Raw genomic sequence first — 57,115 nt, 5'->3', positions numbered from 1 at the left:
CGCGCGATCTCATCACGGGTGCCTTCGCCTTTGTCATAGGCACTGACAATCCGTTCACGTAAATCCAGAGAGAGTGTTGCCATGCCGTTTGATAGCATGCCTTGATCCCCATGGCTATATAATTATTTAAATTGCTCTAGGCCCTTCGGAATGCTTGGCAGCTTTTTTTGAGGAACTGCTCGTCGAGCCAGTCGGCGTTGACGATGCTGAAGGCCAGCTGGCGAATGTTGTCGACGATTTCTTCCCTCTCCTCGTTTGAGAGTCCTGGCTCTTCGAGTAGCCTCTTAAGCTGCTCGATTGTATCTTCTCGCTTTTCCATATGTCTCCGAAGAAAACCCTAGCGTGAATGGGGTAGGAAAGCCAGAAATCATGCGCTCGTAGTGCTTTCCGTCCGCGAAAAAACCACGACGTTGAGTGCCTGGCCCCTTTGCTCTAATAGCATCTGCGACTGGTCACCGTGCGCTAAATGCATGGCATCTTTTTTGGGGAGGCCGAACTCACCAGAGACTGGCGCTGATGCAAGCGTACTGCCTGAATTTAGTTGTTCTGCGACTATTATGAGGTCACCACCTCTTCGGCGAATATCTCCATCATCTCCTTTAGCGCGGCCTCCGTTTCCTTCCGCAACGAATCGATCTCGGATGGGGTCAAGCAAGGCGAAAAAGGTGATGTAGCGCCCTTGGCTGTCCGTGAGGGTTTCGATGGATTCTGCAACGCCATAATCACGATGAATCGCCTCAAGCCGTGGTTTGTCAAACTGCGCCGGAAGCAGGCTTCCCACGGCACACCCCCAGCCAGACAACTTTACATTACATTGATTGTTGGTAGTTAATAAACGCGCCTCTGGGAGGCCGAGACAGGAGGTCTAAGGCCAGCCACCAGCCCGATTTGCAGCTCCACTCCCAGCCGCCTACCCTACCAACTCCAGCGTGCGCTTCTCCTGGGCACTCCGGAACGCGGTGTCCACGATCTGCTGGCCGATGCGGCTGATGTCGAGGCGGAGCGGGCCGATCAGGGGTGCGCCGGTTTCCAGGTGGTGGATAACGTGTTCGACGGGATTGCGGTTGGGGGCTGCGACGGGATCGACCGGGACTTCGTAGCCTTCCGGGCGGGCGCGGGTTTGGACGCGGACGGCGGTGGCGTAGTCGTAGCAAGAGATGGTGCCGTCGGTGCCTTTGAGGACGAAGCCGCATTTGGGCTGGGGCTGGTGGGTCCAGGGATCGGTAAAGGTGCCCCAGCGGGTTTCGGATTTGCTCAGGCCTTGGGTGTAGCGGATCACGGCCACGGCGTGCTCGTCCACCTCCAGGCCCACGGGCTGGTTCCAGGTACAGGTGACTTCCAGCGGCGATTTGCCGCCGAGGTGCCAGGTGCCGAGGGTGGTGCCGTAGCCCATGTAGTCGAGCAGAGATCCCCCGCCCTGGGCCTTGCTGTAAAACCAGCTCGCGGCTTTTTCAGCGGCGCTGGGTTCTTTTTCGATCTTGTCGGCGCCGTGGTACAGCGGGCCGCGATTGCCGCCGTGGTGGTGGAACTCCAGCACCTCGCCGATGAGGCCTTCCTGGATAAGGCGGTGCGCGGTCTGCTGGCCGGCATCCCAGACGAGCGGCCAGTTGACGGTGAGCAGCTTGCCGTGCGGCTGCATGGCAGCGATCATGCCGTCCGCCTCCGCCAGCGATCCGGCGAAGGGTTTCTCCATGATGATGTGCGTGCCGTACGGGGCGATCTTGGCCACCCACTCGCCGTGATTGGAGGCGGCGGGACAGAGGATGACGAGATCGGGCTTGGTCTGCTCCATGCAGGCGCGGTAGTCGGTGAAAACCTGGGCGGGCGTGAGGCTGAAATTCCGCGCCGCATCCACCAGGCGCTCCGGCTTCTCATCGCAGATGCCGACGATCTCCGCGTTCGGATGCTCGAAGGTCTGGCGCAGCAGGTCGCCCATGTGGAAGTGATCGAAATTGATGCCAGCGATGCGCCATTTTTTGCTCATAGGGCCTGCATCGAAGCCGAAGCGGGCGGCGCTGACAACTGCTCATTTAGGGGCGGAGGGAACGCTTTAACGGTAAAATAATGGAAGGTAAAATGATTCCAATCCTTTGATTTTGAATCATTTTACCCTCTATGATTTTACAATAATCCGGGACCCTCGCCATCCTCCTGACGCCCCGCACTTTTTCATTGGCCGTCGGGCCTTCCCGGCTTTGATGTCCCTTGCCCATGGCTGCCAATCAAATCCGCGACACCCCCGGCCGGCTGCTGCTGGGCTGGGCGCTGCTGCTCAGCTGCCTGGTCATTCTCTCCTGGCGCATCCATCTTCGTTCCGAAGACTACGAATGGACCGAGTACCCCACCGCGCTGGGAGACACCCGGTACTACACCACCTTGGGCAAGGACGACCGCTACGAGCCAAACTTGCGCTACCCCGGCCAGGAACAGGGCCTCTTCCGCCGTGCCGAGGACGCCGTGGCCTTTGATGACGCCACGATGCTGAAACGCGCCCTTGACCTCACCGGCCGCCATTTCATCTATCAGCCGGAGGTCGCCCGCGGCAAGGGTCCCCTGCCCGTCTATTTAAAGACCGCCGAAAACCGCTACATCGAGTTCGGAGCGCGGAAGTTCTACCCGCCCTTCGTGCCCAAGACGGGGCCGTGAGGCTGTACTGGCGCCCTTCCCACACAGGGTTTACGATCAAGGATCTCGCGGATGGCCTTGAATGTACGCCGCGGTGATCGTGGCAATGCCCACCAGGATGAGTCCCCCGCCGATGGCGGCGAGTGCGATCGTGGGGATGATGGCGATGCCCGCAACGATGAGGGCAACTCCCGTTCCATACCACGCGGTGCGCTTTTTGACGACGGTGGCCGAAGGAGGATGAGGTTCTGAAGAAAGTGTTTTCATGAGAATGAGGATTCGCTGTTTTTCCCTCCTGTTCGGAAAACGCGGCCGTTTTGTCCTCCCGCAAAATCCTCCCTGATCTCCTGATCAGCCATTCACTGAGCCTCGGTATGGAGTTGAAGATGGAGCCGTGACACCTCTGAAAAGCTTGCGCCGCTGGCGGAGTTCCGGCAGCCTTGGATACTGCCATGTCACTCCTGGGCATCCTGATCTTTATTCGCGTGCATGGCGTCGCCATGGGCCTGACTGGCATCGTCCTGGGCTGGCTCTTCCGCCGTACCGGAAACCCTGCGCTGGCCCTGCTGGCAGCCACTGTTTTCACCGTCAGCTCACTTCTGCTGCCCACCGCCGTCGTCTTAAACCTCGTCACCTTTGCCACCCCTCCGAAAAAGACGCCGCCCGCTGAGGTGCGGCGGGCGCAATGAGCGCCTTGAGCGCGCATGGGAGAGAGCAGCTTCTTTAATGCGAAGCGTGTACCCGGCAACTCGAAAATACAGGAACTGCCTAGACAATATTGGCCTGTGAAATGCGCTTGGCACCCCCGCAAATCTCCCTTTACTCCCCGGCCCGAACTTTCCCACACTCACATGCCCATCGCCCGCGCTCTGCTCTCTGTTTCCGACAAATCCGGCCTCCTCGACTTCGCCAAAGGACTGGCGGCGCTGGGAGTGGAGCTGCTTTCCACGGGCGGCACCTCCAAGCACCTCAAGGACGGCGGCCTCGCTGTGACCGACGTCTCCGACCACACCGGCTTTCCCGAGATGTTCGACGGCCGCGTGAAAACCCTGCACCCGAAAGTCCACGGCGGCCTCCTGCAACGCCGCGACAACGATGAGGACAAGCGCAACGCCCAGAAGCACGATATTCCCTGCATTGACCTCGTGGTGGTGAATCTCTACCCCTTTGAGCAGACCATCGCCAAGAAGGACGTCACGCTGGAAGAAGCCATCGAAAACATCGACATCGGCGGCCCCTCCATGCTGCGCAGCGCTGCCAAAAACCACCGCTGGGTCACGGTCATCACCGATCCCGCCGACTACGCCGTGGTGCTGGCTGAAATGAAGGAGCACTCCGGAGACACCACCCTGGCCACCCGCGAACGCCTGGCCTGCAAGGTCTTCCAGCGCACCGGCGCCTACGACTCCGCCATCGCCGCCTACCTGAACAAGGAGCAGACCACGCAGAAGACTTTCAACCTGAGCCTGCCGCTCTACTCGGAACTGCGCTACGGCGACAATCCGCACCAGAAGACCTCCCTCTACGGCAACTTCGGTGACTACTTCGTGAAGCTGCACGGCAAGGACCTCAGCTACACCAACGTCCTCGACATCCACGCCGCTGCCGAGATCGCCCTCGAGTTCCGCCGCCCCACCGTGGCCATTCTGAAGCACACCAACCCCTGCGGCGTCGGCTGCGCGGACGAGGACCTGCGCGAGGCCTGGCAGAAGGCCTTTGAAACCGACAAGCAGGCCCCCTTTGGCGGCGTCATCGTGGTGAACCGCAGCATGACCATCGGCCTGGCCCGCATCATTTCTGAGATCTTCACGGACGTCATCATCGCCCCGGACTTCGATGCCGATGCCCGCGCGCTGCTGCAGAAGAAAAAGAATCTCCGCCTCATCCAGATGCTCCCCGGCGTGGCCGAGGCGCTCACCGAGCCGATCATCCGCTCCGCTCCCGGCGGCGTCATGGTCATGGACAGCGACTCCCGCGCCCTGGGCCTCGATGACCTCGAGTCCAAGGTGAAGACCATCCGCCCCCCGACCCGCGACGAACTCGAAGCCATGCGCTTCGGCTGGCGCGTGGTGAAACACGTCAAATCCAACGCCATCGTTTTTGCCACCGGCGACCGCACCCTCGCCATCGGTGCCGGCCAGATGAGCCGTGTGGACTCCTGCCGCATCGCGGTGTGGAAAGCCAAGGAAGCTGGCCTCAGCCTCAAAGGCAGCGTGGTCGCCTCAGACGCCATGTTCCCCTTCCCGGACGGCCTCATCGCCGCCGCCGAAGCCGGAGCCACCGCCGCCATCCAGCCCGGCGGTTCCGTGAAGGACGAAGACGTCATCAAGGCCGCCAACGAGCACAAAATGGCCATGTGCTTCACCGGCGTGCGCCACTTCCTCCACTAAGAGCCAAAACGTGAAATAACCGTTCAAGGGTTTGATGTTGAGGTGCTTAATTTAAATTGATAATTAAGCACTCTTAACTTTTCCGGCTTTGTAGGCAACCAAACAAGCATGCGCCAGACGCGTTTGTCGGGCGCTCCCCTTGACGCGCCCTCGATTCGCAGCCTTTCGTAAAATCTTTGGTGAGTCTAGGGGCATGCAAAACCAGGTTTTTTCCGCTGAAACGACGGCACCCGAGAACCCGTCACGCTGACAGCTGGAAAAGGGAAAAATCCAGACCCCATAATCGATCGGTTTGGGTGATCTCCGCACCCCTGCGAATAACTTAATATCAGTTAATTATCAGGTTTTTCCACATAATTATTTTCGGTGCCGAGAGCCTCGTTCGCTCAATGATTTTCGAAGGAGCAAAACGCAGTCCTCCCTCTCCCAGCCCACCCGATCCCGCCACCGCACATAGTCCTCGTCGGAGAGAGGCCCGGGGTGAGGGGTCGACAAGCCACCGGTCGCCGTTTCTCCGCCTACATCGCCCCCTTTCGAAAAAGCGATCTTCGCAACTTGGACCCTCATCTGAAGCACCTCGCCCGTCCTGTGTCAGGTCTCTCCGCCCTGCCGCGAGGCACTGGGAACGTCCACCCTACCCCAAAAGCACTGCCCTGTTCAAACTAATTAAGATACGTTAAATAATATCAAACATCCCTCAAAATGAGCGCCTTATCCTGCACCAACACCCCCCCCCCATGAACCCATGGCCCCTCCATCGTGTCACCTCACGGCGCGTCTTATTATCCAAGGATCCTGCCTTCGTCTTACGATCGCCTAAGTCGCACCCCTTTCCTTGACCCCGTCGCTTGCCTCGCCATGACTTGCCGCGTGTCTGACGGCCCCCCATTGATCGACCGAGTCCGCTTGCGTTCCAACCAGTGGCGCAAATTGCGCTCCATTGTGCTCAATCTCGCCACCACGGACAGCTTCTATGGCAAGAAGATCCGCGAGTGGGAGCTGAAGGTCAGCCGCTTGAACCGGGTGGACGATTTCATCGCGCAGGTCCCCTTCACCACCAAGGCGGACATCCAGGCAGACCGCGCCGCCCATCCGCCATTCGGCACCAATCTCACGCGGGCCATCCAGCAGTACACCCGTTTCTGCCAGACCAGCGGCACCAGCACCGGCTTCCCCATGGCCTGGATCGACACTCCGGAAAGCTGGGACGCCATGCTCAAATGCTGGCAGCGCGTGTTCGATGCCGCCGGCCTGGTCAAAGGCAGGGACCGCATCTTTTTCGCCTTCTCCTTCGGCCCCTTTCTCGGTTTCTGGACTGCCTACGAAGCGGCGGCCAAGGACTACCTCATCATCCCCACCGGCGGCATGTCCAGCCAGGCGCGCCTGGAGGCCATGGCCCGTTACGGCGCCACCGTGCTCTGCTGCACGCCCACCTATGCCCTGCGTCTCGGCGAATTGATCGGCGAGTCCTCGGGTGTGGAGCGCTCGGACTTGCGCATCAATAAAATCATCGTCGCAGGCGAAACGGGCGGCAGCGTGCCAGAAGTACGCCAGCGTCTCGAGTCTCTCTGGGGGGCTCGCATCTTCGACCACCACGGCATGACCGAGGTGGGACCCGTCAGCTACGAAAGTGAGGACCTGCCCCGCCAGCTCGTCGTCATGGAGGAGGCCTACCTCGCCGAGATTGTCGATCCCAAGACGGGCGTGGAAGTGGCCGATGGCGAATGCGGCGAACTGATCCTTTCCACCCTGGACCGCACCGCCTGCCCCCTGCTCCGCTACCGCACCGGCGACTGGGTAAAGAAGCGAATCCACCGCGGCAGGCTGGTTCTTGACGGCGGCATTCTCAGCCGCGTGGACGACATGGTCGTCGTCCGCGGCGTGAACATCTACCCCAGCGCCGTCGAGGCCGTTGTACGCCAGTTCCCCGAAGTGGCGGAATACATGGTCGAGCAGCGCAAAGTGGACGCGATGGACGAGATCGAGCTGGTGGTGGAACTCGAGGGCAATGTGTCCAAGCAGCTGATCAAGCGCATCGAGGCCCGGCTCAAGGACACCTTTTCCCTCCGCATTTCCGTCCGGCAGGCCGAGTCCAACACCCTCCCCCGTCATGAGTTCAAAGCCAGGCGCTGGCGCATGGTGGAGGCGGCCTGACCGGCCTTCGGCTCCGTATATCCACAGGCAAACCTTTCCTGCGCTGATGAAAAGCCATGCCTCTCTGTTACGTCATCTTGCCTCTGTTCATCCTTTCCGGCCTGCCTACGCTCTGATCCCATGCCACTCATTCAACTGACCAACATTTCCAAATCCTACACTGATCCTGGCAGCGGAGCGAGCGTGCCCGTGCTGCGTGGGGTGGACCTCAGCATCGAGGCCGGAGAAGCCGTGGCCATCGTGGGGCCTTCCGGCTGTGGCAAGAGCACCCTGCTCAACATCCTCGGCACCCTTGACCTTCCAGATGAGGGTGAACTCACCCTCGATGGCGAGGCTCTGTCCCGGGCCTCGGCCAAACAGCTGGCCGCCGTGCGCAGTCAGAAGATTGGCTTCATCTTTCAGCTGCACCACCTCATGCCGCAGTGCTCCGTGCTGGAAAACGTGCTGCTGCCCACGCTGGCCCTGAAATCCCCGCCTGCGGATGCCCTGCAACGCGCTGAATCCCTGCTCGAAGAGGTGGGCCTCAAGGACCGAATGAGCTGGAAGCCCGCCCAGCTCTCCGGCGGCGAGCGCCAGCGCGTGGCGTTCGTGCGCGCATTGATCAATCAGCCCCGCCTCATCCTGGCCGATGAACCCACCGGCGCTCTCGATGAAACCAACGCCGCCGGCTTGACCGACCTGCTGCTCAAGCTGCAAAAGAGCAGCGGGGTCACCCTGATCATGGTCACGCATCATCGTGCCCAGGCAGAGCGCATGGGCCGTGTGCTGACGATTCACGAGGGTGTGCTGAAATGAAACTCCTGGATTACGTCATCCAATCCGCCCGCCATTACTGGCGCGGGCACCTGGGGCTGTTGTTCGGCACCTTTCTTGCCGCCACCATCCTCACGGGCTCCATGCTGGTGGGAGATTCAGTGCGCGCCAGCCTGCAGCGTGTGGCGGCGCTGCGCCTCGGCAAGGTGGAGGGCGGCGTGCTCGGCGGTGATCACTGGTTCACGGAGAACCTCGCGCGCAAGACGAAGTCCGTCCCCCTCATCATGGCCACCGGCGCCGCTACGGCCGTGAACGGCCAGGTACGCGTCAATGGCGCCCAGGTGCTGGGTGTGGACGAGAGCTTCTGGAAGCTCAGCACCAGCGGCAAAAGCGTGACCTTCGACAAGTCCGAGGTCGCCATCAATGAACCACTCGCTCACAAGCTTGGCGTTAAGGCAGGAGACACCATTCTCGTGCGGCTCGAACGCCCCAGTGCGATCTCACGAGACGCCCCGCTCTCCGGCAGCACCAATCAGGACATCTCTCTGCGCCGCACCGTATCCGCCGTGATACGCGCGGAGGACTTCGGCGCCTTCCAGCTTGTCGCCTCCCAGGTGCCGCCAGACTCTGTGTTTATCAATCTCGCCGACCTGCAGAACCAGCTTGAGATGGACGGCCGTGTGAACGCCCTTCTCCATCCGAATTTCAATTCCCTGCGCTCGCATTTGGAAGAGCAGCGCACGCTGGAGGATTTTTCCCTCCGACTGAAACGCATCGAAGGTGAAAAAAAGGAATGGGAGATCAGCACCAGCCGCGTGTTTCTGGACCAGTCCCTCACGCCGAAGCTCATGGACTTCAAAGGAGCGCACGGCGTGCTCACCTACCTCGTCAATGGCATCACGTCCAAGCAGGGCGGCACCCCGTACTCCATGGTCACCGCCACTGGCAGCGGCAAGGATGATGAAATCACCATCACGCAGTGGCTCGCTGATGATCAGAAGCTCGCCGTGGGCGACGAACTGGAGCTCAAATATTTCGTGGTAGGCCTCGGCCGTGAGCTTCAGCAGCAGTCCGCCAAGTTCAAGGTCGCCGCCATTTTGCCGATGGATCATCCCCGAGTCAGCAAGGCTTGGACACCCGACTTCCCTGGCGTCTCGGATGTGGACAACTGCCGCGACTGGGAGCCTGGCATTCCCATGGACATGAAGGCCATTCGCGACAAGGACGAGTCCTACTGGGACGACTACAAAGGCACGCCCAAAGCTTTCATTTCGCTGGCTGCGGGCCAGAAGCTCTGGACCAATCGCTTCGGCAGCCTCACGTCCATCCGTCTGCCCAATGAAGGCCAGACCCTGGAGGCCAAATCCAACGCCCTCGCCCTGCGCGTGCAACTGGCGGACATCGGCCTGGTCCCGCGTGATTTCAAACACGACGCCGGCGCAGCCGCTCAGGGCAGCGTGGACTTCGGCGGTCTGTTCATCGGGCTCAGCATGTTCTTGATCGCGGCGGCGCTCGTCTTTGCGGCCCTGCTCTTCCTTTTCACGCTGGAGCGTCGCGCCTCCCAGATCGGCCTGCTGCTGGCCATGGGGTGGACGCGCGGCATGGTCCGCCGTGCCTGGCTTCTGGAGGCGGGTGTCATCGCTGTTGCGGGCGTGGTTCTGGGCGTGTTCGGCGGCATGTTCTACACGGAGACCGCACTGCATGGACTCTCCGCCGTCTGGACCGGCGCCACCCAGGGTCTGCCGCTCATCTTCAGCGCCAGCTTTGGGACCATCTTTAATGCCGCGCTGGCGACCATGGTCGTAGTGCTGCTAACGCTCGCGTGGGCCAGCCGCAAGCTCTTCAAGGTGCCTGCCCGTGATCTGCTCGCAGGCTCCTGGAGCGGGAGCTTCTCGCCTGCTAAAAAGAAAACCGGCTCCAAGGTGATGCTCGGCCTCGCAGGCACTGCGCTCGTGCTCCTCGCTCTCGGCTTTGTCGTGAAAAATCCCGAAGCCGTGGCCGGCATGTTCTTTGGCTCCGGCATGCTCATGATGATCGCCGGCCTGCTCTCCCTGCGGAACTGGATGCGGCGCGACAGCGGTACGCTCGCACGCAGCCTCTGGCAGATCGGTTCCCGTAATATCTCCCGCCGTCCCTCTCGTAGCCTTGCCGTCATCGGCATGATGGCCGGCGGCATCTTCCTCGTCGTCGCGGTGAATGCGTTCCGCATGAGCGCGGGCGATCCCACTGCACGCGACTCTGGGACGGGAGGCTTTGCTCTCGTTGGGGAATCCTCCCTGCCCGTCTATGAAGACCTCAATGGCAAAGCCGGATGGGACGCTTTTGGCCTCGATGAAAAGCTCATGCCGCAGGCCCGCGTGGTGCCCTTCCGTGTCCGCGAAGGCGATGACGCCAGCTGCCTGAACCTCAACCGCGCGCAGAAGCCCGTCCTCGTCGCCGCAGATCCCGCCAAACTCACCGGCACCTTCGCCTTTGCCTCCGGCTCTTGGGACAAACTCACCGACACCAGCTGCGTACCCGCCATCGCCGACCAGGCCACCGCCATGTGGGGCCTCGGCAAAGGCGTGGGAGACACGCTGGACTATCAGGACAGCTCCGGCAAAACCTTCCAGGTGAAACTCGTCGGACTTCTGGCGGGTTCTGTCCTGCAGGGCAAGATGATCATCAGCGAAAAGGATTTCCTCTCCAAGTATCCCGATGCCGCAGGCTACCGCTTCTTCCTCGTCGATGCCAAGCCGGAGCAGTCCGCGGAGGTTTCCTCTCATCTCACACGGCAGCTCGAGCAGCGTGGCCTCGCTTTGGAACCAACCAAGCAGCGCCTCGAACTCTTCCTCAGCGTGCAGAACACCTACATCGGCATCTTCACCGTGCTCGGCGGATTGGGAGTGCTGCTCGGCACCGCAGGCATCGGCGTCCTCATCGCCCGCCATGTCCTGGAGCGCCGCGGCGAACTCGGCCTCATGCAGGCCCTCGGTTTCCAGGCCGGCTCCTTGCGCGGCATGATTCTTGGAGAGCACAGCATTCTGCTCCTCATCGGAGTGCTGCTGGGCGTCGTCACTGCAGCGCTTGCCGTCATTCCTCAGTTGATCGAGCGCGGCAGCAGCCTCCCCCTGCCCTTCCTGCTTCAATTGATCGCCGCCGTCCTCGGTTTTGGCCTCCTCACCTGCACCATCGCCGTTGCCACCGCCGTGAAAGGCAGCCTTACGGACTCGATTCGCCGCGAGTAGTGTCCCCGAGGAGCGGCAGTTGCCAAGTGCCTCGGGTTCCAGTGGCTTGGCATTCGCCCCCACTTGGACATTGCCAATCACCAGCACTCAGCATACACATTGGCAGCCCCATTCTGGCTCGCCATGCTGTTCTGGACACACATCTTCGACCTCCTGGCCAAACTCACTTTCATGGCGCTCACGGTGGCGATGTTTCTGTTCAGTGTGCCAGATCCGCCGGCCAAAGGGCATCCGTTTCTCTTTGTGCTCAGCTTCATCGCCGGGATCGTCATCTGGTGGCTGTGTCTGCGACCGTTGTCCTCATGGCTGCATGCGCGTCTGCGGCTGGGCGCACGACTTTCATGGGGGCAGGCACGGCGCGCATCAATGCTGTTTTCTCCAGTGCGGGACTTGCTGCGGTGGCATCCATTATGGGAGGTGCGGCATCTGCCTGAGACTGAGCGCGTCGCCGCCATCGAAGAAGCCATGGTGCAGTTGCAGGCAGAGCAGCGGGCGAAGGCTGCACAACTACGTGCAGCTCCTGTTTTGAGTCATGCCATCCGCTGGTTGAACGTCGTCGTCATCATCGCCGCGATTGTGCTCACGGCTAACCATCTGCCACCCGCATCCTGGGTGTCCGAATTTCAAGTCCGCGTGTTTAATGGCGGATACTACCCCATCTTGACCGGCATCATTTTGGCTGCCCCGGTCATCACCCTGTTGAAAGCACTGGAACTGGCCACGGCCCCCCGCAGGATCACCATCGTCGAGAACCCACCCGGCTTGGAGGATATGGCCGCAGTTACAGCTCACCCGCAGCAGCAGCCGGAGAAGGCCCCTGATTCCAACGATCACTCCCGTTTTGCACCTCCGGGAGGATAGGTCAAAAACTCCTTCCCTGCCTTCCGTCACTCGCCACATCTGGCCTCATCACTCACGGATACAAGATTTTGAGTCTAGTGCGCCGCCCACCTTGCACTCCTCTCTGCGCACGCTCCTATACCGGCAGTGAATCCCGCGCTCAACGAACCCGACTCTCCCTTCGATCTCGCCCTGCGACCGGCGGATTTCTCTGAGTTTCACGGCCAGACCAAAGTCAAAGAACAGCTCCTCGTCATGGTTGAGGCGGCCAAGATGCGCGGAGAATCGCTCGATCACGTCCTGCTCTGTGGACCTCCAGGTCTTGGCAAAACCACCCTGGCCAATCTCATTGCCAACGCCATCGGCACCAAACTCCACACCACCAGCGGCCCGCAGATTGACCGCGCGGGAGATCTCGCCGGCATCCTCACCAATCTCCAGGAGCGCGACGTCCTCTTCATCGACGAAATCCACCGCCTCCATCCCAGCATCGAGGAGTATCTCTATCCTGCCATCGAGGACTACCGCCTCGACATCATCATCGATCAAGGCCCCAAGGCGCGCACCATCCGCATCGATCTCCCGCCCTTCACCCTCGTCGGTGCCACTACACGGGCCGGCATGCTCACCTCGCCGATGCGTTCACGCTTCGGCATCCCCAACCGACTCGACTACTACACGGCGGAAGAGATTCAGCACATCATCATCCGCTCCGCCCGGCTCATGAACGTGGCCATCGATGCCGCCGGTGCTCTCGAGATCGCCCGCCGCTCCCGCGGCACACCGCGCATCGCCAATCACCTCCTCCGCTGGGTGCGCGACTACGCCCAGGTCAAAGCGCAGAACGTCATCACCGAAGACGTCGCCCGCCTGGCCCTCACCATGCGCGACATTGACGAATCTGGCCTCGATGAAATGGACACCCGCATCCTCGAAGCCATCATCGGCAAGTTCGACGGCGGCCCCGTTGGCATGGGCAGCGTCGCCGTCGCCGTGGGAGAAGACACCAGCACCCTCGAAGACGTGCACGAGCCCTACCTCGTCATGCAAGGCTACCTCAAACGCACCCCCCGCGGCCGCGTCGCCATGCCCGCCGCCTACCGCAAGCTCGGCCTCATTCCCCCCAACACCGGCCAGTCGGAGCTGTTTTAAAGTCCTTGTGAGCTTCAGCTCACTCTGGAAAACACCCCGCAGCTCACAGCATTGGCCAAATCTCCGCAGCGCCCTGCCCCCTCGCTGCTCCGTCACTACGCAGGATTCGCCTGAAACGACTTAGCTGAAGGTCTCGACTCCCCTTCCATGTTCAAACTCAGTGTCAGCGAGACGGTCGTGGTCGTTTTCAAATCAACCACGGCGTCAGCAAAGTTTTGAAATTCATCAGACGAAAAATGACGCATCGGGACGAATCAGGAGCAAGGACGATGTGATACAACGTTTCTTCTCCCCCATGCCGCTGCTTCGTCAACCACCTGCTCTTCTCCGCATGTCCGGCCTGCTGCTGGCCCTGGTCATGCTGACCGCCACCTCCGGCCTTCGAGCCAAAGAATACGTCCCTGAAGATGCGCGTGAGAAGGACCTGCTTGAGTTCATCACGTTTGAATTGGAAATCCCGGGCGGCACCTGGAAAGACAGCAGCCGTTTTCCTCAGCTGGTGTGGCAGTCACCAGACCGCGTGCTTTCCATCATTGGACAATGCCCGCTGGTCATCCGCTGGTTTGACAAAGACCTCAATGAGGTCACCAAGCCCAATGGCAAGCCACCTTACGTGGCCTACCTCGATGGCAGGAGTGAGCACAGGCAGCGCATCCGCCGCATGGTCACCGTCAGCCCCGGCGGCAAGGCGCTCACCGCCTTTCCTCATCCATCCCATGCCGACGCCTACGATGAGGCCCAGTGGCTGCAGGACGAGCAGCAGATCGCCCTCAAACGCAAGCTGCTCGGAGTGGAGCACCGCTTTCCGAAGTTCAATGCCCCGCGAAAATCAGAACCCAGCGCCCCGGTATTGCGCGACGGCACTCCTGCGGAGGCAGGCTTCAAGCCGCAATCCATCACCGCCATCCGCGCCGCCTGCCGCGAGTGGTATGACAGCTCCAAAGAGCCTTTCGTCGCCCTAGTTGCCTCCCATGGCATCATCGTCTTCCACGAGGCTTTTGACGATCCCGCCACGGGCACCACCACCATCGACACACCCAAGCACATGGCCTCTATCACCAAGACCATGAGCGCCGCCCTCTTTGCTGAATTCATGGACCAAGGTCTGGTGAATCTCGACGATCCCGTCGGCAAACTCCTGCCCGACTTCCCGGTCGAGGGTCCCAAAGCCTTCACTTGGCGCGCCACCTTCATGCACACCGCCGGACTGCACATGAAGGCGGGTTCGGGCCGTGAGGTGCACAACGCCTGGAGCGACAACTGGGCCGCCAACCTCCTGCCCTGCGTCGTCGTCGGCAGGGAGCACAAGTACAACAACATGGACACCGAACTCACGGGCAAAGCCATGGAACTGATCACCGGGCAGAGCGTCCTGCGTCTGCTCAAAGAGAATCTTTTCATCCCCATGGGCATGACCCGCTCCCGTGCCTCCGATGTGTGCCACGGCGGCGAATGCACGGCCCTCGATGTGGCTAAGTTTGGGCAGATGCTGCTCAATCAAGGAGCCTATGGGGACACCCGGTTCTTTTCCGAGGAAACGTTTCAAAAGATGCTGCCGGTTCATCTCAAGAGCCGTTGGCCTGATGCAAAGTTCGACATCCCTTGGGGCATGGGGCTCACCTATTTTAATGAACGGGACCCCCGCGCAGGAACGGAAGGCATTCCCGCCGGCAAAACCCTTCTCAGCCGTAAGACCTTCTGCCACGGGGCTGCGTCTGGCGCCGTACTCCGGGTTGATCCAGAGAATGAAGTTGTCGTGACGCTCGTGCGCGAGAAAAACCAGGAAGGTGATGCCTACAAAGCCCGCCTGGCCAAGTTTCTTCTGGCCGTGGATGAAGGCCTCGTAGACCGCAAGCCTTGATCAAATCTGGGTGCCGCGCCACAGCTCTGTGGCGGATGGAAGGGCAATATTTGCCTCAAAAAGAGCCATCCGTGCACGTTTTTTCTCAATTTACGTTTTGCCAAGGCAAGATTTGAGGCGAATAGAAATTTCTTAGCCGTTTCCCCAAAAATCCTCGAAATCCCGCATGCGATTGTCTGACAATCCCGCACCACCCGCACTGAGTTTTGTCTTTCCATGCTTGAACGAGGAGCAGACCCTCGGCACCTGCATTCAGCAAGTTAAGGACTCTCTGGAACCCACCGGCATTGATTATGAGATCATCATTGCGGACAATGGCAGCACAGACCGCTCACGTGAAATCGCCCTGAGCATGGGCTGCCGTGTGGTGCCTGTACCAATCCGTGGGTACGGCGCTGCCCTGCGCGGAGGCATTGAGGCCAGCCAGGCAGAGTACGTCATGTTTGCCGACTCGGACAGCACCTATCTCTATGCAGACGCCGCGCCGCTCTACCAGGCGGCCAAAAAAGACAATGCCGACATGGCGATCGCCTCCCGCATGATTGGTCGCATCGAGCCCGGGGCCATGCCTCCCCTCCACCGCTGGTTGGGAACCCCGGTTCTCACCACACTCATCAACCTGCTTTTCCACGGCAAGCTTTCCGACTGCAACTCCGGCTTCCGCTGCATCCGCAAGACAGCCTTCGCCACTTGGGAGATTCGCTCCAATGGCATGGAGTTCGCTTCCGAACTGCTCATCAAAGCGCTCAAGGCAGGTGCACGCTCGGTGGAAATTCCCTCCGGCCTCCGCAAAGGCCCCGAAGGACGCGTCGCCCACCTGCGCACCTGGCGCGATGGCATGCGCCATCTGCTTTTTATCTTTTCCGAGAAGCCCAAGCTTTTTGAAATGATCGGGTTCCTAACGGTGCTCATCACCACCCTGCTGCAGGTCACAGCTTTCTGCACGGGTCCCATCAGCCTGGGAGGCTTCCACATTTTCGATCTGCACAGCAAGGCTTTGCTCCTGCTCGCGGGAATCTTCGGCGCGCAGTTTTACCTGTTCAGCTGCATGCTGTTTTTACAAAGCAAGGACCGCTCCCTCGGCATTACCCGGAAGTTGATCAATCTGGATGAGGGAGTTCTCTTTTTCCTGCTGATCGCCACTCTCGGGTCTTGCGCCTTGCTGGCTGGCTACATTACCGTCAGGTGGTCCCTTTCTGGATTTGAGAACCTGAACTTGGCCCGCGATCTGCTGTTTTGGTCTCACCCTCTGGCCATTTCCATCTCGTTTTGCGTAGGGCTGCTGGGGCTGCATGTACTAAAAAAGGCTCAAAAGTAATTTTTTCGCAGACCTGACAATCACCTACAAGTCTTCCCATTTAAAGGCAGAAAAAGCATTGCAATTGCTCAACTCCTCGGTCCAGTAAATCTTTGTTCAACTTAAACTCCGTTGTTCGTTCGTTTAGCACCACATGCATAGCTCAAGCAGAGGCCACTGGACAAAGATCGGCATTCGCACCTTGCGCGATGTCGTCGTTTTCATTGGTGCCTACCTTCTCGCCAACTACGTGCGCTTTACTGAGCTGTGGCGCATTGAAGATTACGTCCCCCCGATCCTGGCCGGTGCAGTGGCTCTCAGTTCATCGGTGTACGTTCTGGGGCTTTACTCGGTCGAATCACAGAGAAGGTCCAGCTTTCTCATTCACGGCATCCTGCTGACTTTTGCATTCGTCATCGCCTTCGTGAGCATCACCCTGGTGGGCTACATGAGTTTTGACCTGCGCATCGGCCGCGGCTTCATGGCCCTGGGCTGCCTGTTCTCGTACCCTTTGCTGCTCACCACCCACTGGTTGATGTATCACAAGCATCGGCTCGCTCCCGAGCGTGTGGCGATGGTGGCCGAAACTCCTGAGGAATTGAAGGAGTACCAGCTCATGCGGTCAATGACACCTCCTGGTGTGCAATTGGTCGGACGCATCGGTATTGATGATGACGCGGAAAATGAAGAGGGATTTCTCGGCCGTCTGCGCAATGCGCGCAAGCTGATCCGAACCCACAAGCTCGACCGGATCGTCTTCATGGAGCAGCGGGTACTGGACGAGAAGGCACGGCATGAGCTGCGCCGCCTGCGCTACCTCGGTTTTTCGTGCAGCAGCCTGATCTCAGTTTGTGAACGTCATCTCAACTACGTCCCGCTGCATCTCGTGTCGATGAACTGGCTGATTCAGTCGGAATCCGTCTCCCGCAGCTTTTATTTCAGCAAGCTCAAGCGCTTCTTTGACATCACCACGTCCCTGATCCTGCTGGTGGTGCTGGCCCCTTTCTTCCTGCTTGGCATGGCCATCGTCCGGATTTTTTCACCCGAAGGATCGGTGTTCTACCGTCAGGAACGCGTCGGCCGGTTTGGCAAGCGGTTCCAGATCATCAAACTTCGCAGCATGCGCACGGACGCCGAAAAATCCGGTCCGGTCTGGTCTTCCGTGTCGGCAGACTCCCGTGTCTTCCCAGGCGGGGCGTTCCTGCGCCGTTACCGAATCGACGAAATCCCCCAGCTTCTCAATGTGCTCCGCGGGGAGATGTCGTTCGTGGGCCCCAGGCCGGAACGTCCTGAATTTGTGGCCAGGCTGACCCGCATGCTGCCTCACTACCAGGAGCGCCACATGCTGCAGCCTGGGCTTACCGGCTGGGCGCAGGTCTGCTATCCCTACGGATCCTCGATCAATGATTCCAAGTGCAAACTGGAGTACGACCTTTACTACCTGAAGCACGCCGGTGTGTTGTTCGACAGCCTCATCCTGCTGGACACCGTGCGCGTGGTGCTTGGTGGCGGTTTGAAGTCCCCCACGCAGCAGCGTTACACCACTGGAGTCGACCTTGACGGTCTGGAAAGTGAGACAGTTCTGGTCCCGGAAACTCTTGAGCAAAGCTCCGCCAAAAGTTCGTCCATCCAGGGCCTGGCCCAGGCCTGATCAGGCCTCTCCCCGCAGCAGCGAGAGATACTGCTGTGCACACTTCTCCCAGGCGAAGCTCTTCACCGCCGCCTGATGCAGCGCCTCTTCATCTGGCGGATTGGCCAGGGCATCCAGCAGCGCTGAGGCGTAAGCGCCAGCATCACGCTGCGGCACGAGGAATCGTTTTCCCAGCACCGGCTCAACCACCTCGGCAATGCCACCCACATCCATGCAGACGGGAGCTCGTCCGCTGGACAAAGCCTCAAGCACCACATTGGGCACCCCTTCATTGTGGCTGGTCAGGCAGACGGCATCTGCTGCCTGCATCCAGCGTGCCACCCGTGAGGCACCATGGCGGCCGAGGAATTGGACTTTATCGGTGATGTTGAGTTCGCCGGCCTGGGCACGGAGCGCTTCTTCCAGCGGGCCGCCACCGATCAAGGCCAGCCGCACCGGCTGAGGCGAAGAGGACACCACCCGAGCGAAGGCGGCGAGCAGCAGATCAAGACCTTTGACGGGCAGAAAATTTCCCACAAAGAGCAGCAGCTTGCCCTCCTGCGGAACTTTAAGTTCGTCCCGAGCGACAGCGCGGGAGGCAGGCTTGAAGGTGTGGATGTCCACTCCATTGTAAACCGTGTGCACTTTGCGCTCATCCGCGCCATTCCTTGCCAGCCGCTTCTCCAAATCGTTGCTGCGCGTCACGATGGCGCTGATGCCGCGTGTCATCGCCAGGATCGCACGACGTCGCATGGGCATGTTCAGGTAACTGTGCACGTCCGACCCCTGTGCTACTGCGACGATCGGGACGCGCCATTCGGAAGCCTTCAAAACGACTCCACAAGCATCCGGAAACAGCCAGGGCACCAGGACCGCATCTGGCGTGAAATCACGCGGCAATGCCTTGAGCGCCCGCGCAAAGGCAAAAGAAAACAAACGATGGTTCATGCCTCCCAGACGAGGAACATAAGGCGCCCAAAAGTACTGCGGATGCAGTCCGGCGTCCTCGGGACGTGAATACAGCGCGGCCGCTCCCCAATGCTTGACGGAGGGGCGAAAGGCCAGCACCCGGACATTGAGCCCAGGATCCTGCTGCCGCATGGCATGCACAAGTGTGACGTTGTCCAGTCCACGCCATGGCTCCTTGGTATCGGGGAACAGATTGGTGGCTACGAGGAGGTTCATGGGGCCGATTTTTTCAGACATGGCGGCGGATTCAGGAGGTAGTCCCGCCAAGGTCCAGCATCGCCTCCTCCATGACCGTCCTCGGCAGCATGAAGGATGTTCACCAGTTCGCGTGAGCTCACGTAGTGCAGGCGAAAGCCCTCCTTTGCCGCCAGTTGCAGGAGATCATCATGGAAACGACGGCGTGCATCGCCGAGCACGGAGGCGTGGTTTTTCTCCGGTGCGCCATGGGTATGCAGCTTGATAAAGCACCAACTTTCCGCGCCTTTCACTGAGATGCGCGCTTTTCGCCACTGCTCAAAACGGCGCAGGTTGGGTGCATTGGCAGGACCGATATCTGAGTTTTCAACCCGCGGCAGCACACCCCATTTCCGCCGTGTGAAGTCCAGCATGAGCGGCCCCTGCACCAGCAGGAGATGATCCGGCTCGTCCCGCAAGGAATGACCGGCGACCACAGGAGTGCCGCGATGGTGGGAGCAGCCATGGAGCGTGCTTTTGGAATAGTAGAGACTGTTAACGATCGGAGCCTGGGTCCGGTGCGGAGCAGAAGGCATCGTGAGATCGGCGTAGCAGCCGGCATTTTTAAGCATGGCCAGCTCTCCACGGACGCCGCAGCCGGTGCCGGTGGGATCGGAGTCGTCGAGCGCCCAGTTGCCATGGATGAAACCAAAAGTCACTTCTCCGGCCGCATTGCTACCTAACAGCCCGTGACTGCGCAGATCTGCCTTTCCTTGCTCAATGGAGGCGCAGAAGTTCTCTGCGGTGTCCTTGTGATGGTGGAGGTGGATCTCCACTTCATTGCGACTGCTGACGCACAACTCCGTGAGCGACTGAATGATGTCCCGGTCATACTGCTCGACGGGGTAGAAGAAGGTATGCCGGGGGCGCTGACCGTCATGATCGACGCCACTTGCCAGAATGTGCGGCAGTTTGTCATGCCATACCTCCATGCGCTTCATCGCGCCCCGCTTGTCGGTGTGGTGGAAAGGTTCGAAATGATCGCAGACTGCCAGCATCACATCCGTAATGGGGACTTTGGGCTTTCGGAAGGAAGCCTTAAGCCAGGGCAGAAGCCAGCGGTCCATTGCTTTGATCATGAATCAATTAGGTTCTACGTGTTCGCGCCCAGGTGGTCTTCTGCTGGCCGCGGAGCCAGCGGAAGAAACCCAGGAAGAGGGCGGCATTCATGGTGGCAAAGTAGGCGCTTACGGAGGCAAGACGTCCGAGCGGACCGGGCAGTTTGAGCGAGGTGAAACCCGTGGCAGTGAGTGCAACGACGGCGAGACTGGCTGCACCGAGCAGCAAGGAACCGGGAGCTCGCATGAGAACGAGAGCAAGCACTGCCAGCAGCCCGGTGACCATGAAAAAGGGAGCAATCCAGCGCAAAGCCTTGTGTGAAAAGAACACCCAGGCTGCCAACTTGTGTGTCGGATTCAGCAATGGCAGGCAGCTGGCGAGGATTTGATAGTCCCCTGCCCCGATGCGAATTCTCCGACCGAATTCGTCTGACAATGCCGGCGGCAGGTCCTCATAGGCCAAGGCGCTGGATTCAAAAACGACGGCCCAGCCATCCATGAGCATGCGGAGTGGAACGTAAAGATCCTCCACGACGATCTCGGGCGGGCAGCCGGTCCAGAGCTCACGGCGCAGAGCGTAGTTGGCGCCATTGGCACCGAGCAGAACGCCCCGTCCGCCCTCCTGCTGCTTGAGCCAGGTTTCAAGCTTCCAGTAAACGCCCTCGGACTGGGTGTGGGCTTCACCTGCGCGGGTTCGGAAACAGAGCTTGCCGCAAACGCAGGCCACCTTGGGATCTTGAAAACGGGTCACAAGCCGGCGCAGGGTGTCAGGCGCGAAGTCCACATTGGCATCGCTCAGCACGAGGATGCTGCCCCTGGCCTGAGGGCAGACGTCATTGAGGACGCGGACCTTGCCACGACGCTCCTTAAAGTGGCGGACTTGAATCCGGTCATTGATCGCAGCCAGGCGCTCGGTGCCGTCGTCAGAGCCATCGGAGGCGATGATGATCTCCAATTTTTCGGCAGGATAATCACACTGCAGGAGGTTCTCAACGCGGCGGCCAATGCAGGCGGCTTCGTTGTAGCCGACGACGATGACGGATACCACAGGCAAGGTCTGCTCGTCCTCCTCGGGAGGCACTGGCAGCAGCGGTCTGCGGGCACCGATGAAACGCCACCAGAGGGGGTAAAAAACGTAGCAGTGCAGAACTGCGGCCACGCTGAGGAGGAAAATGATCCACGCGGTGGCGATCATGACTGGCTGCGTTTTTGAATGAGACCGGCACAGAACTCCTCAAAGATTTGGGCAGATGCCGCCCAGGAGCAGGGACGGGCCACTTCCTCCAAGGCGTGGGTGGCAAGCTCTGTGCCCAGGGCCGGATTGCGAAGAACTTGAAGGACTTTCGCCGCAGTGTCCTCTGCGGTGTCAGCAAGCAGGACGTGGCGGCCATCTTTAACGTCCAGCCCTTCGGCACCAACACTTGTGGAAACCACGGGCACCTCGGCAGCCATGGCTTCATAGATCTTCAAACGGGTGCCGCCACCGATACGCAGAGGCACCACGATGACGTCTGCGCCGCGCAGGTAAGGCCGCACATCCGGCACGGTGCCCGTGACCTCAATGTTTTTGCCAGTGCCGGCGAGCGCCTGAATTTCCGCAGGAGGCTTCCGCCCCACGATGACAAACCGGGCCTGGGGCATCTCGCGCTGGATGAGGGGCCAGACGGCTTCAACAAACCAGTTCACGCCATCCACATTCGCATACCAGTCCATGGAGCCCATGAACATGACCGTAGAAACAGAAGAGGTGGTCCGAGGAAGCGCCTGAAAGTATTCCAGGTCCACGCCCGTGGGCGCAGTGCCAAGCACATTGGACAAATCGAGGTCTTCGCGAAACACAGAAGAGTCCTTGTCCGAAACAGTGATGATGCCGTCAAACTTGGAGCACATCTCGACTTCGTGCTTCTTCATGCGCCTCCACTGGCTGCGCCAGTAAAAGGAAACCAAACCACGTTTGTTTTCGGCACGCCTGAGCCAGATCATCGACTCGACATTGTGCTGGAAAATAACCCATGGGATCGAAGACCGGGCCTTTTCATCCCAAGGAAGACTCACCGCCGGGAACAGGAAATCGCAGACGACGAGATCAAACTTTTGCTCTCTCAGCAACCGGCGGATGTTTTCACGCCAGTCCGAGGATTCAAAGCGAGACGCCGCATAGGGCAGCGAGGAAAACAAGTTAAACCCGGCGCCCATCAAGAAACGATGCGCAGGCATCTGGAGCGATGCCTGAGGCACGTGGGTCCAAGAGGCATTTTGGGAATACTCTCCAGCCTTCTCAGCCGCAGTCACCTGCCCGTTGTCCGCCACCATTCCGGCAAAAGTCACCTCGTGACTGCGATTTAAAAACCGGAGCAGATGAAACGTCCGCAAGTCTCCGCCCCGGGTCAGCGGGTGCAGGGGGCTTGTTTTGATCCAGAGAATTCTCATTCGAGAGCGCAGCGTAATCGGGCTTTTACGGCTTTGTACCCGGCCATTCGAACTCGGCAAACACAGGCCGGTGCTGGGACTGGGTTTGAAGGGTCTTACACTCCCAAAGTTTCCAATCTTGCGGAGCGAAAATCATGTCCAGTCTCAGCCAGGGCCGAAAGAGCCCCAGGGGGTTGTGGGTGTTGCCGGGAAAACTGAATCCAGTTCCATCTCCCGCATTCAAATGGGCGTCCTGAAACTGACTGGCAAACTCTCGATAGATGGGCCCAAATGCCGGGGTGTTGAAATCTCCCATCACAATCACAGGGTCTTTTTCTGCTGCGATGCTGGCAGCGATATTTCGAGCGATGTTCAGCTGATCGTCCCAGAAAGCTTGGTAATGCAATTTTTTGGACTCCCATGGCGATCCTGGAAAGCCCAGAATTCCCCACAAAAAGGCACCGCGCTTGTAGGATTCCAGCACAGATCGAGGACTCGGAAGGTGCACATTGTAAATCACAAAACGACTGCCTCCGAACAGTACCTGATACCGAACCGCTGAAACGACGCTGGATCCGGGCATCCGAACAGGAGTGGACTCAAGAATGGGCCAGCGGCTCAGCAACACGAACTCCCCAACATCACTGACCTGAGTAAACTCTGCGTATTCGGTACTGCTGGCGTAGTGGCGGCCTCTGGTTTCCTGCAGTGCGATGAAATCGGGTTGAAGCGAATCTTTGATGGGTCTGAGAGACACGCCGTTATCCTGGCCCCGGTTCCATGATAGCACCTTCAGCGTCGTCAGGCTGCCGCTGAACTCAGGAGCGGGAGGACTGAACAAACGAATGTCGATATGGAAGGCAAGAAAGAGGAAGACCGCCAGCACCAAACAAACTGCAGATTTGCGGTCCAAAATAAGAGCGGGAACCAGCAGCGGGAATGACGGGGCGATCCAGATCCATGGAGGCAGGTACATCAATGCCGCAAAAGTGATGTTAGCCTGCCCCCAAACGTGGAATCCACCCACCAGCAACACAAAGGACAACAAATATAAAAACACAAATCCGCGCACCGTGAGACGCAGATAATGAACGATCTTCTGCACCAGCGCCTTGTGCCCCTCCAGAGGCGGAAGCTTCAAGTCCACCTCCACATTCTTCAAGGGAGCACTTTCCTCGGGTGTTTGACGAACACCTCGTTGATCCGCCCGAATTCTATTGACCAACATTCTTTCAAACGCCGACCTCTTTCGCCTAACCCTTTTTACAGGGGGGCGCTGGTTTGAAGGCTGATCGCCATTATCAGACATGTCGTTAGTTCAAGCCGGAATCGGGAACGCCTCAAGGTTTCACAGGGGGTGTTTTTGAATCTGGCGAGTTCGGAGTGTTTTTTGGTGATTCCGCTTTGTCGCGTCCGGCTCCGGCTCCGGCGCCAGAGTTCAAGGAAGGAAGATTGGGAGCTTCGGGTTTAGGCAGAGTGATCGGGGAAACCTCCTTAGCAGGGGGCATGACCTCGGAGGGAGGCTCTGGAGTCGGAGAATATTGTTCCTCTGGACGCCCCCCTTCCGATCGAATTACCAAGACTGGAACGGCAATTATAATAAGCAAAAGACTGATCGATAGGACGATTAAAGCTTCGATTATGCTAAGGCCACTTTTGAATTGCATACGTATAGAACAAGCCACAAAATTTGACCCTTATTCAATAGGCATCTCCCTGTCAACCTTGATTTCGTTCACGCCGGAATCCACCGATGCCACATGCAGGTGGCACCGCTGCGCTATGCAACTCTGAGCAGGAACTGAGAGAGATCATTGGCGCGGGCCCATGACTGCGACAGTCTTTGGGTGACGCAAACCGGCTTCAAGGCTACCCCCGGTGAACACGCTGAAACAACGGTGAGCGCGGTCTAAATCTGGATGAAGTTCGTCATCAGATAGTGCCAGCAGTAAACCACTGCGTAAAAACTGACTGCAATGAGAGTCATGTCTCCGAGCCCTAACCTGCGCCAACTCAAACTGAAGTCGCGCGGAACCACATCGGCTGATTCGGCGGCGAGGACGAGCGTTTGCCCCCCGTCGCCCCCCGTCGTCAAACCACCCGCGCCGGCCGAGTCAGAAACTTCAGCGCTGACAGGTTCCTCCGAATTTTCTGAGGACGATGCAATCCTCCCCGACATTACTCGATGATAAGCAGCACAGACACCGGCAATGAAAAAATAGTCGGTGTGATAAGCGCGATCGATCATCCAGGCCGAGGCTGCGTAACCACTGACGAGGGTCAGCAGCGCCCTTTGGATTCGTTGAGCCTGCAGATCATCCTCAGCAGGACGGGTCTGCAAGACCGTACGAAAGCAGGCATACAAAATACCTACAAAAAGAAACAGCCCCGGATAACCAAGGTCAGCCCCGACATTGACATAAGAACCATGAGTGGCCTTTTTGATCAAGCCATACTGTTCCGTTTCAATCCAGGCTTCAAAGCGCTTCCATCCCTCGCCTGAAAATGTGCTCTGCATGGCGTTGTAAGCCAGCTGCCAAATCATCAAACGGCCTTCAATGCCGTCTTCCTTGGCACTCAGGCTCTCCATTCGAGGCAGAAGTTTAAGCGCTCCGATGCCTGCTGTCATCATTACCGTGATCAGGAACACCTGCACGTAGCGCGCCTTTCGAAACAAAAGCCCCGCTGTGGCAGCGGCTGCCCCGCACAAGTAGGCCCCCTTCGACTGGGTAAGATAGACACAGTACGCGCCGGCTGCGATTCCGAAAAATCCCAGCGTGCGCAAGAGGACGCCCCTCTTCCAGACAAACCAGAAATAGGCCAACGGCAAAATGATCACAACCCCGTGCCCGAGAGCATTTGGATTGTTATAGATCCAAGTGTTGAGCGCGAGGCGGCCAAAGAAGCTCGCCGTCAGGCTGGAAGATCCGGGAGCGAGTTCGAATCCCAGCTCGGTGGAGATTCCAAAGATGGCCACAACAATCAGTCCAACGACCCAGCAGTTCAGGAAAGTCGACATCCTCTTCAGCGAATCCAACCCGATCGCGGAGGCGAAATAGAAACCCGCAAACGGTATCATGGCCTTCGCGGTGCTAACGTAATCGCCGGTCGTATAAATGATCCACAGCAAATAAGCGACCACCAGATAATCTGCGGGGCTTTTGAGGAGGAGATCAAGCTTAAATCCTTCAGGGCGCCGCCAAATACCAAAGAAGGCGAGGAGCATGGCCCAAGTCATGAACCCCACGCCGGAAAACCCAGAGATCCAATCCTGGGGGCGTATGAGCCACAGTAAGATGGCGATGCAGAGAGCGAACAGGTCCACAGTGGATCAGTCTGCCTGCAAAGACAGATTCGCTGAAGTTAACCCAACCAAAAAGCTAATTCGCTGAGGACTGAGCGAGGTAAGCTGGATCATAATATTTGGGATAGTATGAAGCGTAGTAGTAATAATTCTCCACCTTCGAAAGGTCCACACCATTCAAAATGAATCCATAGATGGTCGCATGGGCCGAGTTCAGCACATCCAGAGCCGTGACGATGTCCCGCTGAGAAGTACTGTCCGCACGAAGAACGAACACCACGCCATCCGCGTGAGCAGCGAGCATGATTGAATCTGCCAGCCCGAGAATAGGCGGAGTATCAACGATAATCTTGTCGTACTTGTCGCGAAGCTGATTGAAGAACTTTTCAAGCTTGGCCGAACTCAACAAGTCCAGACGGGAATTGGTTCCGCTGCCCCGAACAATGAGATCAAGATCCGGCAGGACCTCCTTGTTGATGATGTCCTCGCTTTGTACTTCATCGGATTCAAGGAACCCGGACAAGCCAACATTTTTTTTGTCGCTCGAAAGGTCAAACATCCGGTGGATACGGCCTCTTCGCAAGTCACCATCGATGAGCAGAGTTTTCTGACCGCTTTCCGCGATGGACTTGGCGAGAAGTGTGCTGATGGAAGTCTTCCCCTCCCCAGGGCGGGAGCTTGTAACCATGATCAATTTGCAGGGATTGTCTCGCGCGACATGCAAAGGAATACTGCAGCGCACAATTCGAAAAGTTTCGGCAAGATTGATGGAGGCATCGGGAGCCCGTTCCACCGTGCTGCATGGGTTCAAATATTCGCTGTCTTTGATCAGAGGTATGACGCCCAGGGCGCTGCGGCCGGTGAGGGTTTCTGTTTCAGCCACCAATGAGGTGGTAGAACGCAGCCGCTCCAAACCAACACATCCAGCCCCCGCAGACCCCACTCCAAGAAGGAGAGCGTAAGTCAGGAGCTTGTACTTATTCGGACTGAACGGCACATCATCCCGCATCAGGGTAAAGCCTTGGAAGTCGAACTCCACCCTCATGTCCACACCGGTGTGCTCCATAGTGGAGAGACGTTGCTGAAGGTCCTTGTAGGCCGCCTCCCAGAAATTGGGAGTTTCCGACATCAATGAAAAGTCCTGCTTATAGCGGTCGAAGTCGGTCAGAATGCGGCGGTAATCCGGCATTTTTGTGGTCAGTTCTGTGTAGCGGTCCTTCAACTGCTGGTATTCCAGATGGAATGAACTAACCGCCGTCTTCAACTCAGCTGCGATGGAGTCCTCCAGCTTCTGAATGCGGAGATCGAGCGCGCGCATCTTTTCATGGCCGGGGAGGAGCGTCTTGGACAGCTGGTCTTTTTCGAGCTGTGCAACACGAAGCTCACGTTCAGAAGCTTCCCACGGCTCAGTTTCCTCAACCATGGAAGGCAAAACGATGATTTGAGACTTGCGGTCCTGCCCCGAGCCAACGGTGGGCTGTTGAACGTTGCTGGTCATTCCAGCCGCAGCCGAAACCTGATCTGGGGAGGATTTTGCAATCAGACCGTCAGCAAACGGACTGCTTCTGATGATACTGCCCACAGGAACAGGCGTGCCACGAAACCTTTTAATCACCGCAAGGCGGTCCAGGACAGACATCGAAGGGTTTTCCAGGAGCTTGAGTACCTGGGCCATGTTGTCCAAGCGCGTGCGGGCAGTCAGCATCTCACTGGGCACCGCTTCAAGACTGTTGTGCTCCACGTACTGTTCGATTAACTGGTGATCCTCCTCGAATTTGGACCTTGCTACCGTGGAGGCGTTGATGCGTTCTTTGATTTTGAGCATTTCGGCAGAATAGGCCTTGAAGGCCGCCTCGCGATGAGAGGCGCGGGCCTGCACCGTGGATTCCCGGTAGGAATCGAGCATCGCTTCAGGCCACTCACGAACCCATCTAGGCTGGTAAGCATAGATTTCGATCTGCACCATATCGCCGGGAAGAAGAGTAACTTCCACTTTCGATACAAACTGATCACGGATGTATTCGAACTGACCTGCCGTTTTAACGATGCCCAGACGCTCTGCTGTCCGCTCCAGCAGCCAGCGAGAGTTTAAAGCAGTGATGATCTGAAACTCTATCTGAGCATAGCGGCCACGTCCCTGGGCATCCGAAGTTTCGGACTTCACGGGGAGCGTGAGATTGGTGAATGAAACCAAGGAGCGGGAGTAGAACGTCGGCTGGCCATAGGTGTAATAGACCAGTGAAACCACCAACCCCAGCAGGAACAAAAGCAGAGCTACCTTCCAGTATTTAACATACCTGGAAGCATATTGAACGATATCCTGAAATGTGAATAGGAACTTTTTAGTGGTTGCCATGATTATCGGTACGCAGGAATGGGGATTTCAGCACGACAAACACACGGGTAACCTAAAAACCAAAAACTTTCTGAGGGACCACGATCGTGTCTCCATCCTGCAAAATCACGTCCCTGTCCTGACCACGCTCGATGGTGACGAAGTTAACAGGAATGCGCTGAGTCAGGCCGCTGGCGTCCCTCCTCAGAACATAGCTGCGCTGCTTGTTGGCGAAGGCCGCAAAGCCGCCTGCGTCCGTGATCGCCTGGTAGGCGGTGACACGACCATTGCCGACGAAGGGAATAACACTCCGGCCTTTTTTCATGACGCTGCCAGACAAGTAAACGGTCAAGCCGGCGACACCCGAATTGTCTCCTTCAGCCGGGCCACGGCGAACTGGGTCCACGATGACCGTTGCCTTTGTTAACTGATTTTTTTGCAGAACATTGCGAACGCTCGCTTCAACCTGCTCCAATGACATGTTGACGACCTGGATGCGTCCAGCTTTGGGGAGAATAATGTCGCCACTTGGACGGACCACATACATTCCATTGAAGGACGAATCCTCAAGAATGAAAACATCCAAGGCGTCCCCAACACTCGTCTGATATCCTCTCGAGCCGATACCCTGCGATGCGCGTGATGCCTGGTCTCCATCATCCAGCGGCAAGGATGTCTTGCCCGAATTGCAGGAAGTCACAAGAAAGGCAGCGAGGGCAAAGAAAACAGATGCACGGAAATGGATTGGAGAGCGCAACTGCTCGCGACGGTACGGGGAAATCATAAAGTGGGATTTGAGAATAACGCGAACGATCACGTCCGCAACATCAGAACGTGCTTAACAAGCCCTAATTTTCAACCTGTTAGAAGCGCTTGGTGGCTCCGATAAACAGGAAGTGTTCTTGGAAGTGGTCCAAGGGAGAACGACCAGCACCCGCCTGCTGATAATGGTATGCGATCTGTCCCTGCACGGAGTCCGAGAACTGCCGCATGTAGATGGCGCGGTAGGTCCACATTTGCCAGCCACGATTGATCTGAGGGAGAACCACATTGTCATAGGAGACGAGGAGCCCGAGGCTGGACCTGTCCGAGAGTCGCACGCTGGTCATCACACCCGCAGTGAGGAACTGCCTGTCACCTTTGTCCTGACCGATGGCCGTCAGGTCAGCTTTCTCAATGTAGAAGTTCGAGGAGATGCGTGCACCGAGCTGCTGGCTAACGTAGTAGCGAACGAAATTGCTGACGTAACGCGCGCCACCAAATCCGCCTTGAAAGGGCATTCGGCCTGCATCAAATCCATGAACGGTGTAGGGCCCAATGCGCTGGCGAAAGCCGGCCTGCGCGATCCAAGTGTCAGAAGATTTGTTGACGGCTGCGGCGCCGCTGTGAGACCACAACCAGCCCCCCTGGGCGTAAGCAATGGTATTGGAGTTCAGATTCGCATTCACCCCGACCAACGCCTGGTGATACTCAACCTTTGTCTGCTCCTGTATGTTCGCCTCATACATGACGTAGGGCGAAAGGAAAGGCCCCTGCCTCATGATGACGGTCCCAAAGGTGTCCCAAGCGTTCAGGTGATCCAGGTTCTTGTTCCACCAGTCGTATCGATTGAAGTAAGTATTGGAATAAACATTCTCCGAGAGTCTGGCACGAAGAACCGAGCTAAACTGGTTTTGATAGAGAAACCGGTCGCTGCTGAAAGGACGGCTATTGAGGGAGAAATTAGGATTTCCGGTCGAGTCGAACGGCACCGCACCCACACCAAACTGATAGCGTCCAGCGCGATCAAGCGGGGTGGTGTCCATGAAGTTCAACTGATAGAGCATTGACTCGTTCAGCAGATTGGACTGCAGGAAAACCGCAGAGAAACGATCTGAGAACGCAAGCTCCATGCCGTTCTCAATTGGAATACGATAAGCGGTCTCAAAGAGGGCACGAGGAGCAATCTGACCGCCGAACAATGCGTAACCCGGAAATCCAACAGCCCATCCCACCTGACCCGTGAGGGGCAGCCAGTAGACATAGGGGCTTGCAGTGAAGGCAAACCGGTCGCTGATATTGAACGAAATGCGTGCACTCAGGCCCACAATTGCGGCCCAGTTGTCCGAACCCTGCACACCGCTGAAACCACCATAGGGGGACAATCCCTGGTAGTCAGAGTAGATCATGCCTGCATTGGCCGATATATTGTCGATGTAGAAAGGCCCAAGCTTGTAGCACATCCAACGACTGCGCGCTGACTGAGGCGCAAGCAGAGCCTGGGTTTGAAATGGCCCGCGGAGCTGCAATCCAATACCGCCGGAGACAGCCGTGCCATTGCTGCCATTCTCGCTTCTCCAGAGCGCGAAAGAAGTCGCCTGATTGAGAACGTTCTGCGTATCGTAGACAGCGCCTGAAGCGGTGCCCAGTGTGTCGAAGATTGCATTGACAGCGGGATCTGTAGCGCTGCGATAGTATCCGTTCCTAGTGTAGTCGTAATCGCCACCGTACGACGGAGGCGAGGACCTTCTTTGTGGCTGTTGAGCGGATGCCACCGCCGACAGCGACGCTATGGATACGCACCAATATATTAATGTTTGAAGCCTCATCGTGAAGAATAATTTAGGCGATTTTGCTTAGCTGAGTTTTTCAAAGGCTACAAACGAAGTTTTGTTTACTTCTTATTTTTCGCAGTCTTGGATTTCGCGTCATGGCGACGGATCGAAAATGCAGACGACCAATCAGCCTTCACCAATTCACGAATCGAATATAAGCAACCTCCGAGCAGCGGCACGGAGCAGAAAACAAGCCAAGTGGCTTTCCAAAAAAAGCTTTCGCTTCTTTTCGTGACATCCACAACCAGCAGAAGCCAAACCACCGCCCAAACTCCCACGACAAGTAAAATTACTAGATCGGAAGTGTTTTGGGGGGAGGCGTTGAGAATGTTAAGAAACAAACGCTTCATGGCTCGGTCAGAATCGAGGTTCCGGTTTGTGAGTAAAGCAATCCATCATTGAACTAGCAAAAGGGGTAAAGGTTCATCCTGAATGAAAAGCACATCTTTCATACTTCGCAAATCACAACGCTGTTGCAAGCTACTTTTGCGCCAAATTTATACGAACCCACCGCAATTTTGTGCAGATTTGTGCTCCTAAATGCGTATTTACATCTTCCATGCTCGGGCATCCCTTGCCGCATCCAACTGCCGAACGCTCTCTCGAAAGTCCCTGCGCGACAGGAACAGGAGATCAGGCTCTCTCGCCCATGTGCAACTGACTGCCAAGTGATTCCGTCGTTCAGCCCGACATGGAGGGTCGGATCACTGGCTACGACGAGCTAAATGATACCGTGAAGTGGCGTTTTAACCGAAAGGAATTCCTGAACAATCCATATCCACCTTTTGCTATTCTTTTTTTTCGTCAAATCGGCATTTTGAGGGTCCAATTCCGCTCTATTTTTGAGTCATTACCCCAAATCAACCAGCATATTTACTTAAAAGCACAGGGCTTCAGATTTAAAAGACTGCCCGAAACTTGCTCTAATAACAATGTGAAAAATGCCCATGTCTTGGCGGCACATAAAGGGTTTCACCATTGGTCCCGAGACGCGTCGTCAGGGTCAGGGGGGACAGGTAATGCCTGATGGCATTTTGGAGTTGAGCGCCACCTTCGTTTGGAAATTCCTGCGAAGGCCCCCCCCTACGCCTGAAGGAGAGGGGAGCGGCGGTCGCGCATGGCTGCGCGGGATCTTTGCCCGGAGGGAGGCGGGGGCTGCGGCAGGCTACGCCCGCTCACCATCTTATTTCCTGGCACACCAAAAGCCGAGGCCCGCTCCTGGCTAGGACCAATGCAGGCCAGTGGTGTCCAGGAGACGAGTGGGGCGGCCTGGGGCGCAATAATACGGCGCGCCTCTAGAATTTCCCATGCGCGGGCATGAGAGAGCCTTCAATTATCAAGGCCAAGTGTCCGCAGAGAATCGCGATCGCGCAGTGCGCATGCCCGCCATCAACAGCACAAAAGGCTGCAGAATGGCGGGAATTGACGCAAGTTGCCGGCAGTAGGGCTTGCGATCACAAGTCCCCCCCCCTTGCCCACACTTATGTCCGGTTGTGCACTTCTCGCACAACCTGCCTTTACCCTTCCAAGGGACGGCTTTTTGACGGACGGGACGCCAGTTATGCCCGCCCTGTCAGCAATTTCAAACGGTCAGCATACCGTTGCGCCATTGCATCCCAGGAGAACAGGGTTTCGGCCCGCAGTCTGCCTAGGTCTCCGACAGAATGCAGTTCGGAGCTGGAGAGACTGACACAATCGTGGAGCGCCTCAGCCAGGTGATCGATCGTAGAAACATCCTTCACCCATCCACCCTGCCCTGGCAAAATGAGTTCATCGGCTCCGCAAACTTTATTGCTGAGGACAGGTACGCCGGAGGCCAGGGCCTCGAGGGTGACATTCGAAAGGCCCTCATTGCTCGAGGCAACGACGAGGAGATCAAGCATCCTGATGTATGGGGCGACATTCTGCTGATGACCGCACCAGTGCATGCGCTCCGCCAAGGCAGAGTTTCGCATTTTTTCCAATACGCGGTCTTTGTTTGGCCCGCCATCGCCAACGACGATCAGCCGGCAGTCGGGATGCGCAGGCGCGATCTTTTCGAAGGCCTCGATCAGCTCGAGGTGGCGCTTGAAGGAACCGAAACGCCCGACGATTCCCAGCAATTTGCAGTCGGGCCAGGGAATGCCATGAGCAGTGCGGAGAGCTGCTTTTTCAGAAGCGTCGGCGGCAGGCCGGAAGTTCGTGATGTTCACTCCGTTGATGAGAGGAATCAGGGCGGGATGCTTGATGCGCATCTTGATTAGTTCCTCGCACTGCTGGGATGAAACGGTGTGAACGGCCTTGCAGGCACGGTACAATAACTGGCGCTGCAAAACCCGCCACTGTTTCGCATCCGATGGAGTGAACTGAGCATGCTCGCCATGGAAGATCGGGCATATCGTGCCGCCAAGAGTGGCGATGGACGCATAGATGAGGGGCGCCATGTTGTGAGTATGAACCAGGTCAAAGCCGCGCCGGATCAGCCTGTTCAGACGCCATGCAACGCCTAGGTGGAAGCCTTCCGCTTTTTCGAGGGCATGAACCGGGTGAACGGCATTGAGGCTGGCAGCGTGGACGCCCGGATGCCTGAGGCAGCAGACTTCGAACTCAAATTCCCCCTGCCCCAGCTTGTTCATCAGGGCGACCAACTGTTTCTCCATGCCGCCGGCGTCCAATGTGTCCACGACTTCCAGGATCCGCATGGGACGATGGGAGGCTTGCGATTCAGATGGCAGCATTTTGGCGTGGAAAGAAGACGGGGAGTTCGACTCTTACTTCTTCACTGCAAGGCATAGAAGTTCGTCTCCGGCACCCAGGGCATTTCCGACGAAATTAACACCGCTCTTGGCGAACGCCTTCGCCCAGCCGGGCAGCCTTTGGGGACGCGCGGGGGACGCCTGCTGCGCCACGGCGAGCTTGTCCTGCCAGCGCTTTTTCATGGCCTCTCGGTCGAGCGTGAGTTCATAGAGGCGCGTGAGCTCCACATTGTACTCAATGCTCACAACTTCCAGCCCGACGTCCTCAACGAGGCGGGTGAAGCTGCTTTTGTCGAAAAAGGAAACGTGCTTTGGCGGAGGATCGCCAATGAAGCGTTTTTGCAAGCGCCAGCTTGGAGAGACGAACTGGGTGGGGACGACGGACACATGCAAGCCACCAGGGCGAAGCACGCGCTTCATCTCGAGGAGCAGTGTTTTTGGATCCGCGATGTGTTCCAGCACGTGACTGCTGAAGGCGACATCGAAGGTGTTATCGGGAAAGGCCGCCTGCTCAAGCATGCCGCAAAAAACGCGGACACCCAGCTCCTTGTTAGAGAACTCGGCCGCCCATGGAGCGATCTCGACGCCATCGGCCTGCCAGCCGTTTTTCTGAGCCAGGTGCATGAAGAAGGCAGCGCTGCATCCCACATCAAGAATGCGGCCTGTTTTGTGCCAGGGCTGAAACCTTTTGAGCAGAGCCTTCAGCTTTTCCTCATTCTTGATCATGTAGCCATTTGCGGTCTTGCGATAGGTGGGGTGAATGTTCGTCGAGCCAAACTTTTCATCGTACAGGTTCGCGTCTTCGCTTTTGGTTTCGGGGACGAAAATGAAGCCGCATTTCCCGCACTGGTGGAATGTCCCAACACCTTCGACGGAGAATCCGGCACTGACGGAGGTGCTGCAAACCGGGCAGGCGGCAGGTGTTAAATCGAGTTTGTTGGACATGTTAGAGGATGACATGGATGTGCGATGGGATGAAAATTTTATTTCCAGCTGTTTTCCGCCAGATCTTCGGCGAAAACCCGGGGGAATTTCGAGTGGAGCTCCTGGTAGATGGGGCGAAGGCGCTGCTGCTCCTCAACAAGACGGAAAGTGGGATGCGGACGCCAGCTGGGCACGGCGAGGTCCTGAGTCCAAGGGCGAGCATTGGCAATTTCATGCTCGCGGATGAGGCGGTTTAGTTTTTGCCAAGAAGGGTCGCCAGAGGCATTCTGCAAGCACCACTCGCGTGGTTCAGTCTGAGGAGCGCGCTGGAGCAGGTTTTGGAGATCTTCGGCAAGATGCCCGGGGCGCAACCGGACACCAGTGCGAGAATTGATGTACTCCACCGGCCCCACATGCGCGTCGTCACGCATGGCAAGAGCGCAGCCAGCCATGAGTGATTCGACGGCGGCCACGCAGCAGCCTTCCCGCCGGCTCATGATCACGGAGACACGTGCGTCCGACTGCAGCGCCGCCACTTCATGGATCGGCAGACGTTCGTGAATGGTGAGCTGCTGAGGCACGCCTTTTTGTCTGGCAAGCTGACGGATGAAATTGCTGTCGCGACCTTCGGCAGGCTGACCGATCAGATGCACTTTAAGATCTGCTGGCAACTGGGCGAGGGTTTCAAAGAACTCCCAGTGGCGCTTGAAGCGGCCCCAGTTGGCCACCATGAGCAGGTCAATGCTGCGCTCCGCAAAGGGCTTGGGATTGTGGGAGCCGGGGCTGATCCAATCGCAGGGCAAAGTTTCAAGGCAGCGCAGCCGGGGATGGAAGGCTTCGATGAGCTGGCGTTCGGCGTAGTTGCAGCTTTGAACGAAGAGAGTTCCAGGGAAGCAGGCAACGACCAAACCCAAGACCGCGTAGTCGGTCGGCGACCAGCTGGCAGAGAACACGAAATTGAAGTTGGCCGCCATCCATGCCAGTTCTTCTTCGCTAAGGCCGAGACACAACCTTGCCCAGTTGTATTCAAAGGTCATCAGCAGCAATCCTTTTTCACCATCGGCCCCCGGTGCCTTGAGGATGACGCTGCGATTCAGCGTGGAGCGGCGTCCAAAATGCTCGCGGTAGCGACCGCTGGATTTGACGGTTTCCACCCATGGAGCGCGCTGGTCGAAAAAACCTTGCTGCAGGAGACGTGAGGCAATGCTTTGATGGAATGCTAACGAACCGCTCATTTCGAGGGCCCGGGTCAACCAACGCAGCTTCCTCTGGTGACCGGGCACGACGCCTGCGACGACCACCGCGGCACGCGCGCAGATACTGCGCAAGGTGCGACTGTGCATCAGGTCATCCTGCAGCCGCTCGGGCAAAAGTCTGAGCAACCGGCTCATGAAGAAGGTGTGCTGGACGAATGCTGTGGCTTTCGTGCAGCAAAGCACCACCCGCCCGCATTTTTACACTGGGTGTCAAATCTATCCAAGGGTATCAACACCAGCTTGGCAACGAAACCAAACAGAAATCGTGCCGCCAGTTCGGCCGGGAACTTCACGATCTTTGGCAGGCTGGACTGCTGAAGCACTGGCACTGTGAAATGAAGAACGGTGGCGAGCTGGCTGAAATGCCCGCCTTGAGGCTTGATTGTGACCAGTTCCATCCCCAGATCTTCGAGCAGCATCTGCATGCCAAGCTTAGTCGGGTTAAAAAAGTGCCATGGCAGATTGTGCAGCGGCGCCGACTGAGGCGCTGTGAGGTAAAGCATTCCACCCGGCTTCAGAACACGAACGAGTTCCGAAACTGTTTTCGGCGGTGACTTCACATGCTCCAAAACCTGGGTGCAGATGACAGCGTCGTAACTGGCATCCTTGAAAGGAAGATCGGAAACGTCTCCGACGAAGTCAACTCCGGGACCTGCGCAGAAGTCAAGCGTGTGGAGCGTGGCGCCGGAGGCCAGGAGTTCTTCGCGCATGACCTGCTCTTTCAGCCGCCCAGAGCCAGCGTCCAGGACCTGCATGCCGGAGTGAAAAGCAGGGATCGCTTCGCGCCGCACGAATTCACAGACATGGTACCGTTCCAACTCGAAACGCCGCCTGATACCGGCGGGAAGGAAAAGACGCCCCAAAGAGAAATTTTGACGAGTGGGAGATTGGCTCATGAATGTTCAGTGTGCAGCATGTTTGTGGCCTCGGAATTTAAAACTGTGGGAGGTATGTGTTTTCGAAATGAAATCAATGGCCTCGATGACCCGCGGACTTCAGCCAACCGATCAAAGGTTTCTCCAACCAGTAATGACACGAGACACCAATCAAAGTCGCCAAAACGGCCAGCCCCAGCATCCAGAGATAGTGCAGAGGGCCAGACAGCGCGTGGATCTGATGCAATCCCTTCAGCCCCAGCAGCAGCAAGGGGCTGTGAGTCAAGAAGATGGAGTACGAAGAATCGGCCAGGCTGTTCAACCAAGACCACAAACGCAGCGGCTTGGAGAACTGCTTCTCAAGCAGCACACAGCCCGCGATCAAGGATGCAAATGTAACGAGCCACCAGCCACGGCGGATCAGCTTGCTGGTTTCCTGCAGCTCCTCGCCAAAGGTGAATCCAATGGCGAAAAGCAGGCTGGAGGTGATCAACAAAGGATGCGTCCAACGCGCCGAGGGATGCTGCCGCAACCAAAGAGCCGTGACAACGCCACCCATGATTTGAACATGACGCATGCTCATGAAAAAGGGGACTACGGAATAGGACTCCGCAAATCCGCCAAGATGAAATCCGACAATTTCGATTGTCCAAAGCAGGCATGCGATGAACACAACTCTAGCATTTGTAGAGATCGCTATGGCGAAAAGAACATAGAAACAGACTTCAAACGGCATTATCCATGCACCCAGAATCAGCGGGTAGCCATCGGTCGGCAGCATGAGGTAGGATGTCAGGACCAGTTTAAGAGAAATGGTCTCATGCAGCAAACGGCCAGCCGGCACCAGCAGAAGAAAGAGCAGCTTGAGGGATGTCAGAGTGAAAAGCAGCGGATAGACACGCGTCAGTCGTTTTTGCAAAAACACCCCTCCCTGCCCAGCTCCGCCGCATTTATCTGCATACAGCCAGGTGATGATAAAACCACTCAGGACAAACAAGAAGTCAACGCGAAAATCTGACTTATCGAACGCATTTGGCAGCAAATGGACTCCATAATTCTTGGCCGCCATGATGTTCACATGGTGCAAAACGATCAACAGAGTAGCGAGCGCCCGGAATAGATGCAGCAGTTGGAAACGTTCTTTCTGCACCACCGGTAGATTTGATGTGTTATTCAACAGCCTTTTGAAGTCTAAAAATTCTTGTCCCGCAAACCTGCGCCAAGATTATTCCAGTTTTTTACGCCAAGCTAGATGGCGGAGCGCTTCTTCAACCGCTCCCACATCTTTTCACAAGCATCCAAGATGGGAGCGGGAATGGGATCGGGCAGAGGGCGTTCACGGTCAAACCGCTGGGGAAAACGGGCGTACGCATCATTCAAATCGAGTTGAATGTGCTTGCCGAGCAATTCGAGAGATTTGCCCGGCTGCTCGACCAGCGAGTTGTAATTGACCGTCATCAAGTCAGGATGCTCCTGGTCAAACAGCAGCGAGTTGCGAGCCAGCCAAAACAACGCAAATGCAGCGGTCGGCGTGGTGGCCAAGCCCTTGTTTTCCAGGATGTAGCTTCGCATTTCTTCGCCCAATCCCTCCGCCTTCCAGGACTGCTCATTCAATTCAAACAAATCGCGAAGATACGGGAACGCTTCGTAGCGCCCCTTATAATAGGTCAGATGGGACAGAATCACCTCACGATAGTGGCGGAAGATCCAAATTCCTTTTGATCCTGGAAAGGTATTGAGGAGCGCTGCTGCACGCTGGCTGTCATGCAGTGGTTTGAGCAGGACCACCTGGCTGCGCTGAGCTGCAAGGAGGCGAGCCACCTCCTCGTCCGGATGCAGACGAAGGTACTGCAGATCTTCGACTGGCAACTGCCTGAAGAAAGGCGGATCCCCTTCCCCCTGATCATTGACCCGCGAATCAAAGCCAATGAAGTTGCGAAGCATTGTTGTCCCTGAACGCTGGCACCCAAACACCCAGACGATGCGGGGATTTTTACACGGGCTCAACGCTCCCTGAATCCATGTGCAAGCCTTGTTGACCTTGTAGGAGGAAAGCACTTTCCAATACCATTGGCCAACAGATGCGGGAAGGATTGTCATAAGGGAGAAAGCTGCGGCGGCAAAATTCGCTGGCAGGTATTAAATCAGTGCGTGATAGAAGAAACTATGCCAGAAGAAACTGTTCACGTATGTCTTTTGATGCGCCAATTTTGGCCTACGCTCGCAGGGGCCGCAGAAAGAATGCGCCGTTATGCTCCAGGTCTGGCGCTTCGTGGTGTGCGGATGCATGTGGTCTGCTTCTGGCGTGAAGGGCTGCCGCGCACGGAGCGACTTGAGGATGGGACAGAAATCATCCGCGTGGAAAGAGCAGGTTCACCGCAGGACGCAGACATCAGCCTCTTCAGGCAGGCAGAGACATGCCTGCGCGAACTGCCAGCCGGACGGCGCGTGCTGCAAACGAACCTGCTTGGCACCCACACCGTAAAACATATCAGTCGAATTTCAGGGCAAGGCATTCCGGTCGTCTATCTGGGCACGATGAATGAAGATGAGTCTACCAAATCCGGTATGCTGCGCCGCTGGCTGAGAGACTGGCGATTGAGACAGCTTTTCCGACCTTTTGCGGCAGCCGTGGTTGGATCGGAAGCCATGATGCAGTGGCTTGTCGAAGCCGGAGTGCCGGCATCCAGAGTGCATCAGATCGGACACGGCGTGGACCTTTCGAGATTTCGCCCGGCTGCTGACACCGACGTGAAACGGGCCCTGCGAAAGGAACTTAACCTTCCAGAAAACGCCTGGGTGGTCTTGTTTGTAGGCACCATGACGGAACGAAAAGGGGCGCACTTGCTGGTCGAAGCCTGGAGCCGCATTGATAAAGCAAGAAGCCAGGGAGTGCTTGTGATGCTGGGCGCCTTTGACCGCCCGACCATTGTGAAAACCGACCAACGGGAAGAACTTGGTCTGTTCCAGGAGAAGCTGCGCCGTTTGATGGCTCCATTGGTCACCAGCGGAACACTGATCCACCATGAACACAGCCCGAACATCGAGCTCTGGATGCGGGCTGCTGATCTATTGATTCTTCCTTCGGCCAAGGAAGGGGTCCCCAATGTTGTCCTGGAAGGCATGTCGAGCGGGCTGCCTTGCCTCCTGACGCGATTTCAAGGTTTTCCGGAAGACGAACTGGGGAAGGACGGGGAGCATTATCAAATCATCGAGCGTTCTGTCGCAGGAGTGGAACAAGGTCTGGCACAACTTCAGAATGACAGAGGCAGACAACTCAGGGTGGGAGCAAGCGCCCTTGAACGAGCGCGCGGGCATTTCGATCTCAACCTTACGCTGGAGAGTTACGCGGCTTTGTATCGGAAACTGGTTCGCCAGGGGTGACCAGCCGGCAAAGACTTTCGGCGAAGGCCTCCACAGGGTCTGGCGGGATTATTTGAAGAAGATTCTTTGCCGCATTGATGCCCATCTGCTGCCACTCAGCACGGCGCTGCCACGCACGTTCCAACGCTTCGTTGATGTGACGCACGGAGGGCGCTTCAGCAATAAAGCCATCCAGTCCATCCCTGACAACTTCCGCATGGCCAGCGACATCGGTGGCAAGCGCGGGGCGAGCACACATCAAAGCCTCAATGAGAGACAAAGGCATGCCCTCGTTGCGGGAAGGCTGGGCAATCATGTGATGGTCACGCCAAATCTCCTCCACGGACTCCACATGGCCGGGAAACCGAACCTTGTCCGGAATGCCAAGCATGACGGCCAGGCGCTCCAATCCCTGCCTGTTTTCCCCTTCCCCAAAGATGGACAAGGTCAAATTGCGGTCACGCCATTGCGGGCCGGCCAGGGCCTGTATCAGCAAATCGTGTCCTTTTGGCCGGGTCTGTATGCGTGCCACGCAGGCGAGACGCCAGTCATCGTGCGTTTGAGGCCAAGGCAAAGGTTCGCGTTTCACTTTGATGGGATTCCAGACCAAGCAGCCCTGCGGCAGACGCTGGCCGATCTGAATTTCGAAGTCGGATTGATTTCCTTTCGACACCCAAAAGCTCGCGGCAACACGGCTGAAAACCCGACGCAAGCGCTCGGCCTGACGGTCATTGGGCCAGTCGCTGGAAACAATGCCATGGGTCACAACAGCGGTCCGAATACCAGCCGTCTGAAGCGCTTCCAGCCAAGGCAGGCAGGAGTGATCGTTGCCCTGGGAAACAAGCACCAAGTCAGGCTTGGCAGCGCCGGAAGTGAGCCGACGAACGAGCGATTGCTCCGCTTTTCCCCTGGCAAAGAAAGGGCGAAACAAACGCTGCATTGGCAGCGAATGAACGAGCCGTTTTACCGGCACCCCGAGTTCCCGCAGTTCGCTTACGCGAGCAGGATCCCAGCGCTGCCAGCAGACGGCCGCGGTGACATCATGACCGGCGCGCGCCATGCAGGCGGCTGTTTGGAGCCACAAACTCTCGGCAGCGCCGATGCCATAATGGCTGCTGAGAAAAAGAATGCGCAGTTTGCGGCTGGAACTCATCGTTTCGCGGCCCATGCGGCAGCCAAGGTTTTATACTGGTCAATGCCGCGGGTGTTCTCGCGCAGGCGACGCTGTTTGATACGCCACTGGCTGAGCACTTTTCGAATTGGCGCCGGTACGACTGCGGCGAGACGCGAGCCCTGCTTTGCGGATTTCACACTGCCGGTCTCATCGTTCTGAGCCCAGCGTTCGGAATAGTCGCTCTGCTGGACTTCGGTGATGTTTGCGCCTGCACTTTTTTGTGCAACAAACAGAAGGCTCAGGCGACCGGGCGGATTGAACTGAACACGCTTTCCGGTTTCGGCCGGATCGCGCAACGAGTAAAAAGTCTCGGGGGGACCGTGGGAGGCCAGTGCGGCGAACTTCACCTGAAAACCATGCTCAACAGCAAACGCACGGAAGAACAACTCCGGGCTGAACTGATAGAAGCCGTGGCCCATCCAATTGTTCACCGGGCACATGGTGATGAAGAGTCCACCCGGACGCAGCAGTGCGGAACAGTTGCGAATGGCGGCGGGAAAATCAAAAACGTGCTCGAGTGACCCGCCATCAAAGACCCAGTCCCATTGCTCCCGTTTTTCAGCGGGCAATGGAAGATTCAGATCATGAACGAGACCGGCTCCCTGATAGGCGGTGGCGTCGAGTGACTCCACGCGCTGGAATCCGACCCTAGTCAGCAATGGCTCGGCATAGACAGTGTCGCTGAATTTCGGATCGGCCAGGTCTTGGAGTTTGATTTTGTGCTCCTGCGACAGCCTTTCGGCCTGGGGTTCTGAGAGCCGCAACCACTGCCGGCCAAGCATCAGGAAATCGGATGCTTTGGGCTGTAGCTGGCGGCAACTGAGGAGAAGCTCGGCACTGATTGCATTAATGGCCATAATCAACGTGGCTCAGGGAGCGAGCCGGGGGATGAGAAGATGCTGACTCGGGGGCAGTGGCAGAGGGGCCAGAGCGCTGCGGGTGGTGAAAGCCGTCTGAATGCCAGCGCGCCGGGCTGCGTGGAGCACGGCGTCGTTCGATCGTCCATTCGGATAAGCCAACAGTGTGGGTCTCGTGCCGACCACCTGCGCCAAAATTTGCTGACAGCTTTCGAGCTGTTCTTCGAGTTCGGACTCCCCGCACTGCGCGAGAAGAGCGTGGTCTCTGGTGTGATTGCCAATGACGACTTCCGGCTCGGCGGCGAACTTCGCTAGTTCGGCGAGATCCAAGGGGCGATCTGCATCTCCATGGGGTGTCCAGCAGTCGGCACCGAAGCGGCTGGTCAATTCCTGCTGAATGCCTTCGGGGCTCTTCAGTTTCAGAAGTTTTCGAGTCGCTGAGAGGTCTTCTGCCGAGACATTGCGTCTGGCGCTTTCGCGATGGAGAACGTCCCACCAGTAGCTTTGCTGAGTCTCCACCGGGCGGCTGGTGATGAAAAAAGCGGCGGAGACTTTTTTGCTGCGCAGGACCGGCAAGGCGAGACGATTGTTGGCATATCCATCGTCGAAGGTCAGAAGGGCGAAGCGTCCTTTTTGAGGCAACTGTTTTCCCAGATCCTTGGGGTGAAGAAACTCCCTGCCCTCAGCCCTGATACGGTCGATGCACGCTGCGAGCTGGTCTGTGGAATGTGACAGCAGCGGGTCCAGAGCCGCGGATGGTTGCTGTCCGTCATACAGCGCGTGAAAGAAGACGACTTTCAACGAACTGCCGCGCTCGAGCTGTTTCTGCCGTGCAGAGTCGAGCAACGAACGAAGCTTTCCAAGCAGCCTCATGATGGCGGGTTCACCACCTGACGCTTGCGCGCCAGCAGGATGACATTGTGGAAGTAGCGAGGGTCATTGGGCAGCACACGTCCCAGCATGATGCCAAAGAGATTGATCGGAGCCACAAAGAGCGTGGTTGACACGATGCGCACGGCGCGCCGCCCCCAAGGCAGGACGGTGCGGCTCAGCCAAAGGGTGAAAAGCTGAGTCAGCGTCTCGATGTAAGTGGGAGTCTTCACGACTTCCTCCACATCGAAACCGGCGGCATTCAGGAAGCGGTTCAGGCCTACGGATGTGTAGCGGGCCATGTCATAAGGCATCTCGACCTCCTCCCAACCGTAGGGATAAGTGATGAGCAGAGGCGCACCCGGTTTGAGCACGCGAGCGAGCTCCACCAGCATGGCTCCGGGATCCGGCACGGACTGGAATACTTCCGTGGAGAGAGCGCCGTCAAACTCCGCATCGGCAAAAGGAAGTGTTGTGTCGCGGAAGTAGAAGTCTGCCTTCTTTTTTTCCGAGGAGTGACCGCTCACCTCAATGTCCACACCGACATACTTCTCCACCTTGAAGAGGCTTTCGTATGGCTTTTCGCCGCAGCCGAAGTCGAGGATGCGACCTTTGAACTGCTTTGCGAAGTGCCCGACCCAGCGCATGAGGCCGCGACGGATGATGAAGTCACGGTTTACGAAAATACCAGCACGCGAGGGTAGAAAGCGCTGCCGCTCCAGCCATGTCCTGAACTGGCTCATGATACTCATTCGTTGTTAGTCGTGGTGATTTTCCTGCTGAGGCCACGCAGCCAGATGCGCGAGATCAAATCTTCCCGGCGAAGGTAAGACTGGGCGATCCTGACAAACGATGGCATTTTGAGTCTCTCGCTCACTTTCAAACCATCTCTGCTCTGAAAGTGACGAGCGATGCCGAGGATCACCGGCATGGAGAAGAACAGGCGGCGATCCCACAAACGTCCAGCCACGGAAGCGGAGTCAATGCCAGCGAAGGCTTTGCAGTTCATCAACCATGCACGGCGCTTGGCATTGGCAGAGCGGTTCAGGCGCATCTCGGTCTCAGTGAGGCTGTCCGGATTGTAGCGGTAGCGGATCAACGGCTCTGGAAGTGCCTCGACTTTGTGTTTGCTCAGGATTCTGAGCCAGAGGTCGTAATCCTCGCACCAGTAGGGAGAGTCAGGTGTGGAGAGGTCCTGATAACCGCCGATCTCGAGCACTTTGTCACGTCGCATCAACACTGAAGGATGAAGAACGCGCGGCGCGCGCAGAGTGGCGTGCAAGATGTCGAAGTAGTCTGGCGGGAACACCGAGCGCAGGGGAATTTCCCGGTCTTGCAGATCGATGCTGATTCTCTCCGAGCCGATGACCGCGAGTTCAGGATGCTGCTCCAGATGGGCAACCTGCGTGGCCAGACGGTGAGGCAAACAGATGTCGTCCGCGTCCATGCGGGCGATGAGGGACGACGGAGCCTCCTCCAACAGGCGCTTGAGGGACATGCCCAACGAAAGCGGCTCGCCGACAAACACTTTGCCGGGAATGCGAGACGGTATCCACTCGCGCAACACGTCCAAGGTGCCATCCGTGGAGCCATTGTCCCAAACGTAAACCTGATGATCTTGAAAGGTCTGCTGGCGCAGCGACTCAAGCGCTGTGGGCAGGAATGGCATGCCGTTCAAAACGGGCATGATCCAAGTAACGCGAGGGGTGGACATGATCAAAGAGACGTCTTACCGCTGACCGAAGGAGCTCATGCGGACTTCTTTTGAATGATGACCACAAGCCATTCGTCATCGCCTTCCTGGCGCAGTTCGCAACGAACGTCGGCAACTTCGGCGAGAGCCTGATTCACATTCATTTCGGTGGTCCGGGAACTGATGATGAAATGGCCACCCGCCGAGATGGAAAAATTCCACTGATGCAGGCCATGCCAGTTTTCATTGATGCCTTCGTTGGGCCGATGCTTTAGATAGACGTATCCGCCCGGCTTGACCACGCTGAGCATCTGCATGACGGCGAGATAAGGATCCAGGCCGTGGTCGAGACAGTTGCGTGCGTGAGCGAGGTCAAACGAGGCGGCGGGCAAGAGTGCAGCGAGTTCCTCCCCCTTCCCCGGCTGGGTGCGAACGGGTGGCTGCAAGCCATGCTTTTGCAGCAGCACATCGTATTCAGCGGCGAGAGGATCGAGGGCGGTGAGTTGGACGGGCGTTCCTTTCACGCGCTTGCCAACGACTGACAACGGGCCAGCGCCGACATCGACGATCTTGGGCTGTGCACCTGCGTTGAGGACGAGAGCCAACAACGCGGCAAGCTCTGGATCGAGCTCGAGTTCAGGGCTCATGCGCTGCTCAAATTCCGCCTGCCAGCGCAGGCCACGCGTCTTCAGATAACGGTCCCAAAAGGCGGTTTCAGATTTTCGCCCTGACTGCCAGCGAAAGCTTTGCAACAGGCGCCTCCACCAGGAATTTGGGAAGAAGGACTGAGGTTTTGTTGTCATAGTAGGAGTGGAAACATCAGCTGGCTGGAGCAATCGCCAGCGATGATTTTGCGGGTGCGGGAAACCAGCGATCGCGCAGCTTGAGCGCAGGGCCTTCAACGATGGCTGCCATCAAGCGGCCCAGGGCCAGAGAGCCCGCGACACCGAGGAGAGAGGTGATCCACCAGCGCTTCTGCCCGGGGATTAGTTTTTCGAGATAGGGCTGCAAAAATCTCAGCCAGGGCATGTGCCAGAGATAGATGCTGTAAGAATGGCGGCCGACGACTGAAAGCCAACGAAAGGCAAAGAAGGAACCCAATTCAGGACGCCCAACACCTGCGAGAAGCAGAAGTGCAGCCACTCCACCGGTGAGATCCATGCCGGCGAATGAGGCCCATGGCTGATCTGCTTTGAGACCGGCGTAAACGAGCCACCATGCGAATACTGCAAGAAGGAAACACGCAGGCAGGCCGAGCTTTGATTGAAGGCGGGTATGCCAACCGTGATTTCGACATCCCATGGCGAGGAGCACACCGAGGAAGAGTCCGTCGATGCGAGCGTGGGTCATCATCAAGACGGGCTCGTTCCAACCTGGATATCTGTAGAAGGCTATCGTTCGGGCCAGAAGGCAGCCGATCGCGAGGAACACGAAGAGTTTAACCACCCAGCCTCCGGCAGCGGCCTGCTCCTTTCCGGGGCGGTGGCGTGAGTGCCACATGAACAAGCCGGCGAGCAGCAGGTAAAAGTGCTCCTCCACGGCGAGAGTCCAATGCGGATCGCTCAGGCGGCCGACGTAGTTTTGCAGGAAGAGGAGTTCTCCGATCAACCGGTCCACCGGCACGCCGTGGCCTTTCCAAATGCGCACTGCAACGATGAATGCCAGTGCGACCCAGAAGGCCGGATAGATTTTGAATCCGCGGCGAATGAGGAATCTGCCGGGTCTGACGGTGCCTGTCTGCTCCCATTCTTTGAACAACAAACCTGAGACCAAAAAACCGCTGAGGACGAAAAACAGATCAACCCCTGCACGACCACCTATGAGCGCGAAACCCTCGAATGCGGCGCTGACTTGGGCCGGCACTGAAGTGCCGCGAAACTCGATATGGGCGAGGATCACGAACAGCACGGCCAGTCCGCGAAGGACGTCCAACCATGAGTCTCGATGCACAGCCATGCCCAGTTATTTTAACGAGACGACACTGCGGCCAATGCGGTGGTGATTTTTTCAGCGAGCTCTTCGGCGGGATCTCGCTGCCAGATGGCTCCGACTTTGCTGCAAGCCTTCTGTCCCATTTCCTGCCATTGATTCTGCGCCTGCCAAGCGCGCTCAAGGGCCACTGAAAAACTTGCGGGCACAGGAGCCTCGGCGATGAAACCGGTCTCGCCTTCGGTGACGAGCTCGCAGTTTCCGCCCACGTTTGTCACGACGGAAGGCCTTCCGGCATGCATGGCTTCGATCAACGCCAGCGGGAGTCCTTCTGCACGCGAAGGCATGACGAGGAGGTGATTGCTACGCCAGATTTCGGAGAGATCTGAGACGTGACCGCAGAAGTTTACGCGGCTTTGCAAGCCGAGGAGCTGGACCAGATCGCGAATTCCCTGTTCGTGGCGGCCCTGGCCGTAGAGGTTTAGCTGCCAATCGCGCGCCTGCCATTCGGGCTGAGCGAGCACCTTGAGCAGCACGTCATGTCCTTTGTCATGAATGTCCAGCCGTGCCGGCAAGGCCATGCGAACGGGCGACATGGATGAGGGCCATGGAAGTGAGTGATGGTTTTCCGCGAGCAGGCAGGGATTGCGAATGATGACCGCGTTTTTCAACCGTCGCCCGACCATGGTCTCGACCATTTCAAGGTTGTGACGTGAAACAAAGACGGTCAGAGCGGAATCGAAATACATGCTATTGTAGCTTTCGCGAACCGAGTCGGAGGGCCACTCGACGTCGTTGGCGAGCTGGACGATGAGTCCGTAAGGCTGGCCGAGTTCGCGACAGGCTTCTGCGTATTCGCGGCCGGACAGATGGCCGCCGCAATTGATGATGAGAAGATCGGGCTTTCGCGTGCGAAGGGCGGCGCGGAATTTTGACTCGGGATTCCCCGCCACCATGCGTCTGCCAGCATCCAGAATGCGGCGGACCTGGCTTTTGGGAGAAGGCAGGCAGTTCACGGAAGCGGCAATGTCCGACCACAACTTCTCGCCATGCGCAGCGCCTGGCTTCACATGATGAAAAACGGTGATCTCCAGTCCTGATTTTTTCAGGTGCCGGGCAGAGAGGCTCCACAGCATTTCCGAGCCGCCAATGCCGGCGCGGTGCAGGGTCACGAATCCTACGTGTGGAAGCTTTGGCATGATGCTGTCTGGTTGCCTTCGAGCGTGCTGTTTCAGACAGCGCGAACGACGAATCCAAGGCCGATATACAGGCGATGCTTTGCCAGATCCGCCTTCACGAAACGATTGGTGGAGAAGGCGGTGTCGCAGCCGCGGTGCCACCAGGCGCGGCGCTTGAGCATGGCATAGCGGAGGGGCCAGAGACAGGCGCCGAACAAGGTGCGTGCCCGGACTTTTGGAAAGGCCTGCTCAAGGAGAAACAAGGCGGCGCGGGTGCCAGTCGTCAGCTTCCAGACTTCGTCGATTTCAAAATGATTTCGGGTGAGGTCACGGGCCAGACCGGCATCGGTCCAACGCTGGAAATCGTAGGGGCAGCCATGGTCTTCGAAGATGCCATGGGTGGTGATGATCATCCTGCCGCCAGGGCGAAGCAGCCGACGAGCTTCGCGCAGGTAAGCGTCGGGATCTGGCACATGCTCCAGCACCTGACTGGAGAGGACCAGATCGAAGGATGCCGACTCCACAGGCAGAGGCTCAAACGCATTTCCGGGCTTGATCTCGTAGTCGATACCTTCGGTGCCGGGAAGATCCGCGCGCTTGTAGTGCGCATTGGGAAACAAGCTGCGATAAGGCGATCCACCGCAGCCGAAGTCGAGGAGATCCAGCGGGCGGCTATCCTCCACGGATGCCATAGCCAGCTTAAGGTCGCTCAGATGCAGATACATCGAGTCCCCGGGAGCGGGTTCCAAACGCTCGCGCAGGTATGGATCGGCGCTGATGAGGGTGGCGACAGGGGCTGGCATAGAAGATCAAGAGCGATGGAGAACTGCGATGAGCGAATGCGCCCGGCGAGCCCACGGCTTCCGGAGGAGGCACATCAGGTCATAGAGCAGCGCCCCGGTGCGGCTTTTGGGAAACCGCATCGTGCCATCCAGATTGCGGCGGCCTTCACGATTCAACGTGCCATTGAACCGCCGCCAGGAGTTCGGCTCGTAGTCCACGCTGCTGAGCTGATAGCCGATTTTTTGCGCCAGGACTTTCATGGCCTTTGCCGACCAGAGGGTGAAATGGTGAGGTGGCCAGCACAACGGCTCGGTGCTGCGCCCGAGCATGGTGTCATGAGCAGGAACGGCGAGGATCAGTGTTTTAGGCTGAAACTGCTGCACCTGAGCCTGCAGCCAGGCGACGGGTTCATGGACATGTTCCAAGGTCTGCAGGGAGATCATCACTTCTGCGTGGCGGCCCTTGATCTCAGGAGAATCAGGGAGATGCACATCCAATCCTTCCGCCCGTCCTTTGGCGATGGCTTCTTCGTTCAAATCCGTGCCCATTGCCTTGATCCCGGAGGACTGGATCTCGCGCACCAGCCACGCATCTCCACAGCCAACATCGACCACTGATGAAGGGCGCGATTCACGCACCATGCGAAGTGCCTCCAATTTGTCCCAGGATGCCGGATTGTAGTAGTCCGGGAACGACGACAAACGCTCGTAGAAATCCGAATCCCCCAGCCGGCTGGGAGAGTACCAGCGAAGCCCGGATTCGGCTGCAAAGTATTCGGTAACGGGTTCCCGAAAGTATTTTTCACGCAGTGCCTCGGTCAGTGGGAAGCGACAGTAAGTCGCGTACGCACCAAACAGTTCATCCGGCTGGCGTGTCCTGAGCGCCTGGCCAGCAGCTCCGGTAAGCGGACACTGGTGAGTGATGGGCGATGCGGTCATGAGTTTGAGGCAGGGCGATGATGCATCTCTCCCTTGATCCAATGAGCCTGATAAATTCCCGCGCGCTCCAGCAGAGGCTTGATCCCACGACGGGCGCAGAAATCATAGAACGCCTCGCGACAGCCCTCCCAGTAGCCGAAATCATCCAGGATGATGTAGCCTCCAGGCACGACGCGATCAAAGAAGGTGTCCAGACAGAGCGTGACGCTGGAGTGCCAGTCGGCATCGACGTGGAGCAAGGCCACTTTTTCAGGCAGTGGTTGTTTGAAAGTGTCCTCAAACCAGCCTTTGCGAATGACGGTCGATTCTTTTGGAACGTTGCAATCAGCAAGGATCTTCTTCACCGTCTCCTCGGAACCGACGCATTTCCCAACCCACTCCGCGGCTTCGGTGCCATCCGCTTCCGTGGTCTCAGGCATGCCTTCAAAGGAGTCGTAGAGCCAGAGCTTGCGACTCTCCAATCCAACGACGCTGCCAAAGAGGGCCGCCGTGCCGCCGTTGCAGACGCCACACTCGACGATGTCGCCAGGGATTCCGGCGTTGCGCACTGTCTCGCTGATACGCAGAATGGACTCCAGGGCGTCTCTGGGGCACATCGTGTTCTTGCGCACCTTCTTCAGGCGCGGATCCATATCCGCGTCTTTGGACGGCTTTTTCCGCAGTGTTTTGATGAAATTCTTGGCTAGCTCTTTCATGATGCAGTCGGGGTTTTGACGTTCCAATCCCAGTCTTCCAAATACTTGCAGGCGCCTTCCTGCCAGGCCCACTCACGATGCTTGCCATGCATGACCACCTGGAAGGAGCAGATGCCTTCAACCGACTCCGTCATCGATTTGGAAAGGGCGTCGGCGAGGTAGGTGGTGATGGTGTACTGACCCATGTAGAGCCGAGGGGCGGGCAAGGTGCATTCCAGGCGGAAGACTCCGGGAGAACGCAGCATTGGCTGTTCCGAATCAAACACCCAGGAGTGGACCACGGGCTGCTGAAGCGGATCCAAAATGTGAAACGAAAACGATGCGTTTTGCAGGGGGGCCTTGGCGGTGATCTCGAAAACAAACTTGAGCGGCTGGCCCCAGGCGTGTGTGCCACCAGGCTCGGAGGTCAGAACTTCCGCCTTGCTAACGTAGGCCACGCCCTTGGGTTCCTTGCCTGGCATATACGCCGTACCGGCTGACACGCCATCTTCCAAATAGGCCGAAATGGCTTCACGAGTCGATCCCTGAAACACACAACTCCCCTTCTGCATCAGAAGGCAACGAGTTGTCAGCGTGGAGACGGCCTGCATGTTGTGGCTGACAAACAGCACGGTGCGGCCGTCCTTCGTGACTTCGCCCATCTTTCCGAGGCACTTCTTTTGGAACTCCATGTCGCCGACCGCCAGAACCTCATCAATGATGAGAATCTCAGTGCGGAGGTGAGCGGCCACGGCAAAGGCAAGACGGACATACATGCCGCTGCTGTAATGCTTCACCGGAGTATCAAGGAACTTCGCGACCGCGGCGAATTCGACGATTTCATCGAATCTGGCGCGGATCTCCTGGCGGCTCATTCCAAGGATCGCTCCATTGAGGAAGATGTTCTCCCGACCGGTCAGTTCGGGATGGAATCCCGTGCCGACTTCGAGCAATGAAGCCAGCTTGCCACGAAGGCGGATTTCACCACGCGTCGGTTCGGTGATGCGAGAGAGGACCTTGAGCAGCGTGCTTTTACCCGCGCCGTTGCGGCCAATGATGCCGAGCACCTCGCCGCGCTTCACTTCGAAGCCGACATCCTTCAAAGCCCAGAACTCCTCCGTGCTGCGCTTGACCTCCTGCTTGCGCTTCAATACACGCAGCGGCCACGCGGCCGCATGCTGAATGCGCTCACTTAAAGTATTGGCCTTTCCTGCCGCACCTTTTTCGAGATGGGCGATCTGGTAACACTTGCCAAGCCCCTCGACACTGATGACCACATCATTGCTCATATCACGTCTGCAAAAGTTCTCTCAGTGCGGCGGAAATACCACAATCCCAGGAAGGTCAGCAGCAGGGTAATTCCCACGGAAATCAGGAAGCCCGGCAGATGCAGCGGGGTGCCGCCATGGACGGCCCAGCGGAAGCCATCGATCACGCCAACCATGGGGTTGCAAGAATACAGAAGACGCCATTTTTCGGGAATCGAACTGGAACTGTATCCGACAGGGCAGACGAATGTCCCGATCTGCACCAAGAATGGAACCACGTGTTTAAAATCGCGAAACTTCACCATCATTGCAGCGATGAGAACGCTTGGCCCAAGAGAAGCCATGAGTGCGTAAAGAGCGAGCAAGGGTAATGCCAGCAGACGTACGGTGGGCATGACTCCGTACCACGCCGCCACGACGATCATCAGGACGAAAGTGAAAAGGAAATCCACCAATGCGACTCCCAAGGTGCTGCAGGGAATGATAAGGCGGGGAAAGTAAACTTTCGAAATCAGATTGGAGTTTGTCACCAGGCTCTGAGTTGCTCCCAGGACGGCGCCGCTAAACAACTGCCATGGCACCATGCCAGCCAAAACCAGCACCGGATAAGGCACGCCATCCGAAGGGAACTTTCCCAGCCTGCTGAAAAGGACCGTGAACACAATCGTATTCAATAGCGGGCGCAACAACGCCCACGCACTGCCCGCAATCGTCTGCTTGTAACGCACCAGGATGTCCCTCCATGCCAGGAAGTATAAGAGTTCTCGGTAACGCCAGAGATCACGCCAGTAATGCAATTCGTGCTGACCTGCCCGGATAAGAACATCCGAGTCATTGCTCGTCGATTTGGTCATATCAGTTCAACGAGAGATTTTTTGAAGCGACACAATGGAGCATACGGGTGAAGTGAATGAACTTCATGCTTTCAGGCCACTGACATCGTGGAAAGCACGCATTTTGCCAATGCCTCCTGGCAGACCTCCAGCGAGTGCAAATCTGTGCGCAATTCGAGATCAGGATTTTGCGGCGGCTCGTAGGGAGAGTCGATTCCGGTGAAGCCTTGGATTTTTCCCTGCCGGGCTTTGCGATAGAGCCCCTTGGGATCACGGTTTTCGCAAACTGCCAGCGGTGCATTGACATAAATCTCAAGAAAGTTCACGCCTTGTTTGGCGCATGCTTCACGCACCAACTGACGATCGGCGGCGAAAGGAGAAATCAACGAACAGATGACGATAAGCCCGGCTTCGGCCATGAGGCAGCCGACCTCGCCAGCACGCCGGATGTTCTCTGTGCGATCAGAATCACTGAAACCGAGATCCCGGCACAATCCATGACGCAAATTATCGCCGTCCAGCACAAAGCTGGCACGTCGCAGCCTGTGCAGACTGACGTCGAGACTTGTAGCAAGAGTGGATTTGCCGGAACCCGACAAGCCGGTGAACCAAACGAGTCCGCCGCGCTGGCCCAGCAACCTCCAACGATCTTCACGAGACACATCCAGATGTGACCAGGTGATGTTACCGCCACCGTCTGCGAGCAAGCTGCCGCCCTCGGTCGCAAGACCGTCTGCCATTTTTTGGGATTTGGTCGCTTCGCCCATCGGGGTGATGCGTTTAAGTTGTTGTCTAGAGTTACAAAAAATAGTCCAGCAGGTTGCTGGACAGAATTCTGTCAAGCTTCTGATGGAGGCTGCGAGCCGCCACCAGCCTTTCGTGAATCTCCTGGATCTCAGACGAATTGAAGGATTCCTCAGCACTCGAGCGCTTCGGCTTTTTTTTGGGAAGTTCGGCAGCGAGAACGCGATCAATCTGGTCGCCCGCAGAGCGGAGCTTCTTTTTCAAGTTTGGAAGAAGCCCTTTCTTTATGATCAGGCTGAAGCGCGTTTCGACCTTGTAGAAGTCACGCCGGTCCCCCTCCATGACGATGGGAGTGACCGCATGCCATTTTTCGAGCTGCCGAACCGTTGTGCTCGCGCTGGCTTTGCTGATCTGGAGATGATCGGCAATCTGTTCCAGGCTTATTGGGCGTGGATGCAAATAGATCAGGGCAAACATACGTCCAATAAGCCTGCCCAAGCCAAAACTGTGAGTGGTATTACCACCAGCTTCAATAAAGCGCCGCAACTCACGATCCCAGGAAAGCATGCTGCTGCTGGGATGGGTTTTAGCAATGGACGTCGACATCGTTCAAAGAAAATTTAACGATCTATTACATGGCGCAGCACTTCTGCAAGCTTCATATTTGAAAGATTTGAGCACGAAGATGTGTGATCCTTCTTCGGAAATGCAGGTAGGTAAATCAGAGGTTATGCATGAATGGTTTTTTTGAGCCTCTGGGGGATTAAACCGGAAATGATCTGGATATGAAAAAGTTCAATTGAATCGAAAAACCGAAAGACACCAGAGTTCGACGCATTGCATAAATGAGCCATCGCCCTCAACATTTTAAAAGATCTGATATGATTTCATGGTAGCAGCGCCACCGTCGCTAGATCTCGAGACTCAAGGATGGTCACGGCATCCTCAACGGAAAGAAGGAGGCGTTCCAATAGACCATCTTTTGTGCGGCAACCTTTGTCATCAAGAACACCTGGCAGCCAGTCTTCAGAAACCATCCGTGGCTCCCACATCCAAGAATTTTTCAAAACCGATGCCACCGGATTTGAGAAAGCAAGCAAGTGATATGCCAGGTCAGACCCTAATTGCATACTTGTGACCCACCTGGTTCTTAAGAGACAGGGATTCCCCACATATCCCATCGTCCATAAAAAGGAACCACAATTACCAATTCGCCACCTGTGAGAATGTCTACGGAAGATGAATAAACCTTCAAATAACCGGACCACCTTGATGCCGGCAAAAATGAACACCCCCGATACGTTCACATGAACATAAGCGAGCGCGGCAGAATCAGACCTCTTCTACGCGGCCCAATCAAGCTGAGTGCTAGTAATTTGCTAATGGCGTTTTTGAGGGTGGCACGATGTTTGCTCCAAATGTATTGTAGCTGTTAGTAACGACACACCCCTTTCGAAGCAGAATTTGATAACCAAACCCTCGCGTTCTCAAACATGCCTTTGATGCCTGGGAAAATTGACAAACAAATTGTACAAAAACAATTGGCACCCGAAGGGATCAGTGCATAATAGAGGGGAATTTAGTAAAGTAGCAGAGCAAAATCCTATTATGAAACAGTCCCGCTTATTCCACATTCTTCTCTTCGTTGTTGCAGGTTTTGGCGTCCAAAAGGCAGCCGCACAATGGGGCCCGATGGGGCCAATTGGCTACTCCGGCGGCGGCTGGGGCTCTAGCTGGGCTGGCGGTTACGGAGGGTACAGTGGTTGGGGAGCTCCTGGATACACTGCGCAGACGAATCCTATCGGTCGCGTCAAAATTGAGGGCGATGTCAACTTCAGCGGCCAGATCAATGAGGCCGATGCAGGAATGGGCAATGAACCCAAGCGTAATCCTTATGGCCTGATCATCGGCACCGGCGAAATGACCAAGCTCATCATGACGTGCCAGCCCAATGCCTATCGTCAGCGTCAAGTGGGTGAGCCCAAGGTGCGTATGGATTTCTACAAGCTGGTGACGGGCCTTGAGATCAAGGGTGTAAACCTGGGTGACAGAAAAGGTCGTTTTGCCAACTTCGAAGAAGAGACTGCTACCTGTGGTCGTGTTCTGGTGTGGATGGACAGCACTCGCAGGCAGCTTCTCCTGGATTCCGCAGATCCTTCCCGCCGCCGGGTTGAGTGGCTGTGGTCCTCCACCGTCCCCCCTGAGCGCGTTTTCGTGGAAGGCCTTCGCGCGACAAATCCGGGCGGTGCTTTCATCATCACCTACGAACTCGACGATTCCAACAAAAAGGGTATCTCCAAGTGGTTTGGCGAACCAGCTGTGTGGGATCGCCAGTTGATCACGATTGGCACGACCAAGGTGACCAAGCCCAAGATTGACCGCACCCCGGTGTGGACTGTCACTGGTGGCGGCAAGTAAGTTCAGCTCTGCTAAGGACTACTACTAATTCACTCTTGAGCCCCAATGGTAAGGCAACAGTGCCTGCCATTGGGGCTCGATGCGTACGGAGGAGGCCGGTGTATCAACTGCTGTCGGACTTGGCGGTTTGATGGTCGGAGTTAGTCAATGCGGGCGTGAACTCTTGCGCTCACCCAGGCTGCCGCAATCGCCTTACTCCTTACGGAGAAAGACTGGGCACACGAGACCTGGAAACCTCATCTTTGGATCTCCCTATACAAAGAGAGCAAATCGAGGAATGTCTTCCTGCACTCGTTGCTGCAAACCTAGATCTCCCTTTGCTCTCACCCCGTCCGAACTGGAGAGCATAAAACTTGCAGCCCTTTCAGCCACCGCCGCATCCTTAATGGATGCACAGGCCTGATTTAATGCGAGGTGCGGTTGCTGAGGTTGCTTGATCCATTCCTGGAAGCTTCCACGGAAGTGATTAGTGAATGGACCGCCGCTGCGTTTCTGCAAACTCGAGAAAATCTTGTGCTTTTTGCTCCCACCCTTCCCTGGCAATCATCAGCTTTACCGCTTCCAAATCAAACGGCAGCCGGCCTTCAAATGCAGCAACAACGGCATCCTCGAAAGAATTGGGGTCCGGCGCCACATGCACGTAGTCTTTGAGCCGCTGGGTTTCAGGAAGTGCCATGGCAACCACCGGTCGTCCGCAGGCCAGATACTCTTTAATTTTTAAGGGGCTGCAGCTTTTCGAAAGCTCATTCACCACGAAAGGCATGATGAACAAATTAGCGGAAATCAAGGCTGCAGGCAGATCTGCAAAAGGCAGCTGCGCCTCCAATCTCATGTTGGGGAGTTCGCGCAATCTGCGGGTGTCAATCAATACCGGCCCAATCATGCGGAAGCGTGCCTGAGGAAGCCGCCGTGCGAGCTGAATCAAAAGATCCACATCCAGACGTTCATCGATCATGCCAAAATACACGATCTCAAATTGCCCTGAATCCCGAGCAGGCAAAGACTGCGCGAAATGGGCCGCGTTTACTCCCTGAGTCAGCACATGAACCGGTTTACCACTGGATTTGAAGCGCTCCGCGAGCTGCTCTGAAACCGCCACGATTGCATCCACACGATCGGTCAGCTCCGCCTCCATATGCTGCACGACATGGGCGTTCATGCCCGGCCAGAGGGCGTAGTTGTCGGGGCAGTAAAAGAGACTCATCCCCTCCCCCAGAGAGCCAACAACATCGCAATGGCTGGGGGCGGTGACGACGAGGGTGTGGTCTTTAAAACCGAGGCGGCGGCAAGCGCGTTTGACGCTCCTGATGATCTGCCATTGATTGAATTTCCGGGCGAGGCGAGAATTTGGAAATGGCAACGTCAAAGGGCATAGCACGGTGAGGCCTGGGCGCGAAGCCGTGGTGCGATTGCGACGACCTGAAACATAGTCAACCAGCTTTTGCCAGCTGCGAGAAAGGTCACGCAAGGTCAACCTAGGAGGGCGCAGGCCGACCGTCTCCACCCAGATGACGGAATGGGCGCCCAGCATTTCATTGAAGAGATGCTGGCAGGTCGAAGGGTGCCTGCCCCAATCAGGACCGAAAACCACCCATTGGTGGAGGTTGCGGCGGTTGGCTGACACGTCACTCATTCAGATCAAAACAAGCCTTTGGGCCTTTTGATGTTTTGTGTCAACCAGCGGATTGCATTACATTTATATATGCCCAGGAGCAGGGCCTTTACGCATATCCATACGCAATCCAAAGCGCCCATCATGCCCGATGTGGTC

General features: G+C 57.2%; 50 protein-coding genes (1 of these 50 running past the window's edge). 13 read left to right on the top strand and 37 right to left on the bottom strand.

Features of this window, described 5'->3' with window-relative positions; all coding sequences use genetic code 11:
- Positions 1-136 precede the first annotated feature (136 nt).
- From ACILSO_RS06205 to ACILSO_RS06195, 3 genes are all read right to left on the bottom strand, one after another.
- The gene (locus ACILSO_RS06205; RefSeq protein ID WP_395736506.1) at positions 137-319 is read right to left on the bottom strand and encodes a hypothetical protein; all 183 of its coding nucleotides are present in this window, start codon (positions 317-319) and stop codon (positions 137-139) included.
- A 48-nt stretch (positions 320-367) separates the two neighbouring features.
- Entirely contained in the window at positions 368-781 is a 414-nt protein-coding gene (locus ACILSO_RS06200; protein ID WP_395736505.1) for a hypothetical protein, read from the bottom strand.
- Positions 782-910: 129 nt separating this feature from the next.
- The gene (locus ACILSO_RS06195) at positions 911-1,984 is read right to left on the bottom strand and encodes a Gfo/Idh/MocA family protein (RefSeq protein WP_395736504.1); all 1,074 of its coding nucleotides are present in this window, start codon (positions 1,982-1,984) and stop codon (positions 911-913) included.
- Between the two features lie 227 nt (positions 1,985-2,211).
- Between ACILSO_RS06195 and ACILSO_RS06190 the strand changes: the two genes are divergently transcribed.
- The gene (locus ACILSO_RS06190) at positions 2,212-2,646 is read left to right on the top strand and encodes a hypothetical protein (protein ID WP_395736503.1); all 435 of its coding nucleotides are present in this window, start codon (positions 2,212-2,214) and stop codon (positions 2,644-2,646) included.
- Between the two features lie 36 nt (positions 2,647-2,682).
- On the opposite strand, the gene ACILSO_RS06185 is transcribed toward ACILSO_RS06190, so the two are convergent.
- On the bottom strand, positions 2,683-2,892 hold the full coding sequence (locus tag ACILSO_RS06185; RefSeq protein ID WP_395736502.1) for a hypothetical protein: 210 nt from the start codon (positions 2,890-2,892) through the stop codon (positions 2,683-2,685).
- A gap of 185 nt (positions 2,893-3,077) precedes the next feature.
- Between ACILSO_RS06185 and ACILSO_RS06180 the strand changes: the two genes are divergently transcribed.
- The 10 genes from ACILSO_RS06180 to ACILSO_RS06135 all read left to right on the top strand — a co-directional run bounded on the left by ACILSO_RS06180 (position 3,078) and on the right by ACILSO_RS06135 (position 17,950).
- Positions 3,078-3,314 carry a hypothetical protein gene (locus tag ACILSO_RS06180; protein ID WP_395736501.1) on the top strand — a complete coding sequence of 79 codons (237 nt, stop codon included), beginning with the start codon at positions 3,078-3,080 and terminating at the stop codon, positions 3,312-3,314.
- 162 nt (positions 3,315-3,476) lie between these two features.
- Entirely contained in the window at positions 3,477-5,015 is a 1,539-nt protein-coding gene (gene purH / locus ACILSO_RS06175) for a bifunctional phosphoribosylaminoimidazolecarboxamide formyltransferase/IMP cyclohydrolase (protein ID WP_395736500.1), read from the top strand.
- Between the two features lie 870 nt (positions 5,016-5,885).
- Positions 5,886-7,169 carry a phenylacetate--CoA ligase family protein gene (locus tag ACILSO_RS06170; protein WP_395736499.1) on the top strand — a complete coding sequence of 428 codons (1,284 nt, stop codon included), beginning with the start codon at positions 5,886-5,888 and terminating at the stop codon, positions 7,167-7,169.
- A gap of 120 nt (positions 7,170-7,289) precedes the next feature.
- A complete protein-coding gene (locus ACILSO_RS06165) occupies positions 7,290-7,964 on the top strand; it encodes an ABC transporter ATP-binding protein (protein ID WP_395736498.1) in 675 nt (224 codons plus the stop codon).
- A complete protein-coding gene (locus ACILSO_RS06160) occupies positions 7,961-11,149 on the top strand; it encodes an FtsX-like permease family protein (protein ID WP_395736497.1) in 3,189 nt (1,062 codons plus the stop codon). Before ACILSO_RS06165 ends, ACILSO_RS06160 begins: the two co-directional genes overlap by 4 nt.
- Before the next feature lie 123 nt (positions 11,150-11,272).
- Positions 11,273-12,010: a hypothetical protein gene (locus tag ACILSO_RS06155; protein ID WP_395736496.1), complete on the top strand. Its 738-nt coding sequence runs from the start codon at positions 11,273-11,275 to the stop codon at positions 12,008-12,010.
- A gap of 126 nt (positions 12,011-12,136) precedes the next feature.
- The gene (gene ruvB / locus ACILSO_RS06150; protein ID WP_395736495.1) at positions 12,137-13,141 is read left to right on the top strand and encodes a Holliday junction branch migration DNA helicase RuvB; all 1,005 of its coding nucleotides are present in this window, start codon (positions 12,137-12,139) and stop codon (positions 13,139-13,141) included.
- A gap of 295 nt (positions 13,142-13,436) precedes the next feature.
- Entirely contained in the window at positions 13,437-15,002 is a 1,566-nt protein-coding gene (locus ACILSO_RS06145; RefSeq protein WP_395736494.1) for a serine hydrolase domain-containing protein, read from the top strand.
- A gap of 166 nt (positions 15,003-15,168) precedes the next feature.
- Positions 15,169-16,320 carry a glycosyltransferase family 2 protein gene (locus ACILSO_RS06140; RefSeq protein ID WP_395736493.1) on the top strand — a complete coding sequence of 384 codons (1,152 nt, stop codon included), beginning with the start codon at positions 15,169-15,171 and terminating at the stop codon, positions 16,318-16,320.
- Positions 16,321-16,453: 133 nt separating this feature from the next.
- Positions 16,454-17,950 carry an exopolysaccharide biosynthesis polyprenyl glycosylphosphotransferase gene (locus tag ACILSO_RS06135; protein ID WP_395736492.1) on the top strand — a complete coding sequence of 499 codons (1,497 nt, stop codon included), beginning with the start codon at positions 16,454-16,456 and terminating at the stop codon, positions 17,948-17,950.
- Here ACILSO_RS06135 and ACILSO_RS06130 read toward each other — a convergent pair whose 3' ends face one another.
- From ACILSO_RS06130 to ACILSO_RS06055, 16 genes are all read right to left on the bottom strand, one after another.
- Positions 17,951-19,135: a glycosyltransferase gene (locus tag ACILSO_RS06130; RefSeq protein ID WP_395736491.1), complete on the bottom strand. Its 1,185-nt coding sequence runs from the start codon at positions 19,133-19,135 to the stop codon at positions 17,951-17,953.
- Positions 19,111-20,211 carry a hypothetical protein gene (locus ACILSO_RS06125; RefSeq protein WP_395736490.1) on the bottom strand — a complete coding sequence of 367 codons (1,101 nt, stop codon included), beginning with the start codon at positions 20,209-20,211 and terminating at the stop codon, positions 19,111-19,113. The genes ACILSO_RS06130 and ACILSO_RS06125 overlap by 25 nt, the downstream gene beginning before the upstream one ends.
- A gap of 7 nt (positions 20,212-20,218) precedes the next feature.
- Positions 20,219-21,385 (bottom strand): glycosyltransferase family 2 protein, encoded by a 1,167-nt coding sequence (locus ACILSO_RS06120; RefSeq protein WP_395736489.1) that lies wholly within the window; start codon positions 21,383-21,385, stop codon positions 20,219-20,221.
- A complete protein-coding gene (locus ACILSO_RS06115) occupies positions 21,382-22,518 on the bottom strand; it encodes a glycosyltransferase (protein ID WP_395736488.1) in 1,137 nt (378 codons plus the stop codon). Before ACILSO_RS06115 ends, ACILSO_RS06120 begins: the two co-directional genes overlap by 4 nt.
- 127 nt (positions 22,519-22,645) lie before the next feature.
- Complete coding sequence (locus ACILSO_RS06110; protein WP_395736487.1) at positions 22,646-23,740, bottom strand: endonuclease/exonuclease/phosphatase family protein; 1,095 nt, start codon at positions 23,738-23,740, stop codon at positions 22,646-22,648.
- 768 nt (positions 23,741-24,508) lie between these two features.
- Positions 24,509-25,825 carry an O-antigen ligase family protein gene (locus ACILSO_RS06105; RefSeq protein ID WP_395736486.1) on the bottom strand — a complete coding sequence of 439 codons (1,317 nt, stop codon included), beginning with the start codon at positions 25,823-25,825 and terminating at the stop codon, positions 24,509-24,511.
- A 154-nt stretch (positions 25,826-25,979) separates the two neighbouring features.
- Positions 25,980-28,259: a polysaccharide biosynthesis tyrosine autokinase gene (locus ACILSO_RS06100; protein ID WP_395736485.1), complete on the bottom strand. Its 2,280-nt coding sequence runs from the start codon at positions 28,257-28,259 to the stop codon at positions 25,980-25,982.
- 52 nt (positions 28,260-28,311) lie between these two features.
- Positions 28,312-29,022, bottom strand: a complete 711-nt coding sequence (locus tag ACILSO_RS06095) for a polysaccharide biosynthesis/export family protein (protein WP_395736484.1) — start codon at positions 29,020-29,022, stop codon at positions 28,312-28,314.
- A gap of 79 nt (positions 29,023-29,101) precedes the next feature.
- Positions 29,102-30,406: a hypothetical protein gene (locus tag ACILSO_RS06090; protein WP_395736483.1), complete on the bottom strand. Its 1,305-nt coding sequence runs from the start codon at positions 30,404-30,406 to the stop codon at positions 29,102-29,104.
- Positions 30,407-30,891: 485 nt separating this feature from the next.
- Positions 30,892-31,182 carry a hypothetical protein gene (locus ACILSO_RS06085; RefSeq protein WP_395736482.1) on the bottom strand — a complete coding sequence of 97 codons (291 nt, stop codon included), beginning with the start codon at positions 31,180-31,182 and terminating at the stop codon, positions 30,892-30,894.
- A gap of 1,209 nt (positions 31,183-32,391) precedes the next feature.
- Positions 32,392-33,486, bottom strand: coding sequence for a glycosyltransferase (locus ACILSO_RS06080; protein ID WP_395736481.1), 1,095 nt, complete (start codon positions 33,484-33,486; stop codon positions 32,392-32,394).
- A gap of 96 nt (positions 33,487-33,582) precedes the next feature.
- Complete coding sequence (locus tag ACILSO_RS06075; protein WP_395736480.1) at positions 33,583-34,527, bottom strand: class I SAM-dependent methyltransferase; 945 nt, start codon at positions 34,525-34,527, stop codon at positions 33,583-33,585.
- 23 nt (positions 34,528-34,550) lie between these two features.
- Positions 34,551-35,882 carry a glycosyltransferase gene (locus ACILSO_RS06070; RefSeq protein ID WP_395736479.1) on the bottom strand — a complete coding sequence of 444 codons (1,332 nt, stop codon included), beginning with the start codon at positions 35,880-35,882 and terminating at the stop codon, positions 34,551-34,553.
- A complete protein-coding gene (locus tag ACILSO_RS06065; protein WP_395736478.1) occupies positions 35,879-36,643 on the bottom strand; it encodes a class I SAM-dependent methyltransferase in 765 nt (254 codons plus the stop codon). The genes ACILSO_RS06070 and ACILSO_RS06065 overlap by 4 nt, the downstream gene beginning before the upstream one ends.
- Positions 36,644-36,716: 73 nt before the next feature.
- Positions 36,717-37,772, bottom strand: a complete 1,056-nt coding sequence (locus ACILSO_RS06060; RefSeq protein ID WP_395736477.1) for an acyltransferase family protein — start codon at positions 37,770-37,772, stop codon at positions 36,717-36,719.
- A 98-nt stretch (positions 37,773-37,870) separates the two neighbouring features.
- Positions 37,871-38,722, bottom strand: a complete 852-nt coding sequence (locus tag ACILSO_RS06055; protein ID WP_395736476.1) for a hypothetical protein — start codon at positions 38,720-38,722, stop codon at positions 37,871-37,873.
- Positions 38,723-38,788: 66 nt separating this feature from the next.
- Here ACILSO_RS06055 and ACILSO_RS06050 point away from each other — a divergent pair, with 66 nt between their 5' ends.
- Positions 38,789-40,006, top strand: coding sequence for a glycosyltransferase family 4 protein (locus tag ACILSO_RS06050; RefSeq protein ID WP_395736475.1), 1,218 nt, complete (start codon positions 38,789-38,791; stop codon positions 40,004-40,006).
- Here the strand turns inward: ACILSO_RS06050 and ACILSO_RS06045 are convergent.
- The 15 genes from ACILSO_RS06045 to ACILSO_RS05975 form a co-directional block, all read right to left on the bottom strand.
- Entirely contained in the window at positions 39,954-41,153 is a 1,200-nt protein-coding gene (locus tag ACILSO_RS06045; protein WP_395736474.1) for a glycosyltransferase family 4 protein, read from the bottom strand. The two genes, ACILSO_RS06050 and ACILSO_RS06045, sit on opposite strands and share 53 nt — an antisense overlap.
- Positions 41,135-42,016 (bottom strand): class I SAM-dependent methyltransferase, encoded by an 882-nt coding sequence (locus tag ACILSO_RS06040; RefSeq protein ID WP_395736473.1) that lies wholly within the window; start codon positions 42,014-42,016, stop codon positions 41,135-41,137. Before ACILSO_RS06040 ends, ACILSO_RS06045 begins: the two co-directional genes overlap by 19 nt.
- Positions 42,017-42,028: 12 nt before the next feature.
- Entirely contained in the window at positions 42,029-42,889 is an 861-nt protein-coding gene (locus ACILSO_RS06035; protein ID WP_395736472.1) for a polysaccharide deacetylase family protein, read from the bottom strand.
- Entirely contained in the window at positions 42,886-43,629 is a 744-nt protein-coding gene (locus ACILSO_RS06030) for a class I SAM-dependent methyltransferase (RefSeq protein WP_395736471.1), read from the bottom strand. Before ACILSO_RS06030 ends, ACILSO_RS06035 begins: the two co-directional genes overlap by 4 nt.
- A gap of 5 nt (positions 43,630-43,634) precedes the next feature.
- Positions 43,635-44,600, bottom strand: a complete 966-nt coding sequence (locus ACILSO_RS06025; RefSeq protein ID WP_395736509.1) for a glycosyltransferase — start codon at positions 44,598-44,600, stop codon at positions 43,635-43,637.
- 35 nt (positions 44,601-44,635) lie between these two features.
- Positions 44,636-45,481 carry a class I SAM-dependent methyltransferase gene (locus tag ACILSO_RS06020; protein ID WP_395736470.1) on the bottom strand — a complete coding sequence of 282 codons (846 nt, stop codon included), beginning with the start codon at positions 45,479-45,481 and terminating at the stop codon, positions 44,636-44,638.
- On the bottom strand, positions 45,399-46,535 hold the full coding sequence (locus ACILSO_RS06015; RefSeq protein ID WP_395736469.1) for an acyltransferase family protein: 1,137 nt from the start codon (positions 46,533-46,535) through the stop codon (positions 45,399-45,401). The genes ACILSO_RS06020 and ACILSO_RS06015 overlap by 83 nt, the downstream gene beginning before the upstream one ends.
- Before the next feature lie 11 nt (positions 46,536-46,546).
- Positions 46,547-47,680 carry a glycosyltransferase family 4 protein gene (locus tag ACILSO_RS06010; RefSeq protein ID WP_395736468.1) on the bottom strand — a complete coding sequence of 378 codons (1,134 nt, stop codon included), beginning with the start codon at positions 47,678-47,680 and terminating at the stop codon, positions 46,547-46,549.
- A gap of 59 nt (positions 47,681-47,739) precedes the next feature.
- Positions 47,740-48,489 carry a class I SAM-dependent methyltransferase gene (locus ACILSO_RS06005; RefSeq protein ID WP_395736467.1) on the bottom strand — a complete coding sequence of 250 codons (750 nt, stop codon included), beginning with the start codon at positions 48,487-48,489 and terminating at the stop codon, positions 47,740-47,742.
- Positions 48,490-48,495: 6 nt separating this feature from the next.
- A complete protein-coding gene (locus tag ACILSO_RS06000) occupies positions 48,496-49,407 on the bottom strand; it encodes a class I SAM-dependent methyltransferase (RefSeq protein WP_395736466.1) in 912 nt (303 codons plus the stop codon).
- Entirely contained in the window at positions 49,404-50,102 is a 699-nt protein-coding gene (locus ACILSO_RS05995) for a TylF/MycF/NovP-related O-methyltransferase (RefSeq protein ID WP_395736465.1), read from the bottom strand. The genes ACILSO_RS06000 and ACILSO_RS05995 overlap by 4 nt, the downstream gene beginning before the upstream one ends.
- Positions 50,099-51,370, bottom strand: coding sequence for an ABC transporter ATP-binding protein (locus tag ACILSO_RS05990; protein WP_395736464.1), 1,272 nt, complete (start codon positions 51,368-51,370; stop codon positions 50,099-50,101). Before ACILSO_RS05990 ends, ACILSO_RS05995 begins: the two co-directional genes overlap by 4 nt.
- Positions 51,367-52,203, bottom strand: a complete 837-nt coding sequence (locus tag ACILSO_RS05985) for an ABC transporter permease (protein ID WP_395736463.1) — start codon at positions 52,201-52,203, stop codon at positions 51,367-51,369. The genes ACILSO_RS05990 and ACILSO_RS05985 overlap by 4 nt, the downstream gene beginning before the upstream one ends.
- Before the next feature lie 71 nt (positions 52,204-52,274).
- Positions 52,275-52,949, bottom strand: coding sequence for an adenylyl-sulfate kinase (gene cysC, locus ACILSO_RS05980; protein WP_395736462.1), 675 nt, complete (start codon positions 52,947-52,949; stop codon positions 52,275-52,277).
- Between the two features lie 31 nt (positions 52,950-52,980).
- Entirely contained in the window at positions 52,981-53,532 is a 552-nt protein-coding gene (locus tag ACILSO_RS05975) for a GbsR/MarR family transcriptional regulator (protein WP_395736461.1), read from the bottom strand.
- Positions 53,533-54,534: 1,002 nt separating this feature from the next.
- Here ACILSO_RS05975 and ACILSO_RS05970 point away from each other — a divergent pair.
- A complete protein-coding gene (locus tag ACILSO_RS05970) occupies positions 54,535-55,344 on the top strand; it encodes a hypothetical protein (protein ID WP_395736460.1) in 810 nt (269 codons plus the stop codon).
- A 466-nt stretch (positions 55,345-55,810) separates the two neighbouring features.
- Here the strand turns inward: ACILSO_RS05970 and ACILSO_RS05965 are convergent, their stop codons facing one another.
- Complete coding sequence (locus tag ACILSO_RS05965) at positions 55,811-56,968, bottom strand: glycosyltransferase (protein ID WP_395736459.1); 1,158 nt, start codon at positions 56,966-56,968, stop codon at positions 55,811-55,813.
- A 14-nt stretch (positions 56,969-56,982) separates the two neighbouring features.
- A protein-coding gene (locus ACILSO_RS05960; protein ID WP_395736458.1) for a glycosyltransferase family 2 protein crosses the window boundary here: on the bottom strand, positions 56,983-57,115 show its final stretch. The gene runs 785 nt beyond the window's last position; the window shows 133 of its 918 coding nt (coding positions 786-918); its start codon lies beyond the right edge, outside the window — the gene reads right to left on this strand; the stop codon is at positions 56,983-56,985.

Origin of the sequence: Prosthecobacter sp., assembly GCF_044226605.1 — a bacterium.
Lineage (GTDB): Bacteria > Verrucomicrobiota > Verrucomicrobiia > Verrucomicrobiales > Verrucomicrobiaceae > Prosthecobacter.
Note: the sequence above shows the minus strand (reverse complement) of the source record. Positions and strands in the feature narration are given on the sequence as shown.

Bases quoted from the DNA above. Each gene is read 5' to 3' on its own strand.
- ACILSO_RS06205 (WP_395736506.1), bottom strand. From the start codon at position 319: ATGGAAAAGCGAGAAGATACAATCGAGCAGCTTAAGAGGCTACTCGAA.
- ACILSO_RS06195 (WP_395736504.1), bottom strand. From the start codon at position 1,984: ATGAGCAAAAAATGGCGCATCGCTGGCATCAATTTCGATCACTTCCAC.
- ACILSO_RS06190 (WP_395736503.1), top strand. From the start codon at position 2,212: ATGGCTGCCAATCAAATCCGCGACACCCCCGGCCGGCTGCTGCTGGGC.
- ACILSO_RS06185 (WP_395736502.1), bottom strand. From the start codon at position 2,892: ATGAAAACACTTTCTTCAGAACCTCATCCTCCTTCGGCCACCGTCGTC.
- ACILSO_RS06180 (WP_395736501.1), top strand. From the start codon at position 3,078: ATGTCACTCCTGGGCATCCTGATCTTTATTCGCGTGCATGGCGTCGCC.
- purH (WP_395736500.1), top strand. From the start codon at position 3,477: ATGCCCATCGCCCGCGCTCTGCTCTCTGTTTCCGACAAATCCGGCCTC.
- ACILSO_RS06165 (WP_395736498.1), top strand. From the start codon at position 7,290: ATGCCACTCATTCAACTGACCAACATTTCCAAATCCTACACTGATCCT.
- ACILSO_RS06160 (WP_395736497.1), top strand. From the start codon at position 7,961: ATGAAACTCCTGGATTACGTCATCCAATCCGCCCGCCATTACTGGCGC.
- ACILSO_RS06155 (WP_395736496.1), top strand. From the start codon at position 11,273: ATGCTGTTCTGGACACACATCTTCGACCTCCTGGCCAAACTCACTTTC.
- ACILSO_RS06145 (WP_395736494.1), top strand. From the start codon at position 13,437: ATGCCGCTGCTTCGTCAACCACCTGCTCTTCTCCGCATGTCCGGCCTG.
- ACILSO_RS06140 (WP_395736493.1), top strand. From the start codon at position 15,169: ATGCGATTGTCTGACAATCCCGCACCACCCGCACTGAGTTTTGTCTTT.
- ACILSO_RS06135 (WP_395736492.1), top strand. From the start codon at position 16,454: ATGCATAGCTCAAGCAGAGGCCACTGGACAAAGATCGGCATTCGCACC.
- ACILSO_RS06130 (WP_395736491.1), bottom strand. From the start codon at position 19,135: ATGTCTGAAAAAATCGGCCCCATGAACCTCCTCGTAGCCACCAATCTG.
- ACILSO_RS06125 (WP_395736490.1), bottom strand. From the start codon at position 20,211: ATGATCAAAGCAATGGACCGCTGGCTTCTGCCCTGGCTTAAGGCTTCC.
- ACILSO_RS06120 (WP_395736489.1), bottom strand. From the start codon at position 21,385: ATGATCGCCACCGCGTGGATCATTTTCCTCCTCAGCGTGGCCGCAGTT.
- ACILSO_RS06105 (WP_395736486.1), bottom strand. From the start codon at position 25,825: ATGCTCCTCGCCTTCTTTGGTATTTGGCGGCGCCCTGAAGGATTTAAG.
- ACILSO_RS06100 (WP_395736485.1), bottom strand. From the start codon at position 28,259: ATGGCAACCACTAAAAAGTTCCTATTCACATTTCAGGATATCGTTCAA.
- ACILSO_RS06095 (WP_395736484.1), bottom strand. From the start codon at position 29,022: ATGATTTCCCCGTACCGTCGCGAGCAGTTGCGCTCTCCAATCCATTTC.
- ACILSO_RS06090 (WP_395736483.1), bottom strand. From the start codon at position 30,406: ATGATCTACTCTGACTACCAGGGATTGTCCCCCTATGGTGGTTTCAGC.
- ACILSO_RS06085 (WP_395736482.1), bottom strand. From the start codon at position 31,182: ATGAAGCGTTTGTTTCTTAACATTCTCAACGCCTCCCCCCAAAACACT.
- ACILSO_RS06075 (WP_395736480.1), bottom strand. From the start codon at position 34,527: ATGTCATCCTCTAACATGTCCAACAAACTCGATTTAACACCTGCCGCC.
- ACILSO_RS06070 (WP_395736479.1), bottom strand. From the start codon at position 35,882: ATGAGCCGGTTGCTCAGACTTTTGCCCGAGCGGCTGCAGGATGACCTG.
- ACILSO_RS06065 (WP_395736478.1), bottom strand. From the start codon at position 36,643: ATGAGCCAATCTCCCACTCGTCAAAATTTCTCTTTGGGGCGTCTTTTC.
- ACILSO_RS06055 (WP_395736476.1), bottom strand. From the start codon at position 38,722: ATGACAATCCTTCCCGCATCTGTTGGCCAATGGTATTGGAAAGTGCTT.
- ACILSO_RS06050 (WP_395736475.1), top strand. From the start codon at position 38,789: ATGCCAGAAGAAACTGTTCACGTATGTCTTTTGATGCGCCAATTTTGG.
- ACILSO_RS06045 (WP_395736474.1), bottom strand. From the start codon at position 41,153: ATGGGCCGCGAAACGATGAGTTCCAGCCGCAAACTGCGCATTCTTTTT.
- ACILSO_RS06040 (WP_395736473.1), bottom strand. From the start codon at position 42,016: ATGGCCATTAATGCAATCAGTGCCGAGCTTCTCCTCAGTTGCCGCCAG.
- ACILSO_RS06035 (WP_395736472.1), bottom strand. From the start codon at position 42,889: ATGAGGCTGCTTGGAAAGCTTCGTTCGTTGCTCGACTCTGCACGGCAG.
- ACILSO_RS06030 (WP_395736471.1), bottom strand. From the start codon at position 43,629: ATGAGCCAGTTCAGGACATGGCTGGAGCGGCAGCGCTTTCTACCCTCG.
- ACILSO_RS06025 (WP_395736509.1), bottom strand. From the start codon at position 44,600: ATGTCCACCCCTCGCGTTACTTGGATCATGCCCGTTTTGAACGGCATG.
- ACILSO_RS06015 (WP_395736469.1), bottom strand. From the start codon at position 46,535: ATGGCTGTGCATCGAGACTCATGGTTGGACGTCCTTCGCGGACTGGCC.
- ACILSO_RS06005 (WP_395736467.1), bottom strand. From the start codon at position 48,489: ATGCCAGCCCCTGTCGCCACCCTCATCAGCGCCGATCCATACCTGCGC.
- ACILSO_RS06000 (WP_395736466.1), bottom strand. From the start codon at position 49,407: ATGACCGCATCGCCCATCACTCACCAGTGTCCGCTTACCGGAGCTGCT.
- ACILSO_RS05995 (WP_395736465.1), bottom strand. From the start codon at position 50,102: ATGAAAGAGCTAGCCAAGAATTTCATCAAAACACTGCGGAAAAAGCCG.
- ACILSO_RS05990 (WP_395736464.1), bottom strand. From the start codon at position 51,370: ATGAGCAATGATGTGGTCATCAGTGTCGAGGGGCTTGGCAAGTGTTAC.
- ACILSO_RS05985 (WP_395736463.1), bottom strand. From the start codon at position 52,203: ATGACCAAATCGACGAGCAATGACTCGGATGTTCTTATCCGGGCAGGT.
- cysC (WP_395736462.1), bottom strand. From the start codon at position 52,949: ATGGGCGAAGCGACCAAATCCCAAAAAATGGCAGACGGTCTTGCGACC.
- ACILSO_RS05975 (WP_395736461.1), bottom strand. From the start codon at position 53,532: ATGTCGACGTCCATTGCTAAAACCCATCCCAGCAGCAGCATGCTTTCC.
- ACILSO_RS05970 (WP_395736460.1), top strand. From the start codon at position 54,535: ATGAAACAGTCCCGCTTATTCCACATTCTTCTCTTCGTTGTTGCAGGT.